The organism is Stygiolobus caldivivus (assembly GCF_019704315.1).
Taxonomy (GTDB): domain Archaea; phylum Thermoproteota; class Thermoprotei_A; order Sulfolobales; family Sulfolobaceae; genus Stygiolobus; species Stygiolobus caldivivus.
This window is the reverse complement of sequence record NZ_AP024597.1, coordinates 1,843,822-1,901,011: the sequence shown is the minus strand read 5'-3', so window position 1 is coordinate 1,901,011 and position 57,190 is coordinate 1,843,822. Positions and strand designations below refer to the sequence as shown.

General features: G+C 34.9%; 66 protein-coding genes and 6 tRNA genes (2 of these 72 running past the window's edge). 46 read left to right on the top strand and 26 right to left on the bottom strand.

The annotated features are described in order from the left end of the window. The 4 genes from purB to tes form a co-directional block, all read left to right on the top strand. A protein-coding gene (gene purB / locus KN1_RS09080; protein ID WP_221287253.1) for an adenylosuccinate lyase crosses the window boundary here: on the top strand, positions 1-1,084 show its 3' portion. It extends 266 nt beyond the left edge of the window; only the last 1,084 of its 1,350 coding nucleotides appear in the window; its start codon lies beyond the left edge, outside the window; its stop codon occupies positions 1,082-1,084. Between the two features lie 32 nt (positions 1,085-1,116). Further along, a tRNA-Thr gene (locus KN1_RS09075) sits at positions 1,117-1,215 on the top strand. 12 nt (positions 1,216-1,227) lie between these two features. Next, the gene (locus KN1_RS09070) at positions 1,228-2,178 is read left to right on the top strand and encodes a thiamine-phosphate kinase (protein ID WP_225905637.1); all 951 of its coding nucleotides are present in this window, start codon (positions 1,228-1,230) and stop codon (positions 2,176-2,178) included. 69 nt (positions 2,179-2,247) lie between these two features. Continuing rightward, on the top strand, positions 2,248-3,999 hold the full coding sequence (tes, locus tag KN1_RS09065; RefSeq protein ID WP_221287252.1) for a tetraether lipid synthase Tes: 1,752 nt from the start codon (positions 2,248-2,250) through the stop codon (positions 3,997-3,999). A 34-nt stretch (positions 4,000-4,033) separates the two neighbouring features. Here the strand turns inward: tes and KN1_RS09060 are convergent, their stop codons facing one another. From KN1_RS09060 to KN1_RS09035, 6 genes are all read right to left on the bottom strand, one after another. Beyond that, on the bottom strand, positions 4,034-4,687 hold the full coding sequence (locus KN1_RS09060) for a 2,5-diamino-6-(ribosylamino)-4(3H)-pyrimidinone 5'-phosphate reductase (RefSeq protein WP_221287251.1): 654 nt from the start codon (positions 4,685-4,687) through the stop codon (positions 4,034-4,036). A 177-nt stretch (positions 4,688-4,864) separates the two neighbouring features. Further along, positions 4,865-5,407 (bottom strand): MBL fold metallo-hydrolase, encoded by a 543-nt coding sequence (locus KN1_RS09055; protein WP_221287250.1) that lies wholly within the window; start codon positions 5,405-5,407, stop codon positions 4,865-4,867. After that, positions 5,404-6,132 carry a phosphoribosyltransferase family protein gene (locus KN1_RS09050; RefSeq protein ID WP_221287249.1) on the bottom strand — a complete coding sequence of 243 codons (729 nt, stop codon included), beginning with the start codon at positions 6,130-6,132 and terminating at the stop codon, positions 5,404-5,406. Before KN1_RS09050 ends, KN1_RS09055 begins: the two co-directional genes overlap by 4 nt. A 68-nt stretch (positions 6,133-6,200) precedes the next feature. After that, the gene (gene gatB, locus KN1_RS09045) at positions 6,201-7,628 is read right to left on the bottom strand and encodes an Asp-tRNA(Asn)/Glu-tRNA(Gln) amidotransferase subunit GatB (RefSeq protein WP_221287247.1); all 1,428 of its coding nucleotides are present in this window, start codon (positions 7,626-7,628) and stop codon (positions 6,201-6,203) included. Between the two features lie 38 nt (positions 7,629-7,666). Continuing rightward, positions 7,667-8,317, bottom strand: a complete 651-nt coding sequence (gene upp, locus KN1_RS09040; RefSeq protein ID WP_221287246.1) for a uracil phosphoribosyltransferase — start codon at positions 8,315-8,317, stop codon at positions 7,667-7,669. 4 nt (positions 8,318-8,321) lie between these two features. Further along, a complete protein-coding gene (locus tag KN1_RS09035; RefSeq protein WP_221287243.1) occupies positions 8,322-8,573 on the bottom strand; it encodes a 30S ribosomal protein S28e in 252 nt (83 codons plus the stop codon). A gap of 64 nt (positions 8,574-8,637) precedes the next feature. On the opposite strand from KN1_RS09035, the gene KN1_RS09030 reads away from it, so the two are divergent. Further along, positions 8,638-8,826 (top strand): 50S ribosomal protein L24e, encoded by a 189-nt coding sequence (locus tag KN1_RS09030; RefSeq protein ID WP_221287241.1) that lies wholly within the window; start codon positions 8,638-8,640, stop codon positions 8,824-8,826. A gap of 17 nt (positions 8,827-8,843) precedes the next feature. Then, a complete protein-coding gene (ndk, locus tag KN1_RS09025) occupies positions 8,844-9,245 on the top strand; it encodes a nucleoside-diphosphate kinase (RefSeq protein WP_221290635.1) in 402 nt (133 codons plus the stop codon). Here the strand turns inward: ndk and infB are convergent. Beyond that, positions 9,235-11,040: a translation initiation factor IF-2 gene (gene infB, locus KN1_RS09020; protein ID WP_221290634.1), complete on the bottom strand. Its 1,806-nt coding sequence runs from the start codon at positions 11,038-11,040 to the stop codon at positions 9,235-9,237. The two genes, ndk and infB, sit on opposite strands and share 11 nt — an antisense overlap. Positions 11,041-11,158: 118 nt before the next feature. On the opposite strand from infB, the gene KN1_RS09015 reads away from it, so the two are divergent. From KN1_RS09015 to KN1_RS08980, 8 genes are all read left to right on the top strand, one after another. Next, entirely contained in the window at positions 11,159-12,430 is a 1,272-nt protein-coding gene (locus tag KN1_RS09015; RefSeq protein WP_225905822.1) for an NAD(P)-dependent malic enzyme, read from the top strand. A gap of 61 nt (positions 12,431-12,491) precedes the next feature. Next, a complete protein-coding gene (locus KN1_RS09010) occupies positions 12,492-12,746 on the top strand; it encodes a DNA-directed RNA polymerase subunit H (protein ID WP_221287231.1) in 255 nt (84 codons plus the stop codon). Positions 12,747-12,752: 6 nt separating this feature from the next. After that, positions 12,753-16,130, top strand: a complete 3,378-nt coding sequence (locus tag KN1_RS09005) for a DNA-directed RNA polymerase subunit B (RefSeq protein WP_221287228.1) — start codon at positions 12,753-12,755, stop codon at positions 16,128-16,130. Beyond that, the gene (rpoA1, locus tag KN1_RS09000; protein ID WP_221287226.1) at positions 16,123-18,765 is read left to right on the top strand and encodes a DNA-directed RNA polymerase subunit A'; all 2,643 of its coding nucleotides are present in this window, start codon (positions 16,123-16,125) and stop codon (positions 18,763-18,765) included. Before KN1_RS09005 ends, rpoA1 begins: the two co-directional genes overlap by 8 nt. 5 nt (positions 18,766-18,770) lie before the next feature. Further along, positions 18,771-19,949 carry a DNA-directed RNA polymerase subunit A'' gene (gene rpoA2 / locus KN1_RS08995; RefSeq protein WP_221287224.1) on the top strand — a complete coding sequence of 393 codons (1,179 nt, stop codon included), beginning with the start codon at positions 18,771-18,773 and terminating at the stop codon, positions 19,947-19,949. A 5-nt stretch (positions 19,950-19,954) separates the two neighbouring features. Next, complete coding sequence (locus KN1_RS08990; protein ID WP_221287222.1) at positions 19,955-20,260, top strand: 50S ribosomal protein L30e; 306 nt, start codon at positions 19,955-19,957, stop codon at positions 20,258-20,260. 15 nt (positions 20,261-20,275) lie between these two features. Continuing rightward, entirely contained in the window at positions 20,276-20,707 is a 432-nt protein-coding gene (locus KN1_RS08985) for a NusA-like transcription termination signal-binding factor (RefSeq protein ID WP_221287220.1), read from the top strand. A gap of 10 nt (positions 20,708-20,717) precedes the next feature. Next, positions 20,718-21,161 carry a 30S ribosomal protein S12 gene (locus tag KN1_RS08980; RefSeq protein ID WP_221287218.1) on the top strand — a complete coding sequence of 148 codons (444 nt, stop codon included), beginning with the start codon at positions 20,718-20,720 and terminating at the stop codon, positions 21,159-21,161. 98 nt (positions 21,162-21,259) lie between these two features. On the opposite strand, the gene KN1_RS08975 is transcribed toward KN1_RS08980, so the two are convergent. Continuing rightward, entirely contained in the window at positions 21,260-21,757 is a 498-nt protein-coding gene (locus KN1_RS08975) for a bifunctional nuclease family protein (protein ID WP_221287215.1), read from the bottom strand. Positions 21,758-21,841: 84 nt separating this feature from the next. On the opposite strand from KN1_RS08975, the gene KN1_RS08970 reads away from it, so the two are divergent. From KN1_RS08970 to KN1_RS08955, 4 genes are all read left to right on the top strand, one after another. Further along, positions 21,842-22,426, top strand: coding sequence for a 30S ribosomal protein S7 (locus tag KN1_RS08970; RefSeq protein WP_221287213.1), 585 nt, complete (start codon positions 21,842-21,844; stop codon positions 22,424-22,426). A gap of 57 nt (positions 22,427-22,483) precedes the next feature. Further along, a complete protein-coding gene (gene tuf, locus KN1_RS08965; RefSeq protein WP_221287211.1) occupies positions 22,484-23,791 on the top strand; it encodes a translation elongation factor EF-1 subunit alpha in 1,308 nt (435 codons plus the stop codon). Positions 23,792-23,816: 25 nt separating this feature from the next. After that, positions 23,817-24,125 carry a 30S ribosomal protein S10 gene (gene rpsJ, locus KN1_RS08960; protein ID WP_221287210.1) on the top strand — a complete coding sequence of 103 codons (309 nt, stop codon included), beginning with the start codon at positions 23,817-23,819 and terminating at the stop codon, positions 24,123-24,125. A 68-nt stretch (positions 24,126-24,193) separates the two neighbouring features. After that, positions 24,194-24,289: transfer RNA gene (locus KN1_RS08955), tRNA-Ser, on the top strand. A gap of 814 nt (positions 24,290-25,103) precedes the next feature. Here KN1_RS08955 and KN1_RS08950 read toward each other — a convergent pair. Both KN1_RS08950 and KN1_RS08945 read right to left on the bottom strand, forming a co-directional pair. Further along, positions 25,104-25,193: transfer RNA gene (locus KN1_RS08950), tRNA-Val, on the bottom strand. A gap of 23 nt (positions 25,194-25,216) precedes the next feature. Then, positions 25,217-25,444 (bottom strand): hypothetical protein, encoded by a 228-nt coding sequence (locus KN1_RS08945; protein ID WP_221287209.1) that lies wholly within the window; start codon positions 25,442-25,444, stop codon positions 25,217-25,219. A 58-nt stretch (positions 25,445-25,502) separates the two neighbouring features. On the opposite strand from KN1_RS08945, the gene KN1_RS08940 reads away from it, so the two are divergent. Beyond that, positions 25,503-25,784 (top strand): hypothetical protein, encoded by a 282-nt coding sequence (locus KN1_RS08940; RefSeq protein WP_221287208.1) that lies wholly within the window; start codon positions 25,503-25,505, stop codon positions 25,782-25,784. A 4-nt stretch (positions 25,785-25,788) separates the two neighbouring features. Beyond that, positions 25,789-26,658, top strand: a complete 870-nt coding sequence (locus tag KN1_RS08935; protein WP_221287203.1) for an NAD(P)/FAD-dependent oxidoreductase — start codon at positions 25,789-25,791, stop codon at positions 26,656-26,658. Here the strand turns inward: KN1_RS08935 and KN1_RS08930 are convergent. Both KN1_RS08930 and KN1_RS08925 read right to left on the bottom strand, forming a co-directional pair. Next, the gene (locus KN1_RS08930; RefSeq protein ID WP_221287201.1) at positions 26,618-27,418 is read right to left on the bottom strand and encodes a carbohydrate kinase family protein; all 801 of its coding nucleotides are present in this window, start codon (positions 27,416-27,418) and stop codon (positions 26,618-26,620) included. The two genes, KN1_RS08935 and KN1_RS08930, sit on opposite strands and share 41 nt — an antisense overlap. Further along, entirely contained in the window at positions 27,402-27,704 is a 303-nt protein-coding gene (locus tag KN1_RS08925) for a hypothetical protein (protein ID WP_221287199.1), read from the bottom strand. The genes KN1_RS08930 and KN1_RS08925 overlap by 17 nt, the downstream gene beginning before the upstream one ends. A gap of 135 nt (positions 27,705-27,839) precedes the next feature. Between KN1_RS08925 and hxlB the strand changes: the two genes are divergently transcribed. After that, positions 27,840-28,442 (top strand): 6-phospho-3-hexuloisomerase, encoded by a 603-nt coding sequence (hxlB, locus tag KN1_RS08920; RefSeq protein WP_338057021.1) that lies wholly within the window; start codon positions 27,840-27,842, stop codon positions 28,440-28,442. A gap of 54 nt (positions 28,443-28,496) precedes the next feature. Continuing rightward, positions 28,497-30,281 carry a DNA import protein CedB gene (gene cedB / locus KN1_RS08915; RefSeq protein WP_221287195.1) on the top strand — a complete coding sequence of 595 codons (1,785 nt, stop codon included), beginning with the start codon at positions 28,497-28,499 and terminating at the stop codon, positions 30,279-30,281. A gap of 13 nt (positions 30,282-30,294) precedes the next feature. On the opposite strand, the gene KN1_RS08910 is transcribed toward cedB, so the two are convergent. Continuing rightward, positions 30,295-30,723, bottom strand: a complete 429-nt coding sequence (locus KN1_RS08910; RefSeq protein ID WP_221290633.1) for a hypothetical protein — start codon at positions 30,721-30,723, stop codon at positions 30,295-30,297. A 55-nt stretch (positions 30,724-30,778) separates the two neighbouring features. Between KN1_RS08910 and argC the strand changes: the two genes are divergently transcribed. The 12 genes from argC (at position 30,779) to KN1_RS08850 (ending at position 39,268) form a co-directional block, all read left to right on the top strand. Continuing rightward, a complete protein-coding gene (argC, locus tag KN1_RS08905) occupies positions 30,779-31,828 on the top strand; it encodes an N-acetyl-gamma-glutamyl-phosphate reductase (RefSeq protein WP_221287193.1) in 1,050 nt (349 codons plus the stop codon). A gap of 1 nt (position 31,829) precedes the next feature. Next, positions 31,830-32,630, top strand: a complete 801-nt coding sequence (locus KN1_RS08900) for a [LysW]-aminoadipate/[LysW]-glutamate kinase (protein WP_221287191.1) — start codon at positions 31,830-31,832, stop codon at positions 32,628-32,630. Continuing rightward, on the top strand, positions 32,630-33,052 hold the full coding sequence (gene lysM, locus KN1_RS08895) for an HTH-type transcriptional regulator LysM (RefSeq protein ID WP_221287188.1): 423 nt from the start codon (positions 32,630-32,632) through the stop codon (positions 33,050-33,052). The genes KN1_RS08900 and lysM overlap by 1 nt, the downstream gene beginning before the upstream one ends. 66 nt (positions 33,053-33,118) lie before the next feature. Continuing rightward, positions 33,119-33,289 carry an alpha-aminoadipate/glutamate carrier protein LysW gene (lysW/argW, locus tag KN1_RS08890; RefSeq protein WP_156005030.1) on the top strand — a complete coding sequence of 57 codons (171 nt, stop codon included), beginning with the start codon at positions 33,119-33,121 and terminating at the stop codon, positions 33,287-33,289. Next, on the top strand, positions 33,286-34,140 hold the full coding sequence (gene lysX, locus KN1_RS08885) for a lysine biosynthesis protein LysX (protein WP_221290631.1): 855 nt from the start codon (positions 33,286-33,288) through the stop codon (positions 34,138-34,140). Before lysW/argW ends, lysX begins: the two co-directional genes overlap by 4 nt. Next, the gene (lysJ, locus tag KN1_RS08880; protein WP_221287187.1) at positions 34,137-35,300 is read left to right on the top strand and encodes a [LysW]-aminoadipate semialdehyde/glutamate semialdehyde transaminase; all 1,164 of its coding nucleotides are present in this window, start codon (positions 34,137-34,139) and stop codon (positions 35,298-35,300) included. Before lysX ends, lysJ begins: the two co-directional genes overlap by 4 nt. Continuing rightward, positions 35,248-36,291, top strand: a complete 1,044-nt coding sequence (locus tag KN1_RS08875) for an N-acetyl-lysine deacetylase (RefSeq protein ID WP_221287185.1) — start codon at positions 35,248-35,250, stop codon at positions 36,289-36,291. Before lysJ ends, KN1_RS08875 begins: the two co-directional genes overlap by 53 nt. Continuing rightward, positions 36,273-37,061 carry a polyprenyl diphosphate synthase gene (gene uppS, locus KN1_RS08870; RefSeq protein WP_221287183.1) on the top strand — a complete coding sequence of 263 codons (789 nt, stop codon included), beginning with the start codon at positions 36,273-36,275 and terminating at the stop codon, positions 37,059-37,061. Before KN1_RS08875 ends, uppS begins: the two co-directional genes overlap by 19 nt. Positions 37,062-37,094: 33 nt before the next feature. After that, positions 37,095-37,481 carry a 30S ribosomal protein S8e gene (locus KN1_RS08865; RefSeq protein ID WP_221287179.1) on the top strand — a complete coding sequence of 129 codons (387 nt, stop codon included), beginning with the start codon at positions 37,095-37,097 and terminating at the stop codon, positions 37,479-37,481. Continuing rightward, the gene (locus KN1_RS08860; RefSeq protein WP_221287177.1) at positions 37,478-37,759 is read left to right on the top strand and encodes a signal recognition particle subunit SRP19/SEC65 family protein; all 282 of its coding nucleotides are present in this window, start codon (positions 37,478-37,480) and stop codon (positions 37,757-37,759) included. The genes KN1_RS08865 and KN1_RS08860 overlap by 4 nt, the downstream gene beginning before the upstream one ends. A 135-nt stretch (positions 37,760-37,894) precedes the next feature. Beyond that, a tRNA-Lys gene (locus KN1_RS08855) sits at positions 37,895-37,993 on the top strand. A gap of 345 nt (positions 37,994-38,338) precedes the next feature. Beyond that, a complete protein-coding gene (locus tag KN1_RS08850) occupies positions 38,339-39,268 on the top strand; it encodes an NAD-dependent epimerase/dehydratase family protein (RefSeq protein WP_221287175.1) in 930 nt (309 codons plus the stop codon). A 214-nt stretch (positions 39,269-39,482) separates the two neighbouring features. Here the strand turns inward: KN1_RS08850 and KN1_RS08845 are convergent. From KN1_RS08845 to KN1_RS08830, 4 genes are all read right to left on the bottom strand, one after another. Next, positions 39,483-39,576, bottom strand: a tRNA-Lys gene (locus KN1_RS08845). Positions 39,577-39,643: 67 nt separating this feature from the next. Further along, positions 39,644-40,135: a hypothetical protein gene (locus KN1_RS08840; protein WP_221287174.1), complete on the bottom strand. Its 492-nt coding sequence runs from the start codon at positions 40,133-40,135 to the stop codon at positions 39,644-39,646. Between the two features lie 11 nt (positions 40,136-40,146). Further along, positions 40,147-40,761: a hypothetical protein gene (locus KN1_RS08835; protein ID WP_221287172.1), complete on the bottom strand. Its 615-nt coding sequence runs from the start codon at positions 40,759-40,761 to the stop codon at positions 40,147-40,149. Between the two features lie 25 nt (positions 40,762-40,786). Next, positions 40,787-41,791: an acryloyl-coenzyme A reductase gene (locus KN1_RS08830; RefSeq protein WP_221287170.1), complete on the bottom strand. Its 1,005-nt coding sequence runs from the start codon at positions 41,789-41,791 to the stop codon at positions 40,787-40,789. A gap of 453 nt (positions 41,792-42,244) precedes the next feature. Here KN1_RS08830 and KN1_RS08825 point away from each other — a divergent pair, with 453 nt between their 5' ends. The 5 genes from KN1_RS08825 to KN1_RS08805 are packed head-to-tail and all read left to right on the top strand — an operon-like array spanning position 42,245 to position 46,883. Further along, positions 42,245-43,438, top strand: a complete 1,194-nt coding sequence (locus tag KN1_RS08825; RefSeq protein ID WP_221287168.1) for an amidase — start codon at positions 42,245-42,247, stop codon at positions 43,436-43,438. 40 nt (positions 43,439-43,478) lie between these two features. Beyond that, entirely contained in the window at positions 43,479-44,096 is a 618-nt protein-coding gene (psmB, locus tag KN1_RS08820; RefSeq protein ID WP_221290629.1) for an archaeal proteasome endopeptidase complex subunit beta, read from the top strand. A gap of 31 nt (positions 44,097-44,127) precedes the next feature. Next, the gene (locus KN1_RS08815; RefSeq protein WP_221287165.1) at positions 44,128-44,577 is read left to right on the top strand and encodes a YbhB/YbcL family Raf kinase inhibitor-like protein; all 450 of its coding nucleotides are present in this window, start codon (positions 44,128-44,130) and stop codon (positions 44,575-44,577) included. Between the two features lie 5 nt (positions 44,578-44,582). Beyond that, positions 44,583-45,557, top strand: a complete 975-nt coding sequence (locus KN1_RS08810) for a replication factor C small subunit (protein ID WP_221287164.1) — start codon at positions 44,583-44,585, stop codon at positions 45,555-45,557. Beyond that, a complete protein-coding gene (locus KN1_RS08805; RefSeq protein ID WP_221287162.1) occupies positions 45,558-46,883 on the top strand; it encodes a replication factor C large subunit in 1,326 nt (441 codons plus the stop codon). On the opposite strand, the gene moaC is transcribed toward KN1_RS08805, so the two are convergent. The 3 genes from moaC to KN1_RS08790 all read right to left on the bottom strand — a co-directional run bounded on the left by moaC (position 46,855) and on the right by KN1_RS08790 (position 49,339). Further along, positions 46,855-47,313 carry a cyclic pyranopterin monophosphate synthase MoaC gene (moaC, locus tag KN1_RS08800; protein ID WP_221287160.1) on the bottom strand — a complete coding sequence of 153 codons (459 nt, stop codon included), beginning with the start codon at positions 47,311-47,313 and terminating at the stop codon, positions 46,855-46,857. The genes KN1_RS08805 and moaC overlap by 29 nt on opposite strands. Before the next feature lie 235 nt (positions 47,314-47,548). Then, on the bottom strand, positions 47,549-48,799 hold the full coding sequence (locus KN1_RS08795) for an ORC1-type DNA replication protein (protein WP_221287158.1): 1,251 nt from the start codon (positions 48,797-48,799) through the stop codon (positions 47,549-47,551). A 69-nt stretch (positions 48,800-48,868) separates the two neighbouring features. Beyond that, positions 48,869-49,339 (bottom strand): THUMP domain-containing protein, encoded by a 471-nt coding sequence (locus tag KN1_RS08790; RefSeq protein WP_225905636.1) that lies wholly within the window; start codon positions 49,337-49,339, stop codon positions 48,869-48,871. Between the two features lie 41 nt (positions 49,340-49,380). Here KN1_RS08790 and gins23 point away from each other — a divergent pair, with 41 nt between their 5' ends. After that, complete coding sequence (gene gins23 / locus KN1_RS08785) at positions 49,381-49,917, top strand: DNA replication protein Gins23 (protein ID WP_221287156.1); 537 nt, start codon at positions 49,381-49,383, stop codon at positions 49,915-49,917. Further along, entirely contained in the window at positions 49,907-51,967 is a 2,061-nt protein-coding gene (mcm, locus tag KN1_RS08780; RefSeq protein WP_221287154.1) for a minichromosome maintenance protein MCM, read from the top strand. Before gins23 ends, mcm begins: the two co-directional genes overlap by 11 nt. Before the next feature lie 55 nt (positions 51,968-52,022). On the opposite strand, the gene KN1_RS08775 is transcribed toward mcm, so the two are convergent. Genes KN1_RS08775 through KN1_RS08760 form a run of 4 tightly spaced genes read right to left on the bottom strand, consistent with a single transcriptional unit; the run spans position 52,023 to position 53,673 of the window. Then, on the bottom strand, positions 52,023-52,253 hold the full coding sequence (locus tag KN1_RS08775; protein ID WP_221287152.1) for a hypothetical protein: 231 nt from the start codon (positions 52,251-52,253) through the stop codon (positions 52,023-52,025). Between the two features lie 20 nt (positions 52,254-52,273). Beyond that, complete coding sequence (locus KN1_RS08770; RefSeq protein ID WP_221287150.1) at positions 52,274-52,612, bottom strand: hypothetical protein; 339 nt, start codon at positions 52,610-52,612, stop codon at positions 52,274-52,276. A 9-nt stretch (positions 52,613-52,621) separates the two neighbouring features. Continuing rightward, entirely contained in the window at positions 52,622-53,119 is a 498-nt protein-coding gene (locus KN1_RS08765) for a CDP-2,3-bis-(O-geranylgeranyl)-sn-glycerol synthase (RefSeq protein WP_221287149.1), read from the bottom strand. Then, positions 53,110-53,673, bottom strand: a complete 564-nt coding sequence (locus KN1_RS08760) for an ATP-binding protein (RefSeq protein WP_221287144.1) — start codon at positions 53,671-53,673, stop codon at positions 53,110-53,112. The genes KN1_RS08765 and KN1_RS08760 overlap by 10 nt, the downstream gene beginning before the upstream one ends. On the opposite strand from KN1_RS08760, the gene KN1_RS08755 reads away from it, so the two are divergent. The 3 genes from KN1_RS08755 to tmk are packed head-to-tail and all read left to right on the top strand — an operon-like array spanning position 53,674 to position 55,855. Then, positions 53,674-54,201: a hypothetical protein gene (locus KN1_RS08755; protein WP_221287142.1), complete on the top strand. Its 528-nt coding sequence runs from the start codon at positions 53,674-53,676 to the stop codon at positions 54,199-54,201. It abuts the gene before it with no gap. Beyond that, complete coding sequence (locus KN1_RS08750) at positions 54,198-55,292, top strand: Clp1/GlmU family protein (protein ID WP_221287140.1); 1,095 nt, start codon at positions 54,198-54,200, stop codon at positions 55,290-55,292. The genes KN1_RS08755 and KN1_RS08750 overlap by 4 nt, the downstream gene beginning before the upstream one ends. Further along, positions 55,283-55,855 (top strand): dTMP kinase, encoded by a 573-nt coding sequence (gene tmk / locus KN1_RS08745; RefSeq protein ID WP_221290627.1) that lies wholly within the window; start codon positions 55,283-55,285, stop codon positions 55,853-55,855. The genes KN1_RS08750 and tmk overlap by 10 nt, the downstream gene beginning before the upstream one ends. Here the strand turns inward: tmk and KN1_RS08740 are convergent. Continuing rightward, entirely contained in the window at positions 55,827-56,183 is a 357-nt protein-coding gene (locus tag KN1_RS08740; RefSeq protein ID WP_221287139.1) for an Sjogren's syndrome/scleroderma autoantigen 1 family protein, read from the bottom strand. The two genes, tmk and KN1_RS08740, sit on opposite strands and share 29 nt — an antisense overlap. Before the next feature lie 73 nt (positions 56,184-56,256). Between KN1_RS08740 and KN1_RS08735 the strand changes: the two genes are divergently transcribed. Both KN1_RS08735 and KN1_RS08730 read left to right on the top strand, forming a co-directional pair. Then, a complete protein-coding gene (locus KN1_RS08735) occupies positions 56,257-56,526 on the top strand; it encodes a stationary phase-response protein (RefSeq protein WP_221287137.1) in 270 nt (89 codons plus the stop codon). Positions 56,527-56,572: 46 nt separating this feature from the next. Next, positions 56,573-56,673: transfer RNA gene (locus KN1_RS08730), tRNA-Leu, on the top strand. Positions 56,674-56,675: 2 nt separating this feature from the next. On the opposite strand, the gene KN1_RS08725 is transcribed toward KN1_RS08730, so the two are convergent. Beyond that, on the bottom strand, positions 56,676-57,190 hold the 3' portion of the coding sequence (locus KN1_RS08725; RefSeq protein WP_221287134.1) for a glycosyltransferase family 4 protein. The gene runs 550 nt beyond the window's last position; the window shows 515 of its 1,065 coding nt (coding positions 551-1,065); its start codon lies beyond the right edge, outside the window; it ends in the stop codon at positions 56,676-56,678.

Genomic DNA, 57,190 nt, shown 5'->3' with positions numbered 1-57,190 from the left:
AGGGGCTAAATATATACATTATGGTGCTACCAGTTATGACATTATTGATACTGCATACGCTATACTTTTCTCTAAAGCACTGAAACTGACAAAGCAAAAACTGAAAACTATACTAGAATTGTTAATAAGTTATTCATTAAATTATAAGGATTTAGTCATGATAGGTAGAACCCATGGGCAACACGCACTCCCTATTACTTTAGGCTTTAAATTAGCTAATTATGCATATGAATTTTCTAGGTCATATGAAAGATTGTGTGAATTAGAAAAGAGGTTGGTAAGAATAAAGATGGCAGGTGCTGTGGGTACTATGGCAGCATGGCAAGATAAAGGGCTAGAGATCGAGAAATATACATCTGAAAAGTTAAATATTCCACCCCACGTTATTTCTACTCAGGTAGCTCCTAGGGATGGATTTGCCGAGTTAGTGTCGGATTTAGCTATATTAGGTTCACAGCTTGACAGATTAGCCTTAGAAATTCGCGAGTTAATGAGACCAGAAATTTTAGAACTTGCTGAAGGAGAAGCAGTAGAAAGAGTAGGGAGTAGTACTATGCCCCATAAAGAAAACCCAGTAACAGCAGAAAAAATTAGCGGTTTAGCTAAGGTACTTAGGGGATTCGTTATAACCGAGCTTGAAAATATTCCTTTATGGCATGAGAGGGATTTGACTAATAGTTCTTCTGAACGAATAGTTATTTCTCACTCGTTGCTAACAATAGACGAAATGTTAGATAGTACTATAAGGTTACTAAAAACTCTAAAAATATTCCCTGAAAATATGGAAAAAAACTTGAATTTAACTAGAGGATTAATAATGGCTGAGAGCCTTATGGTAAACCTAACTTTAAAGGGCATGCCAAGGCATAAAGCTCATGAACTATCGATGGCTATAGCTAGAGAAGCTGAGGCTAAAAATAAGGCTTTCTATGACATGGCAGTTGAGAATAATATCGTCAAACAATATTTCAACACTGAAGAATTAAAAGATATATTGAATCCTGGAAAATATTTGGGATCTTATAGCCAACTAATAGAAAGGACTAAAGACTATGTTACTAAAGTGATTTCATCATGTGTTTAAATTTTATAAGCTAACGCACAAATACATATATTGCCGCCGTAGCTCAGACTGGTAGAGCGCCGGCCTCGTAAGGCAAATTGGTAAGGACCCGGTACAGCCGGTGGTCCGGGGTTCAAGTCCCCGCGGCGGCTCGGTGATTATAGTTGGACTCCGAACATGATTTTATAAATAAGATCTTATCTAAGTACACATCTTCCTATTCTGTTATGGATGATGTATATATAGATGGCAAGTCTATTTATAAGATAGACGGTTTTCAGTTATCGTACAGTTTTCCTTTCATGCGTAGTTATGATCTAGGTTGGAAGGCGGTAACTTCAACTGTAAGTGATATAATAGCTAAAGGCGGCATTCCAGATATATTTTTAGCTTCAATAGGGATACCTAAAGTGAAAATAAATGAATTAGAAGAATTAATTGAAGGTATATCGGACGCGATAAAATATTATGGGGGTAAATATGTAGGTGGTGACCTAAATTCTAGCGATGGAAGCGGATGGGTTGACGTAGTAGGAATAGGGAAAGTTTCTTGCGATTTTAGTAGGAAAATTTCTAGTCAAGATTACATAATCATTTCTAATCCTATAGGTTATACATCGATTGTGTTTATATCTTATTTACATTCATGGAATATTACATTATCCAATAAATTTCTCAATAAAATTCGACATCCAATAGTCAATAAAAACATAGTAAAAATTATCAATAAATACTGTAGTGATATATCTTATTCTACAGATATTAGTGACGGTCTTGTTATTTCACTATATAATATTATAGAGAGGAAGAATGTATCTATCGAGCTGGATATTCTTCCTTTTGATGATGAAGTGGAATATATAGCTGCTCGTAATAGTGTGGACGATAATCAACTCTTAAAGTATTCAGGAGAAGAATTTGAAACATTACTAGTTGTTAGTAAAGATAAAGCTAATGAGATAGCTAATGAGATGAAGAGGTTTGGCTTAAACCCTATGATCATAGGTAAAGTAGTGAAACAAGATGGTTTGTCTACTAATAATAAAAAATATCTATTTTATAAAGGTAGAATAGTAGAGAAAACGGGATGGGATAATTTTATAGGCTGGTTTTAACCAAATACTCGGATATAAAGGTGAAAGAGCTTATAAATAGGTGAGTTATATGCTTTATGAAGATAAAATATGACAGAAACGGTTCAAAAAAGTGAGGAAAGATTTAGACTGTTGCCTGCTCCCTCAAAGTTTGAGAGCGGAGTAGTAAAATTCGGAGATAGAGAAATTAAAATTGGAGGTCCGTTACCTAAACTTGCAGAAAATGAAAAATTGGTAAGAGTAACAAGCTCTTTGTGTCCTGCATGTTATAGGCTACTACCTGCTGTTATATTTGAGAAAGAGGATAAATTATATATAAGAAAAATGTGCCCAGATCACGGAGAATTCGAGGACCTATATTACGGGGATGTTAATCTATATTATAAGTTTGATTATTGGGAGTATGAAGGTAAGGGCCCTAAGGTTCCTTATGTTGATTTAAAGTCTCCATGTCCATTTAACTGTGGACTATGTCCGATGCATCATCAACACTCCGCATTAGTAAACATGGTAATTACTAATAGGTGTGATTTATCATGTTGGTATTGTTTCTTCTTTGCCGAAAAAGCAGGCTATGTCTATGAACCCAGTAGAGAACAGATAAAGTTCATGGTAGATCAATTAAAGAGGCAAGACGTAACTTTAGTTATCCAGATAACCGGAGGGGAACCAACATTACGCGAAGATCTTATAGAAATTGTGAGGATAATGAGAGAAAATGGTGTAAAGCATATTCAGTTAAATACATGGGGCGGCACCTTTGCAAAGATGTACCTTGAAGATCCTGAATACGCAATCAAGTACGCACGTGAATTAAGAGAGGCTGGTGTAAACACAATTTATATGAGCTTTGACGGCGTAAATAGGAGAACTAATACTAAGAACCATTGGGAAGTCCCCTATACGTTAGAGGTATTCAGAAAATCTGGTATGACTAGCGTGGTATTAGTACCTACAGTTATTAAAACGGTTAATGATCAAGATTTAGGTAATATTGTAAAGTTTGCAGCTTACAACATGGATGTAGTTAGGGCAGTTAATTTCCAGCCCGTTAGCCTAACTGGTATGATGAAGCGTAATATGAGAAATAAGTTTAGGATTACAATACCCGAGGTACTGAAAGCTATAGAAGAACAGACTGACGGTGAAATAACTAGAGATAGTTGGTATCCAATTGGAACATCGGTAGTCTTTTCTAAATTAATTGAAGCCTTAACTGGAAAGGAGCAGTTTGAGATGGCTAATCATCCTAGTTGCGGTGCAGGATCTTACGTATTTGTAGAATGGAGGAATGGTGAGCCTCATTTCATTCCATTATCTAAGTTTATAGATTTAGAGGGACTATTAGAATACCTAAGAGAAAAAACTGAGGAACTAAAAGAAGGAGGTAACAAAGTATGGATTGGAGTGAAACTACTCTACAACTTAAGGAAATTCATAGACAAAGAAAAAGGACCTAAAGATTTTGATGTATATGCAATGTTACGTAATGTCATAGTTAATCATAATTACGAAGCGCTAGGCGAATGGCATTATAGAACCCTATTCTTAGGTACAATGCACTTTATGGATCTTTATAATTATGACGTAGAAAGAGTAATGAGATGTGATATTCATTATACGACACCGGACGGGAGGGTAATACCCTTCTGTACATATAACGTGCTAAATGATTTATATAGGGATAAGGTGCTTAAGGAATACCAAATACCTATAGAAGAATGGAAAAAAGTGCATGGGGAAGATAGTATAGGAGATAAGATGAAATATAGAAGAATAGCGAGTAGATTAGAAGAAGGAGAAATTTATAAAGTAACATATAGGCCGTTTATGGCACAATAATTTTTTAACTACTTTTTATTTTTTATAAATTATTTTATTTTTTATAAATTAAATGGACTTCTTCTCCACATTCACACAATTTTGCGTCTATTAATTTTAATTTAGGCGCGTCTATTCCCATAAACCCTTCTCCATTAGCAAAAGAGATCCCATTACCAAAAATTCTAGGAGAAATTGTAACTCTAATTTCATCGTAGCAGCTTTCCTTTATAAGGTTCCAAATTGTAGTGCCTCCCCCTTCCACCATAATTTTCTTTACCCCTTTATTAAGATAGATATCTGTCATAATGTTGCACATTAATAGTTCATCTAAGTACCTGATTTCTACTCCCCTAGTATTTATAGCGTCTATCACCTTTTTCTTTTCAGGTTCTTTCAAATTACTTCTGGACGTATAAATTATCGTAGGAGGCGGTACGTTAAATAAATTGCTATCAAGATTGAGGTTTAAGCTTTTTGAGATAATTACTCTAATTGGGTTTTTTCCTTTAGCATATTTCACTGTTAACTTAGGGTTATCTACTCTTACAGTCTCTGCTCCTACTAGTATTGCATCAACCTCACTCCTTAGTATGTGTTGCCTCCTCTTATCAGAAGGACAACTTAGCTGGCTAAACTTATCTTTTGAAGCTAATCTTCCATCGATAGTAATTGTAGCAAAGATTATTATATAAGGTCTATTCTTCATGTAAGCCTCACGGACTGTTTCTTAGGTAATAAATTATACGCCCAAACTCTAATTTTACATGCAGACCTTTGATTGCAAACTAAGCAACAATCTACACACACGTTTATTTTTCTGATGCTACAATATCTTATTTGGAGAAATCTGCCACAATTATCACACTTATCTTCAAATACCATTTTAACTCACTTTTTCAAAGTTATATGCATTACATATATAACTGATCTTGTTTTTTAGTCCACTGACCCCGCTACTGCCTGTAAATAATAAAGAATTATACTTTATAAAAATAGAACCTATAACCGGTGTATTAGACTTTATAATCTCTATTAAACTTGAGCAATTTAAGTCTAGGATATCATTTAAAAACACTTTACTTTTATTCTTTACTTCTATACTAATATTTATTGGTTCATAAGAATTCTCTGGATTTCCACCTTTTCTTAATACTGGTGCTATTTCTTTACTTGAAATTACGGGTATTGAGAAAAATCGAGATAAAAAATTTGCACCACCTGCAACTTCTCGCAAATAACTAGTTAGTATTAATAACTTGGGTTTTTTTGAAATTTTTTCAGATATTTCATATATACCATCTATGACTATAGATAAATCAGACCCATCACTAGCGTCGATAACGACTAACCCATCATCAATCTCTATCAGATAAACTAGAAAATTTCCCCTTATGACATATGTGTTAGATAAGAGTTTGCTTATCATAGCCTAAAAATAGGGTAGATATTTATAGTGTTAGCGTGTTTGATCCATTCTTTACCTACAGCAGCTATTGTAATAGCCCCTACTACATCGGCACCGCCTTTACTAAGTAATTTATACGCAACGTGAATTGTCGTGCCGGTTCTTATTACGTCGTCTATTAGTAATACTTTATCATCTCTATTTATATAATCTTTCCTTAAATAAATAGATGTTACTATCCCTTCCGACTCTTTAAGATTTTCGTCAAGATATTCTAGGTGTATTGAATCTTTATGTTTTTTCATTATTATTAATGGCTTGGCTAACGCTTCCGCTGTTAGGGTAGCAAAAGGTATTCCGTTAACGGCAATAGTTGCTATTTTACTTATTTCTTTTCTTCCTAAGTATTTTTGATAATATATTTCTATTAACATTTTTAACATATTAGGATAAAACAAGAGTGAAGACGTATCAATGTAACCGTCTTCGCGAAACGATATTTTGTTGTAAAAGAACTTTATTAGGAATTCTTCATTTCTAATTTTATCAAGTATTTCTTTTGAATGGACTTCACTTGGAATAGTATTTCCGTTGACGTATCTGCACAGTAAACTTTCTTGAATGTTAAGTAGCTTAGATAATTCTTTATAAGTATAAGAGTTCTTAAGTTCTTTTAGTAAATCTACTGCTAAAAGCCTGATTCTTAATTCTTTATCTTTCGAATAGGCGGAAATAAATATCACCACCCTATTTTATACTATTTGGATGATCGGGGTCTTAAGAACTGAAAGGTGACGATAAACCCACGCCGTGATTATTCTGATTTCTCTAGGATGAGTTTTCTTATCAATTCATTAGTAAGTTGAGGATCGGCTCTTTTTCCAGTTTTCTTCATTACTTTACCTACTAAATAGTTAACGACCTTAGGATCTTTCTTAGCTTTTTCAACTGCCTCTGGTTCTTCTTTTATCACCTCTTTTATTACTTGGATCAGAAACTCTTGATCCCTAACAGCAGTTAACCCTCTTTCTTTAATAATCTGACTTGGTAATTTCCCTTGTAAAACGACTTCTGGCAAGATCTCCTTTGCTATTTTTATAGTGATTGTACCGTCATCAAGCATCTTAAGTAATTCTGCTAAATGTAATGGAGTAGCCCTAGATTGAGAGGGCCTTAAATTCTTATCGTTAAGCCATCTAAGATAATCATTAATTAGTAAATTTACGAGTTTTTTATAATTTGTATAATTTTTAGCTGTTTCTTCAAACAGATCTGCTAATGCTTTATCTATTACTAGCACTGTAGCGTCATACTCCGTTATTCCATATTGTTTTACAAGTCTTTGAATTCTAATATCAGGTAGTTCAGGTAAAGTCTTTCTTATTTCTTCTATCAGTTCTTTATTTATAAAATAGGGAGGTAAATCAGGGTCAGGGAAATACCTGTAATCTTCTTCTTGTTCCTTAGTTCTAGTAGGTACCGTAACTTTTCTCTGTTCATCCCAATGCCTTGTCTCTCTTTCTACTTTTAGTCCTTGGCTTATTGCAGCTCTTTGCCTAGCTATCTCATATTTAATGGCTTCTTCAACTTCCCTAGGAGAGCCTATATTCTTTACTTCTACTCTTTCTCCTCCTTCTACCGATACATTAGCGTCAGCTCTCATAGCACCTTCTAGATCACAATTGCAAACGCCCAAGTGTTCTAAGATAGATCGTAGTTTTTCAAGAAATTCTCTAGCTTCTTTAGGTTCCGTCATATCAGGCTCGGTAACAATCTCTAGTAAAGCCATGCCTGATCTATTATAATCTAATAGTGTGTATTTGCTAGTTAACATTGATCCAGTAGGATAGACTATTTTTGCCGGATCTTCCTCTATGTTTATTCTCCTTATTCTTATAATTTTACCATCTCTTAGTTTTACAAACCCTCCCTTACTTATTGCTATACTACCTGGTCCATCGTATTGTGATATCTGATAATTTTTTGCCATATCTGGATAGAAGTAGTGTTTTCTTACCATTGCTAACCTATCGGCAACTTCGCCATTAAGCGCTATAGCTACCATTATAGCATACTTGAGTGCATTTTCATTAATTACTGGAATAGAACCAGGCAGTCCTAAACATACTGGGCATATAATAGTGTTTGGTTCCTTATCTGTGTAATCTGTAGGGCAAGAGCAAAATAGTTTAGTTTTTAATGCTGTTAGATGAACGTGAACTTCTAAGCCTATTTTTACCATAGCTAATACGTTATTAAAATCTCCATTTATACTTTATCTTAACCAAAAGCTCTATCTCCAGCATCTCCTAAACCTGGTATTATGTAACCCCTATTATCTAACTCAGGATCTATTGATATAGTAAATAAGTATATATTAGGAAATTCAGATAATAATTTCTTTGCACCATAATCAGAAGTTATGATGGAAACTATATATATTCTCTTCGGATTATAAGATTTTATAATATTTATTATTTTTCTCATTGTACTTGCGGTCGCTATCATAGGATCAGCTATAATCACGTTGTCTCTGGAAGTAATATCTGGAATTTTAGAGTAAAAAATTTCTATTTCCATTTCCTCAGGAAATTCCTCTTTTACCTCTTTTTCTTTTCTACTCGCTGCAACTACCCCTAACCTAGCTGTAGGTAAGGCTTTTAGAAGACCTTCCACTAAAGGTGTTGCAGCTCGCAAAACGTTTATTATAACAATATTTTCTAGATCATAAATTTTAATTCCTTTGGCTTTTGTACCTAAAGGCGTTTCTACTTCAACAGTTTCATAATCTAAAGTGTTTAGTAGTTCATATCCTATAATACGTCCGAGTCTTACTAGAGTTTTTCTAAAAGTAATTTGATTAGTATTTTTATCACGTAGTTGAGTTAAAAAATGAAGAGTAACTGGCTTGGATAATAAAAACAATGGCATACGTTTACCTCTTACTGCTCAATTTTCTGGCTTCTCTTTCAGTTTCTCTAAGTATCAAAATATCGCCTAACCTTACTGGTCCCTTAACGTTTCTGGTTAAAATTCTTCCCTTATCTCTACCTTCTAAAACCCTTACTCTAACTTGAGTTACTTCACCTGTTACTCCAGTTCTATCTAGAATCTGGATTACCTCGGCTGGAAAACCGAATTCTTCTATTATTGGCGATTGAGTTGATTGCTTTGCTTTTTCGCTCAATCCTATTACCCAAATGATCACAATACCAATTCACTTAAATACTTCACTATGTGTATTATCATTCATGGTTTCAATAAGGCAGTGTAATTTCTGTGGCAAAGATATCTTGCCAGGGACTGGGCTAATGTACGTTAAAAACGATGGTTCAATATTATGGTTCTGTTCTAATAAATGCAAGAAATCTATGTTAAAGTTGCATAGAGATCCTAAAAAACTAAAATGGACAAAAGCTTATATGGGTGGGACTAAGTGAAACAAAGGACGTTTGTAATGATTAAGCCGGACGGCGTGAAAAGGAGGCTTATAGGTGAGATAATATCCAGATTTGAGAAAAGAGGATTTAATATCGTAGCAATGAAGTTGATTCACATGGATAGGGCGACAGCTGAAAGGCTGTATGAAGAACATAGAGGTAAATCGTTTTATGAAGAGCTAATCAATTATATTACTTCTGGTCCGGTAGTTTGTATGGTAATTGAAGGAGATGAGGCTGTAAGTGTGGTAAGAAAAATGATAGGGAATACGGATCCTAAGGATGCACCTCCAGGCACCATTAGGGGAGATTTTGCTTTGTCTAAGTCTGAAAATGTAATCCATGCTTCTGATAGTGAGGAGAAAGCTAAAAGGGAGATGGGTATATTCTTTGCTGAAAAAGAACTTATTATAGTGTAAGGCCAAGACCGTAAGTTGGATCTGATCCCTTTTTAATATTAATAATTTCTTTAATTACTTCCTTCATGTCATCTGTTACTGATTCTTTGTATTTAGTGAGAAGTATTTCTAGATCTTCTTTTGGGACGTCAGTATAAATAATGTCACCTTCTTCTATCTGCCTTCCTACCATAATGTTCCCTTTTATCGATACAGCAACTTCCATACCCTTTGTAGCCTTATCTACTGTCTTTTTATTATCTTGAATTTGTTGAATCTCTCCTACTTTTTTACCGTCTTTCTTGATTAATGGGAATTTAGGTCTAATAATTCCTCCTAATACTTCTACTCCTACAATTGCTGGATCGCTTCTCCTAAATACATATCCGGGCAATATTCTAAACTTCCCTGGTAAGATTAAGGAGTCCAGTGTTCTGCGCTTTTCGCTTTCTCTTACTTCATTAATATACTTCTCTATATCATCTATTAGTTGATAAATTATCTCGTCATAGACTATCTTTATTTTATTAGGTATTTCTATACCTTGTAACGGCTTAACTCTAAACGCTGCTATTAGTCCATATTCTTTAGCTTCTTGGCTTGTTAACTCGGCTTCTGTAATGTCCCTCTTAGTAATAGGGCCTATATCAGCTAGTCTTATAGGTATCTTCTTCTGCTGCAGTGCTGTTATTATAGCTTCTAAACTTCCTAAACTATCCGCTTTAACTACAACTCCGGCTATACTTGCATTATAATACCTTACACTGGATATTTCTTCTTGAATAATCTTCTTATATTCATCAATTTTGTTTTCGTCTTCAGCTACAAATAAAGGAGAACCTGCGAGGGCGTATTCTAGATCCGGTGCGTATATCTTAATTCCAGCTGCTGCATAAACCTCGTCTATCGGTACTAAGTCCGTTTTAACTAATTTAATATCTTGAAGCGGCTTAGGTACTAGGATTGAACGAACCTTAGTAATAATGGGTCCGTTAATACCTCCTAGAACAATAATATCATTCTTCTTCAAAATACCATCGTAAATTATAACATCTATTGTATGACCTAAACCTTGAATTTCTTTTACTTCTAATATCACACCTTTTGCTGGTCCCTCTGCAAATCTGAGCTTATTTTTCATATAGTTTTGTGTAAGTCCTGCTAATAGTGCCAATAATTCCGCTATTCCCTCACCAGTTTTGCCTGAGACTGGTACGATAGCTACGTTCTTGGTAAAGTCTTTTATTCTATCGAATCTCTCAGAATTAAATCCTTGTTCAGCCAACTGTGCCACTAAATTATAAACTAATCCATCAAGGTAATTTTTTACATCTTCTCTCTGTTTAGAAAAACTCTCTAGGAAAGAAAATGTGTTTTGGACTTTCCAGCCCGGTATTTTATCTATTTTATTTGCAGCTACTAGGAAGGGTACTTTTCTACTTTTTAAAATTTCTATGGATTCAATAGTTTGTTTCTGGAATCCTTCCGTTATATCTACCACTAAAATTGCAATATCGGCTACGCTACCGCCTCTTTTTCTGAGGTTACTGAATAGTTCATGTCCAGGTGTATCTATAAATAATAGACCTGGTATTTCTAGCTTGATTGGGAATATTTTTTTCAGAGGTTCTGCTAATTTTTCTATTACACTTGTGGGGACAAAGCTTGCTCCTACTTCTTGAGTCATTTCACCTGGTTCTTTTTTTACTACAGCAGTTCCTCTTATTTTATCAAGTAAAGTTGTTTTACCATGGTCTACGTGTCCAAGGACTACTACTATAGGCTGTCTTAATTTCTTTTGTAATTGTTGAGTAATTTTTACTCACCTTTATTGGTTTAACCTTCTATTAGCTAATTAAAGTAGCGGTAACCATAGCTCGAAAAAATTTAATCCTTTTTAAAATTATGATAATGGGGCTAGTCGTTTGAGTGAACTGGATAAGCGAGCTATAGAAGTTTCATCGAAATATAGAGGAAAAATTCAGATTTTACCTAAAATACCTATAAAATCCTTAGACGATTTTTCAATTTTATATACTCCTGGCGTTGCCGCAGTATCAAGAGAAATTGCTAAGAATAAGGACTTGTCTTTTCAATACACATATAGGTGGAATTCTATTGCTATTGTAACTGATGGTACAAGAGTATTAGGTTTAGGTGATATTGGTCCTGAGGCAGCTATGCCCGTAATGGAAGGTAAAGCGTTATTATTCAAATATCTAGGAGGAGTAGACGCTATTCCTCTTACAGTAGGTACTAAAGACCCTGACAAGATAATAGAGGTTGTTAGTATTCTTCAACCTGCATTTGGTGGAGTTAACTTAGAAGATATAGAATCGCCAAAGTGTTTCTATATACTAGAAAAACTTAGAGAGAAATTGGAAATCCCAGTATGGCATGATGATCAACAAGGGACTGCCGGGGCTACATTAGCAGGTTTAATAATAGCCTTAGAGCTTACTGGAAGAGAACCGAGTAACACAAGAGTAGTATTATATGGAGCAGGTGCAGCAAATATTGCCACTGCACGCTTATTAAATAAATATGGTATTCCGTACGAAAATATGATAGTTATAGATTCTCGTGGTCCTCTATATAAAGGGAGAGAAGATGAAGAAGAAATGAGACTAGAGAATCCGTGGAAGTACGAGCTTCTTGAGAAAACTAATAAGGATAAAGTAGCAAAACTTGAAGATGCTTTCAAAGGTGCTGATGTGCTGATTGCTGCATCAAAACCTGGACCCGGTGTTATTAAGTCTGAATGGATAAGGTCTATGAATAAAGATTCTATAGTCTTTGCCCTAGCTAATCCAACTCCAGAAATTTGGCCAGAAGAGGCTAAAAAGGCTGGAGCTAAAATAGTAGCAACCGGAAGAAGTGATCTACCAAACCAAGTGAATAATTCTTTAATTTTCCCGGCTGTATTCAGAGGTGCTTTAGATGTTAGAGCAAAGACAATTACTGATGAAATGGTAATAGAGGCATCTAGGGAATTAGCCTCATTCGTTAGGCAAAAAGGTGCTAATGAAGATTATATTATTCCTAAAATGACAGAATGGGAGGTATATCCTAAAGTTGCGGCGGCTGTCGGTATTAAGGCAATACAACAAGGAGTAGCAAGATTTAGGTTATCTTATGATGAGCTATACCAATCTGCTAGGACTATGATAGAACAATCGAGAAAGCTTCTTATGTCAGTAACGTAATTTTTTTAAATTAGCAGCTAGTATTGTGTTAATACACGTAATTTTAGTGGTGAAAGTTAAAATGCGTTCTTCATCTAAAAAGAAAGTTGACCCCCTTCAATACAATCTTGTTCCAAAACACGAGGTACTACCCCTAGAAGAGGCTTATAAAATCCTTAAAGATCTCGGTGTTAAACCAGAACAGTTACCTTGGATAAGGGCTTCAGATCCCGTAGCTAGGGCTATAGGAGCAAAACCTGGAGATATAATAAAGATAACAAGGAAAAGCCCCTTCACCGGCGAAAGTATTAGTTATAGATATGTGATAAGTGGGTGATAAAAATTGTTAAATACAGAACAGAGATGGCTTATAACTGAATCTTTCTTTAAAGTTAGAGGATTAGTCAGGCAACATTTGGATTCATTCAACGATTTCTTGCGTAATAAACTTCAGGAAGTAATAGATGAACAAGGGGAGATAACTACAGAAATACCTGGCTTAAAAATAAAACTAGGAAAAATTAGGTTTGATAAGCCTGGAATCAGAGAAACTGATAGGGGTCCTCTAAGGGATATCACACCTATGGAAGCAAGACTCAGGAATTTGACTTATTCAGTACCGCTATATCTAACCATGATTCCTATAGAAAATAATATAGAAGGAGAGCCTGTTGAGGTATATATAGGAGATTTACCGATAATGCTTAAATCTATTGCAGATCCTACTTCAAACTTAACTCCTGAAAAATTAATTGAAATAGGAGAGGATCCTAAGGACCCTGGAGGATATTTTATAGTAAATGGTACAGAAAAAGTTATAGTAGCACAAGAGGATTTAGCTACTAATAGAGTTCTAGTGGATTATGGAAAATCGGGAAGTAACATTACTCATGTTGCTAAAGTAACTTCAGCAGCAGCAGGGTATAGAGTACAAGTTGTTATAGAAAGATTAAAAGATAGTACCATTCAAGTCTCTTTTGCTACAGTTCCAGGTAAAATCCCGTTTGTAATTCTTATGAGAGCGTTAGGATTTACAACTGATCGTGACATAGTTTACGCTGTATCATTAGATCCTGAGATTCAGAATGAACTACTACCATCCTTAGAACAAGCTAGCTCTATAACTACAGTAGAAGATGCGTTAGATTTTATAGGAAACAGAGTAGCTGTTGGTCAGAAGAGAGAAAATAGAATACAAAAAGCAGAGCAAGTAATAGACAAATATTTCCTACCTCATTTAGGTACATCTCCAGAAGATAGGAAAAAGAAAGGGTATTATCTAGCCAGCGCTGTAAACAAATTATTAGAACTTTATCTAGGTAGAAGAGAGCCTGATGATAAAGATCATTATGCCAATAAAAGGGTTAGGTTGGCAGGAGATTTGTTTACGAGCCTATTCAGAGTAGCGTTTAAGGCCTTTGTAAAAGACCTAGTATATCAGCTAGAAAAATCAAAGGTTAGAGGTAGAAGGCTCTCATTAGCAGCTCTTGTTAGAGCTGACATAGTAACGGAAAGGGTAAGGCACGCATTAGCTACTGGGAACTGGGTAGGAGGAAGAACTGGTGTAAGCCAGCTTTTAGACAGAACTAACTGGCTATCTATGTTAAGCCATTTGAGAAGAGTTGTTTCTTCATTAGCTAGGGGCCAACCTAATTTTGAGGCGAGAGACTTACATGGTACACAATGGGGTAGGATGTGTCCGTTCGAAACACCAGAAGGTCCTAATAGTGGTTTAGTTAAAAACTTAGCTTTACTTGCACAAATTTCAGTAGGAATAAATGAAGCTACTGTCGAGAAATTTGTTTATGATCAAGGCGTATTACGGGTAGAAGATGTTATAGCTAAAGTGACTGAAGAAGGAGAAGATGTAGAAAAGTACCTCAATTGGAGTAAGGTATATATTAACGGAAGGCTAATAGGATATTATCCAGATGGTAAAGAGCTAGCCGAAAAAATAAGAGAGGCTAGAAGAGGAAACAAGTTAAGCGATGAAGTTAACGTATCTCACATTGTAACTGAGTATATAAATGAAGTTAGGATTAACTGCGATTCTGGGAGAGTTAGGAGGCCATTAATTATAGTTAAAGATGGTAAGCCTCTGGTAACTGAGCAGGACATAGAAAAAATTTCTAAGGGAGAACTTACGTTTGATGATTTAGTAAAAGAAGGTAAGATTGAGTTTCTTGACGCAGAAGAAGAAGAAAATACCTATATAGCATTAAATCCTGAAGATCTAACAAAAGAACATACGCACCTAGAAATATGGCCTCCAGCAATTTTGGGTATTACGGCTTCAATTATACCCTATCCCGAGCATAATCAATCTCCAAGAAATACCTACCAATCAGCTATGGCTAAGCAAGCACTAGGACTTTATGCTGCTAACTATCAGTTAAGAACCGATACAAGGGCTCATTTACTTCACTATCCACAAAAACCCTTAGTTAAGACAAGAATGCTGGATGTTATTGGTTATAACGACCGTCCTGCTGGCAACAACGCAATTTTAGCCGTAATGTCGTTTACCGGCTATAATATGGAAGATGCAATAATAATGAACAGATCGTCGGTAGAAAGAGGAATGTATAGATCTACGTTCTTTAGATTATATGTTACAGAAGAGGTTAAGTATCCAGGTGGACAAGAAGATAAGATTATGATTCCAGAGGCTGGCACTAAAGGATATAAAGGTAAAGATTATTACAGATTACTAGAAGATAATGGGATAGTATCTCCAGAAGTGGACGTTAAAGGAGGAGATGTATTAATAGGCAAAGTAAGCCCCCCGAGGTTCTTGCAAGAGTTTAAAGAATTAGCGCCAGAACAAGCAAGGAGGGATACATCTATAGTTACTAGACATGGTGAAATGGGTACGGTTGATCTTGTATTAGTTACGGAAACATCTGAAGGTAATAAGTTAGTGAAAGTAAGGGTTAGGGATCTACGAATTCCAGAAATAGGGGATAAATTTGCTACTAGGCACGGACAGAAGGGAGTAGTAGGAATGTTAATAAGCCAAGCTGATATGCCTTATACTCCTAAAGGAGTTGTACCTGATGTAATTCTCAATCCACACGCTTTGCCCTCGAGAATGACAATAGGGCAAATAATGGAGGCCTTAGCTGGTAAATATGCTGCATTATCAGGTAAGATTGCCGATGCAACACCTTTTATCGAAACTCCTAAAATTGAAGAGATTAGAAGAGGAATGCTAGAGGCTGGTTTCTTACCAGACGGTACTGAAGTTGTCTATGACGGTAGAACAGGGCAAAAGGTAAAGAACAGAGTATTGTTTGGTATTGTTTATTATCAAAAATTACACCACATGGTAGCCGACAAAATGCACGCAAGGGCTAGAGGGCCGGTACAGATTCTAACAAGACAACCGACTGAAGGGAGGGCGAGAGAAGGAGGACTTAGATTTGGAGAAATGGAAAGAGACTGTTTAATAGGGTTCGGAACTGCTATGCTTATTAAGGATAGGTTGCTTGATAACTCGGATAAAGTCACTATTTATGTATGCGATCAGTGTGGATATATTGGATGGTATGATAGAAATAAGAATAGGTACGTATGTCCAGTTCACGGTGATAAGGGTACATTACATCCAGTGACGGTTTCATATGCCTTTAAATTATTGCTTCAAGAGCTTATGAGTATGGTTATAGCTCCAAAACTTATATTAGGAGATAAAATAGCTATAGGTGGTTCCAATGAGTGAGAAGGTTATTAAGGGGGTTAAGTTCGGAATTCTTTCGCCTAATGAAATAAGGCAAATGTCAGTCACTGCAATAATTACTCCAGAGGTATACGATGAAGACGGAACCCCGATCGAAGGAGGTGTAATGGATCCTAGGCTGGGTGTAATTGAACCCGGTCAGAAATGCCCAGTCTGTGGTAACACACTTGCTGCATGTCCAGGTCACTTTGGGCACATAGAGTTAGTTAAGCCAGTTTTACATTACGGTTACGTAAAGCATGTTTACGATTTCTTAAGAGCCACTTGCAGGCATTGTGGACGGCTTAAAATAAAAGAGGACGACCTAGAAAGATATAAAAGAATATATAATTCAATCAAGGATAGGTGGCCATCTGCTGCTAGAAGACTTGTTGAATATGTAAAAAAAGTGGCCATTAAAAACATGGAATGCCCCCATTGTGGTGAACAGCAATTCAAAATTAAACTCGATAAACCTTACTATTTCAATGAAGAAAGAAATGGTTCATTAGTTAGATTAACTCCATCCGAAATAAGAGAGAGATTAGAGAGAATTCCAGATGCTGACGTTGAACTAATGGGATATGATCCTAAAACGGCCAGGCCTGAATGGATGATACTTACAGTGTTACCAGTACCGCCTATAACAATACGACCCTCTATAAGTATTGAAAGCGGAATTAGAGCTGAAGACGATCTTACTCACAAACTAGTAGATATAGTAAGGATAAATGAAAGGCTAAAGGAAAGCATAGAAGCTGGAGCACCTCAACTAATAATAGAAGACTTATGGGACTTATTACAATATCATGTATCCACATATTTTGATAATGAAATACCTGGACTTCCTCCTGCTAAGCATAGGTCTGGAAGGCCTTTGAGGACTTTAGCCCAGAGATTAAAAGGAAAAGAGGGAAGGTTTAGAGGTAATTTATCAGGAAAAAGGGTTGACTTTTCAGCTAGGACAGTAATTTCACCTGATCCTAGTATAAGTATTGATGAGGTAGGAGTACCGCACACTATAGCTAAAATTCTAACCGTTCCAGAGAGAGTTACAAAATTCAATATCGAAAGGATTAGGCAATATATAATAAATGGTCCTGATAAATGGCCTGGAGCTAACTATGTAATAAGAAGTGATGGAAGAAGAATAGACTTGAGGTACGTTAAAGATAGGAAAGAACTGGCAGCAAGTATTGCACCAGGTTATATAATAGAGAGGCACCTAGTAGATGGAGATACCGTACTGTTTAACAGGCAACCATCTCTACATAGAATATCAATGATGGCACACAGGGTTAAAGTATTACCGGGTAGAACTTTTAGATTGAATGTTTTAGTATGTCCACCTTATAATGCAGATTTTGATGGGGATGAGATGAATTTACATGTACCTCAAGGTGAAGAGGCTATTGCAGAGGCACGTGAAATAATGTTAGTACATAAAAATATAATTACCCCAAGATATGGCGGTCCCATAATGGGAGGCGGCCAAGATTACATTAGTGGCGCTTATCTATTAACTGTTAAGACGACTTTACTAACAAGAGAAGAGGTAGCTACAATTTTAGGTGTTACAGATTTTAACGGAGATCTGGGAGAACCAGCGATATTATCTCCTAGAGAATATTATACAGGTAAGCAAGTGATAAGTCTATTCCTACCTAAAGATTTTAATTTTCATGGGATCGCTAATATATCTAAAGGAGTTAGAGCATGTAAGAACGAAGTATGTCCACATGACTCATTCATAGTGATTAAGAATGGAATATTACTAGAAGGAGTACTAGATAAGAAAGCTATCGGTAATCAGCAGCCTGAGAGCGTTCTGCATTGGCTAATTAAGGAATATGGTACTGAATATGGTAAGTGGGTTATGGATAACGTCTTCAAGATGTTTATAAGATATATTGAATTAAGAGGCTTTACAATGACATTAGATGATGTAACTATACCACCAGAGGCTTTAAAAGAGATTGATCAAAGTACAGCTGACGCATATAGTCAAGTTGATGATCTAATTAGAAAATATAATGAAGGAAAATTAGAACCTATTCCTGGAAGGACATTAGATGAGAGTTTAGAAGACTATATCTTAGATACTCTAGATAAATTAAGAAAAGTAGCGGGAGAGATAGCTACTAGATACCTTGATCCATTTAATAATGCATATATCATGGCTATAACCGGTGCTAGAGGTAGTGAACTAAACATAACCCAAATGACAGCTATGTTAGGACAGCAGTCAGTAAGAGGTGAACGATTAAGGAGAGGATATATTAATAGGACGTTACCTCACTTTAAACCTGGTGACATTTCTCCTGATTCCAGAGGATTTGTACATAATTCCTTTACTAGGGGACTAACTCCGATAGAGATGTTCTTCCATGCTGCTGGAGGCAGAGAAGGTTTAGTGGATACAGCAGTTAAAACTTCGCAAAGTGGATATATGCAAAGGAGACTAATTAATGCATTATCCGATTTAAGAATCGAATATGATGGAACAGTTAGATCATTATATGGAGAAGTAATGGAAGTTTCTTACGGGGATGACGAAGTTCATCCTATGTATAGCGCGCACGGTAAGTCAGTAGATGTAAATAGAATAGTAGAAAGAGTAGTAGGTTGGAGGAGGTGAACGGTATGGTATCAGAACAAATAAAAACTTACATAGAAAAAAGATTAGAAGAAGTTAAACATAAACTGCCGGATAAGTTAATAGAAGATTTGCGAGATACATTATATAAAATAGAAATAGATATAACCCAAGATGAGGTAGATCGTATATTAGAGTTAGCTATTAAAGAGTATGAAAATTCATTAGTAGAACCCGGAGAAGCAGTAGGAATAGTGGCTGCTCAATCTATAGGTGAGCCTGGTACGCAAATGACATTAAGAACATTCCACTATGCGGGAATTAGAGAGTTAAATGTCACGTTAGGTTTGCCGCGACTTATAGAAATAGTTGATGTAAGAAAGACTCCTTCTACGCCTATAATGACTATATACTTAACTGATGATTACAAGTATGACAGAGAAAAAGCACTAGAAATTGCAAGAAAAATAGAATATACTAAAGTAGAGAATGTAGTAGCATCAGTTAGCCTAGATATATCTTCAATGTCAATCACTTTACAGTTAGATGAAGATATGTTAAAAGATAAAGGTCTCACAGCTGACGAAGTAAAGAAAGTTATCTATAAATTAAAACTAGGAAAAATAAGACCAGAAGATATAGACGAAAATACTTTCACTATTTACTTTGAGGAAGTTGATAGCATAACTGGATTATTTAAAATGAGGGAGAAAATTCTGAATTCTAAAATAAAGGGTATAAAGGGCATAAAAAGGGCTATTGTTCAGAAAAAAGGGGACGAGTATGTTATAATAACTGATGGATCTAACGTCGAAGGACTGCTTGGTATTAAAGGAGTAGATATATCTAAATTGCAGACAAATAATATTCATGAGATTGCAGAAATATTTGGTATCGAGGCAGCTAGAGAATTAATATCTAGAGAAATTAAGAAAGTGTTGGATGAGCAAGGATTAGACGTAGATATGAGACATATTTTATTAGTGGCTGATGTTATGACTAGAACAGGGACTGTTAGGCAAATAGGTAGGCATGGAGTAACTGGAGAAAAGAGTAGTGTATTAGCTAGAGCTGCATTCGAAGTTACTGTTAAGCATTTACTCGACGCATCAGCAAGAGGTGAAGTAGAAGAATTTAAAGGTGTAGTAGAAAACATTATAATCGGGCAGCCGATAAGATTGGGTACCGGAATTGTGGAATTATCCATGAAACCTAATGTAAGGTGATATAGATGTCTGAAAGTGTAAGTTTTGAAGGAGAGCTCAGGACTCTTCTAAGAACTGGAAAGGTAGTTTTGGGGACGAGAAAAACGTTAAAGATGTTGAAGATAGGTAAAGTTAAGGGAGTAGTAATTGCTAGTACATTAAGACAAGATCTAAAAGATGATATAATTCATTATGCTAAACTTTCAGGAATTCCTTACTACGAGTATAAAGGTAGTGCGGTAGAGCTAGGTACTTTATGCGGTAAACCATTTATTGTATCTACTATAGGTGTCGTAGATGAAGGAGAATCGAAGCTTCTAGAGCTTAAGTAAGAGGTGAATTAAATAGTGCCTGAAATAAAGTTAACATCAGAAGAATTAAGATACATGTCACTTTTTCAGGATATAACTAAAGTTACTGCTAGGGATTGTATAATTGATGATAAGAATAATAGAATTATATTCTTAATAAACCCGGAAAATATGGGTATTGCAATTGGTAAAAGTGGAGGTAATGTTAGAAAATTAGAAAAATTACTAGGTAAATCAGTAGAAATTGTGGCGTATAGTGAAAACTTAGAAGATTTAATAAGAAATCTTATGGCACCAGCTCGAGTAAAGACAATTAAATTAGTCGAATCTAATTCGAAAAAGACAGTGTATATTACCGTTGAAGCACAAGATAAGGGCTTGGCAATAGGAAAGAGCGGAAGAAATGTTGAAAGGGCTAAGTTAATATTAAAAAGGTATATGGATATTGATTCAGTTGTTGTAGTATAAGGTGAAAAATGTGGCGGGAAGTAAATCTCCAAAAGGACTATTTGCCGCTAGAAAGCTCAAGTTAAAAAGGCTTAAGTTCAGGTGGCATCAAAGGTCTTTCAAAAGAAGAATGTTAAAATTAAAGGAGAAGTATGATCCACTTGAAGGTGCTCCTATGGCTAGGGGCATAGTACTCGAAAAAGTAGGCATTGAATCAAGGCAGCCTAATTCGGCCGTAAGAAAAGCAGTTAGGGTTCAGCTAGTTAAGAACGGAAGAATAGTTACTGCTTTCGTCCCTGGTGACGGTGGTGTTAATTTTATCGATGAGCACGACGAAGTTGTTATTGCTGGTATAGGTGGGACTCTAGGAAGATCTATGGGTGACCTACCTGGTGTAAGGTATAAGGTTGTGATGGTTAATGGTGTTTCATTAGACGCATTATATAAAGGGAAAAAACAAAAACCAGTTAGATAAATGGTCAATTAGAAAATTATTTTAGAGTGTAAGGTAATTAGAGCCAATTAGAGCTAGAACAAGAAATTTTTGAATTATTTTGAATTAACCGTTTGAATCTATAATTCATTACCTGAACCTCTCTTTTTCTCTTCATCTTCTTGTTCTTCTACTAACTGTTTTTTTACGTAAATTGGCTTATCACATAATAATGCTAATAGTACTGCATGACTTGGTATTAGCTTCTTTTCAATTATTACTCCATCAAACTTAAACTCAACAGTAGCTACGTATACTCCGCTCTCTCTCACTATATCATCAATTATTACTCTGTTTACTATTTTCTTTAGATACTCCTTTACGTCTGATGAAAATGAAAGTATATCGTAAAGGACGTCGTATATACTTTCTCTGTTATCGCTTGCTACGATTTGCTCATACTCGTTTTTACCTTGTAGTTTATTTACTAGTATTACAATCTCTGGGGGTATATAGAACATTTTAAATTCTCTGCTATCCTCAAGGTATAATACCATAGTTGGGATTGCATGAAGAGGATAAAAGAAGGCATCTACTCTTTTTACTCTTATTAAGTTCTCATCAATATCTGTCTGCATTAATAAATAATAGATACACAAACTCTATTAAACCCTTCATAAATATATTTGAGGAAATAGGAAATAAGTGCAAGGAGAGGAAAAATGTCGTCATACGAAATTTCAAATTTAGATGTAAAGGTTTTTGGCAAGTGGGACACTAAAGTAGAGGTCAGAGACCCTAGTTTAAAGAAGTATATTAACTTAATGCCATTTTATCTGCCTCATACTGGAGGTAGGCACGAACATAGGAGATTTGGTAAAGCTAAGGTACCTATTGTCGAGAGGCTAATTAATAATATAATGAGACCAGGTAGGAATAAAGGAAAGAAAATGTTAGCTTATAATATAGTAAAAACTACACTTGATATTATTGCTGTTAAGACTGGGCAAAATCCCCTGCAGGTGCTTGTTAGGGCTATCGAAAACTCAGCACCTAGAGAAGAAGTTACACGTATAATGTATGGTGGTATTGTTTACTACGTTGCCGTAGACGTAGCTCCACAGAGGAGAGTAGACTTAGCATTAAGGCATCTGGTTATGGGTGCTAAGGATGCTTCATTTAATAATCCAAAGCCAATAGAAGAAGCATTGGCTGAGGAAATTATAGCTGCGGCCAATAATGATCCTAAGAGTTTCGCAGTAAGGAAAAAGGAAGAGATAGAGAGAATCGCGTTAAGCTCAAGGTAATAATATAGCTAAATTTTTAATGTTCACTCTGGTATTAATGTGTAAGAGGTAAAGGACATGTCACAAAAGCCCCACCTTAATTTAATCGTCATAGGCCACGTAGACCACGGAAAGAGCACATTAATAGGAAGGCTTTTAATGGATAGAGGTTTTATTGACGAAAAGACAGTAAAAGAAGCTGAAGAAGCAGCTAAAAAATTAGGTAAGGAGTCAGAAAAATACGCATTCCTTTTAGATAGACTAAAAGAAGAGAGAGAAAGAGGTGTAACAATTAACCTAACATTTATGAAGTTCGAGACCAGGAAATACTTCTTCACTGTTATTGATGCTCCTGGTCATAGAGATTTCGTAAAGAATATGATTACTGGTGCTAGCCAAGCTGATGCTGCTATAATCGTAATATCAGCCAAAAAAGGTGAATTTGAGGCTGGAATGAGTGCAGAAGGACAGACTAGAGAACATATAATTCTAGCAAAGACGATGGGAATAAATCAGATGATTGTAGCTGTAAATAAAATGGATTTAACAGATCCGCCTTATGATGAAAAGAGGTATAAAGAGGTAGTAGATACTGTAACTAAATTCATGAAGAGCTTTGGTTTTGATATGTCTAAGGTTAAGTTTGTTCCAGTAGTAGCACCAGCGGGAGAAAATGTAACACAGAAAGCAACTCATATGCCATGGTATAATGGTCCAACACTCGAAGAGTTATTAGATCAGCTTGAGGTACCACCAAAGCCCGTTGATAAGCCTTTAAGGATTCCGATACAAGAGGTTTACTCGATTTCAGGAGTCGGTGTAGTGCCAGTAGGAAGAGTAGAGAGTGGAGTACTTAAAGTAGGCGATAAGGTAGTATTCATGCCCGCAGGGAAAGTGGGAGAAGTCAGGTCAATTGAGACGCATCATACTAAAATAGAGAAAGCCGAGCCTGGTGACAATATTGGATTTAACGTTAGAGGCGTAGAAAAGAAGGACATAAAGAGAGGAGATGTAGTTGGTAATGTACAAAACCCACCAACAGTTGCAGAGGAGTTCACTGCGCAGATAATTGTTATATGGCATCCTACTGCAGTTAGTGTAGGATATACTCCAGTTCTACATGTACATACAGCGAGCGTTGCATGTAGAATTAGCGAAATAACATCAAGAATTGATCCGAAGACTGGCAAAGAGGCGGAGAAAAATCCGCAATTCGTAAAAGCTGGTGATTCTGCGATAGTTAAGTTTACTCCAATAAAGGACTTATGTGTGGAGAAATTTAGAGAATTCCCAGCTCTAGGGAGATTTGCAATGAGAGATATGGGTAAGACGGTAGGAGTAGGAGTAATAACAGATGTAAAGCCTAAAAAGATCGATATTAAGTAAAGTTTTTTAATTTTGGTGAATTTTTATGCCTTCAAAAGCTCGGATTAGATTATGGAGTACTAACATAGATAATTTGAACTTTGTAGTTAATCAAATAAAAACTATGGCTCAAAAAACCGGAATACAGATGAGCGGTCCGATACCTTTGCCCACATCTAGAATGGAAGTACCTATAATGAGATTACCTCATGGCGAAGGCAAGAAGAAATGGGAACATTGGGAGATGAAAATACATAAGAGAATAATTGATATAACTGCTGATGAAAGAGTTATGAGGCAGTTGATGAGAGTCAGAGTACCTGATGACGTATACATTGAAATTCAACTTATTTAAAAGAAACACTATTTCTTATTAGGCACAAATTATTTTATATATGTCCTTATTATAACATATATGGGCGTGCCGGGGTGCCCGAGCGGACTAAGGGGCTGGCCTGGAGCCACAGTCAGTTAGCCAGTGTGGGCAACCACGCGCGGGTTCAAATCCCGCCCCCGGCGTATTTGATTATCTATAAGATTCTTCTAGGATAATATTATATGGAGAAATATACTTTCTCCATCTTAAGTTTAATCGTTCTAATCAAAATATCGTATCTTGAGTAGAGAATTTTATAGTCTTTTTCATAATAAATGTAACTAAAAATTAACCTTTATTCATGAAACGTAAATTTCCCTTATCTCGCCATTCACCATTTCCGATTTATAGACATAATATCAACCTTTCCTTTCCCTTATTATATCCCTATATTTATAGCGCCTTGTTTTCTATCACTTTACGCCACGTATTATAGTTACTAAAACGCCTTATCTAAGTATTAGTAACTTGTTAATTTTTACCGTGAAATTATGTTGAATTGAAAGAAGACAGCAAAGATCCCTTCGTTTTGCAAAAAATAAATTTCAGATACTATCATTACTGGTAAGGATTCATAGCGGCTTAAAGAGTGACTCACTAACTAACGCCTCTTTACCGTTACGCCTAACCAGATATACTCTTTATATGCAACGGGAAGTTTAAGGGACACTATTTCAAGATCTGCTTGCTGAACAACTTGGTGAACAAGTATACTAAACAATGGGTAAGTAAGTTTGAAAACGAGCTTAGCACACTAAGGGAAAAGATTGTGTGAAAAGATTTTTATTAACTCCCAGATATTATTTGTATATTACTCCTATCAATATTATTTTTATTTACTATTCAAACTTTTTAACTTTTCTTCTACATCTTGGTTCCTTAATTGACTTCGTTGAAATCTACGAGAAATTGAAAGATAAAAGTATTAGGGGGTAGTAAGGAGATGTCCCCCTACAATGGGCCCGCCGAGATTTGAACTCGGGACCTCCGCCGTACTCAGTTTTCACTTGTGAGGGCGGCGTCCTAACCAGGCTAGACTACGGGCCCACTTAGAATTATGATTTTTTGCTTTATATGCCTATCGCAATAACGTAGCCTTCTCTAAAATCCGCAAGATCAGGATCAAGGTTAATTGCAACTAATCTTTCTTCAATACTGCTTAAATTTAGAATTTTTATGGAAAATTCTCTAAATATAATTTTAAATTCTTCTTTTAACCTCTCAGCTTCCTGAATAGTTGATGTATAGGCTAATATTCCACTCCCCTGGGCAATTGTTGAACCTAAAAAGGATTTCACTTGATATTACTTTTCAACACGGTTTATAAATCTAGTTTGGTGTAAGGATAAAAGTGATATGTTGAAGATTATAGTTAATAACAGTGATGATGTGCTCATTAGTAAGGAAGTAATTGACTATTTAAGGGAGCATAAGGTGTTTTTTGTGTTCGAGAACGATTTGTTAGCTGAATATGTAGAACTAGAATACAATGGTAAAAGGGTTAAGGTCCCACCAGGTGTAGATATAAATGACTTAATTAAAAAAGTAATAGATGGTGGGCAAGTAAAAGATGAGTACGTAGAAGGAGTCTTCAATAGCAGATGGGATAGAATTTTATCGTCTGGTGTATTAGTATGAAAATGTGAACTTAATTTTAGGCGGTGGCTTGGCTGGGCTCCTCTTAGCATCTAAGTTAGAAGATAGCATTCTCGTTGAAGCTCAAAATAAAATAGGCGGAATTTTAGCTTATGAAGAAATAGAAGGCTATGACATTCCTCTTTATCCTCCTTTACTTAAATCTGAATGTAATCTATTCCAAGGTTTAGAGCATAGACAAGTAAGTCTCAGCGTAAGCTCAAGAAAAGAGGATTATTTAACAGAAAAGCTTGGTGTTTCGGGACTCCCTGATTGGCTTACATTCAAAGGCAGTAAGGTGTACTTTATACAAAATATGAAACAAGTGCTAGAACAATTATATAAAAAAGCTAAAGTTAGATTATCTACTACGTTTAACTTCAAAGGGGATAAGACGTTTATTTTGAACAACGGACAAGTAATAAGGGCTTCAGAAGTTTACGTTACTGTTCCTCCTTATCTATTAGGTTTGAAGAAAGGAAGGAGTATAGGTTTCGTCGAAGCTATTCTAACTACAAATAAAACAAAGAGAGATAGTAATGTAATAATAGATGGCGATAAAGGTGTGCTATATTCTCACGTAATAATCGCTGATTGGCTTAGTGATTTTTTTGATGTTTACTATATCCTTGTTCCTTTTATTGCACAGATTCCTTCTTGGGATAGAATATATGGTGATCTGAAAAGAAGAGGAGTGCTGAAGAAAGAGGAGATAAGGAGTTTTAGATACAGGGTTATTAGGGATGCTGTGTTAGAGGATAGTAATAAAGAAGATTTTAGTGACTCTAGTCTAGAAAAATTACATTTTTGTGGTAGGTTGGGAAAATGGAAAAACCTCAATATTTGTGAAACAATAGATGATGTCCTTCATTGCTAAACCATTCTACAAACTCCCCTGACATCTGTGTGGCTTCAGAAATAGAGAAGTTATTTAATCTATATAGAAAGTAACTTGAAATAAGGACGTCACCAGTACCTACTTTGTAATCTCCAATTCTAGACGGTCTATATTTATTGATTTCAGATTTAGAGTAAACTATAAATCCGTCTTCATCATAAGATACTAAAACTTCTCTAAATCCCATCTCTAAAACTTTACCTATACTTATCTTAGAACTATCTATTTCTTCATAATTAGCGTGAAGTATCCTGAGATTATAAGAACTTGAAACCCTAATGTTAAACTGAGTAGGTTTTATTTCAACTTGTTCGTTTTCTCTGCATGAACGTACAAAACCTTGAAGGTCTAAAGCTAAAGGTTTGTTGACAGAAGGTATTTCGTTTACTTCGCCACATACTGGATTAACCAGTACACCATCTAGATCTTTATAATCGATATTGTTAATAGGAATTCCTTTTTCAGGTTTTTTTCTCAGTATCAAAACCCTGCCTTTATTAGTGTAGATTAACTCAAAAGTGGGGATCGAGTTCGAATAGAATAATTTTGTTTTTTGCAAAAAATGTGGAATTAAATGGTAATGACTCTTCTCTATTGAAGAATATATTAGGGGTACTCCTCCTAACATATAGATCGCGAATCCTGAATATAGTGGAGGCCCGCCGAGTTGCTCCTTTTCAGATATTCCTAGATCTAATGTAAAGTTCCCGATAATCATAACTTTACTCTTGGCTTTCATCTTCTTCCTCTTCCTCTTCTACCCTAACTTTTTCATCTTCTTCCTCTTCCTCTTCTCTAGACTTTTTGTTCCATAATGATTCTTTATGAGCTTCTAGGTGATCCTTAAGGTCATCTATAGTAAAAAAATATGCCCCGTAATCAGGTATTCCTCCTTTTTTACATATGGGTGTACAAATTGGACACGCATACAATTGGCTTACTTCATCAAAGCATACTTCTACGTTTTTATTTTCAGAAGTTATTTGGATTATTTTCCATTTAGGAATCCATCTTGTTGTGGACATGTATAATAAGTTTTAACATTTACAAATAAATAATATCTGTCACTTAGCGGAAGTAATGTTTTAAAGCAATTGTGTATATAATCTACTTGGAGAAAAAATTTGTCTTCATCTTCCTCATCTCTTCTTCAAGCCCCCATGAGTATAAAAACTATGTTCGATATAGCTGAATTTATAATACGTTCCGCAAATATGATAAAGCATGATCAAGTCGAAAAAATGATTGATGCTTTAGTAGACATGTATCATAATAAGAAGAACGGTAAAATTCTTGTAATGGGAGCAGGAAGAAGTGGGTTGGTTGGTAGAGCTTTTGCAATGAGGCTTCTTCATTTAGGTTATAACGCATATGTTTTAGGTGATACTATAGTACCCGCTATAGGGGAGAAAGATATAGCTATTGCTATTTCTGGCTCAGGTAGGACTAAATTAATATTAACAGCAGCTGAGGCTGCAAAAGAGGCAAAGGCGATACTTATAACCATTACTAGCTATGCTGATAGTCCTATAGCAAAACTCTCGGATATAGTAGTTGAAGTACCTGGTAGGACTAAGTACTCTGTTAATGAAGACTACTTTGCAAGACAAATTTTAGGGATCACAGAACCTTTAGCCCCTTTAGGTACACTTTTTGAGGATACTACACAGATATTTTTAGACGGTATAGTCGCCGAGTTAATGGTCAAATTAGGCAAAACAGAAGAAGATCTGAGACAAATTCATGCTAATATCGAACTTTAAAATTTCATCATACTTTCGTTGGTGTCTGTCTAATCTTATAAAAACTATAATATTATGGAAAATAAACATCTTATAATAGTTCCTATATTGTTACTCTTTCTATCTATCTTTTCAAGGAATCTAATATTCTTGGTTCTAGCTTTAGTTTCATTAATATTATTAGAACCTAATTTAATAATGAAACTTTTCAGAGGTAAATTGAATTTTTTCAATTTATTCAAAAAACAAAGTAATAATAACTACTCAATCGAGAACGGGATTCTTACTATTAATGGTGTCTTTAAGGCTTTTCTGATAGTCGATGATATCCCATTTGATTATAGAGATTTCACCAATGAGAGTTTAAGGTCTAAAATAGTATCGTTTCATAAAGTATTAGATATAGTAAATAACGTTGATATAATTTTTCAGAAAAAGGGATTAGATAAGAATAAATTTTTAGAAAATTTATTCAGAAAGGCACAGAATTTAAGGGTTATAATAGAATCAGATCCATCTAATGAAAAAGCGAAAAACGAATTATCTCTAGTCCAAGAGATGATAAAGAGAATAAGCGAAGGTGAACCCCCATTTCAATACGTAGTTTATTTTATAATTACCGCCGAAAGTAGAGAAGAGTCTCTAGCTGAAGCAAACTTGTTAAGAAAAGGGCTTGAAAGTATAGGGATAAAGGCAAGGCTAGCTAGTCGATATGAAATTGAAGAGTACCTAGACCGCGGAGTAATTAGAGCTAAGGAAAAGATTGGATTTCCAACTCAGGTTCCTTATTTAACTACCTTTTCGTTTCCTAAATCTCCCAATTATAGGCTAATCTCAGAAGGAATATATCTAGGAAGAGAAATAGAATCTTCACGACCTATCTTTTGGAACTTAAATACAACAATGAATCCTCATACACTAGTTATTGGTCCAACTGGATCAGGTAAAACCGAGTTTTTAATTTCAACTGGTGTAAAAATAAATACATTATATCAAATTCCGGTACTATTTTTTGATGTGAAAAATGATATAAAACTTAGATTAAAAAATTATGGAATTAAACCAATAGTCCTAAATCCCTTACTTTATAGCTTAGACTTACTGTCCGCAGAAAACAAGGCTAATTACGGTATATATGCATCTCAAATAGAGAATATAATTACAAATTCTTTCAGGCTTGATAAGTATTCCTCATCAATATTGTATAAAGTTATATTGGATGCATTACATAAATATCAGCATCCTTCATGGGATAACATAATCGAACTAATAAATGAACTAGATATAACAGACGAATTTAAAATCTATTTAGCTAAAATTATAAATAAGATAAAATCTATTGACATAGAATCTAAAGGGTCATCTTTAGTAGAAAAGATAAACGACTCTATATATGTTATTGATTTATCTCTTATAAAATCAGAAGAGTTGAGAAGATTCGTAATATACTCGATATTAATAAAGATATTGGATAAGTATAATATAGCCGATGATAAGTTAAAAATTTCATTAGTAATTGATGAGGCGTGGACTATTCTGAAGTCCGAGAACGAGAACTATTCCTTGGTGGCTGATATTATAAAGAGGGGTAGAGGATATGGAATAATGTTAATGATGGCTACTCAAAATATTTACGATTTAGGTGAACTTTCAGATATATTTTTAGAGAATAGTGGTTTGCTTTTATTTATGAATAATGGTGATAAAAAGTTTTGGGAAGAGATGAAAAGGTTCGCTAATATCAGTGAAGATGAGATCTATCGTCAATTGACTTTTCTAGGGCGCGGTGAGGCAGTAATCAGATTTATAGGAGATCCACGATCACTTGTGATAAAATTAGATACCCTTACAAATGCATAATTCAGAAAACAAGTTAGTAACTTAATCTTTCTAGTATAGACTGTAGTCCTGCTTTTATCTTATTATAGGTTAGCTCATCTTTAACGTTATCGATAATAATTTCACGTAATTCATCTTTTTCTAAGGATACCTCGTATTCAATTTTACTTCTATTTTTTTCCATTTCTAAGATTTTGTTTATCACGTTAGCATAAGTTTTATTCATATTTATTTTTCCTCTGAACAAGATTCTCATTAGCGGTGGGGTATAATAAATTTCAGCTACTATTTCGCCCCTATTGTTTTTAATTACATCGGCGGTTCCTTTATTTCCTTTAATAATATTCTTATAACCCTCCGTCTCTAGAATACTGTATAAGTACTCGTAGTACTCTAATTCCTTTTTAAGTTCAGCAATTTTAGCCTCAAGAAATTTCTTAAGTTCGTCAGTATTAGTACTCACGATTTCATTTTCGTAATCGAAATATTTATAATTCATTCTACTCTTTCACTAGTAGATGATAAGAGTAGCAGTTATAGGCGGCTCTGGTTATACGGGCGGTGAACTATTAAGACTACTTGCAGTTCACCCAAAAGTTGAAGTCACTTATGTTACCTCGAGGGAATATGCAGGAAAACCTTTATCTCTAGTTCATCCAAATTTAAGAGGTTTCTATTCTATTAATTTCTCTCAGTTTTCATGGGACAAAGTAGGGGATAAAGCTGATACCGTATTTCTAGCGCTCCCCCATAAAGTTTCTATTGATTATGTTCCTAAGTTGTTAGAGATGAATTTACAAGTAATAGACCTGAGTGCTGACTTTAGATTAAAAGACCCAGAAAAATATAAACAGTGGTATGGATATGATCATCCCTATCCAGACTTACTTAAAAAATCGGTATATGGTATTCCAGAACTTCATTATGATGAGCTCAAGGGATCAAAATTAATAGCCTCGCCAGGCTGTAACGCTACAGCTACAATATTAGCCGCTGCTCCTCTAGTTAAGTCAGGAGTATTAGAGGTCTATAAATTAATAAGTGATGTAAAAGTATCTAGCAGCGAAGGCGGTGCTAAACCTTCGGAAGGGAGTCACCATCCTGAGAGGCAGAATGCCATAAGGCCTTATGACGCAGATGGCCATAGGCATGCTGCCGAGGCAGAACAGGAATTAAGCCTCTTAGCAAATAAAGAAGTAAAAATAAGTTTGATCCCTCATGCTGTAAGCAGTGTAAGAGGGGCCTTAGCATCAGTTCATGGCTGGTTGTCCGAAAATATTACCGAAATAGAATTCTGGAAAAAGGTGGTCGACTTTTATAGGAATAGAAAATTTGTTAGAGTTATAAGAGGGAATATTCATCCATATCCTGATACTAAATATGTGATCGGAAGTAATTATGTCGATATTGGTTTTGCAATAGAAGACAGACTGGGTAGGATTACGATGTTTTCGGCTATAGATAACCTTATGAAAGGTGCTGCGGGACAAGCAGTTCAGGCTTTTAATGTTTCTCAAGGGTTTGACGAGACTGAAGGATTAAAAATTCCTCCTTTGAGGCCTGCTTAGTATGATAGTGGTAAAGGCTGGAGGAAGGGTTATAAAAAATAATTTTGAAGGTCTTATAAATAGTATTGTTAACTTTATTACATCCAATCAGGATTCTAAATTAATTTTTGTTCACGGAGGGGGAGATCAAGTAACAGAACTTTCTAAAAAACTAGGTATAGAGCCTAAATTTGTAACTTCACCTGAAGGGATAAGAAGTAGATATACTACGAAAGAAGAACTAGAAGTTTTTATCATGGCTATGAGCTTTATATCTAGACAAGCCCTCTCAAAGATATCTTCCTATACACCTGCAATAGCTATAACCGGAGCTGACGGTAAGACGGTAATAGCTGAGAGGAAAAAGAAAATAATAATAATAGATGACAGGGGGAGAAAAAGAATTATAGAAGGTGGTTATACAGGTAAAATTAAAGAAGTTAATACTACAGTACTAAGTTCAATTTTAAGCATTTTTAATGTTATAATATTTTCTCCTTTAGCGTATGATCCGCAAGAAAATTCGCTACTGAACGTTGACGGTGATCAGATGGCATTTAGCATAGCAAGTTCATTAAAAGCTGAGAGTTTAATTATTTTAACAGACGTTGATGGTGTAATTATAGACAATAATGTTGTTCATCATCTAACGGTAAGTGAAGCTAAGGAACTTGTTGCAAAAGTCGGCCCTGGAATGAACAGGAAACTTCTTATGAGCACTGAAGCTGTGGAAAGAGGTGTAAAAAGAGTGATAATAAGTAACGGGTTAGTAAAAAATGCAATAAATAACGCTTTAAACGGTAATGGTACGGTGATAGAGTAATGGTAGAGATAGATCAAAATGACATAAAAATATTAGAAATGTTACGTAAAAATTCGAGGACATCGTATACTAGCATTGCACGGGAATTAAAAATAAGCGAAGCTGCTGCGAGAAAACGAATAGAGAGGCTAATTAAGGCTGGGATCATAAAAAGATTTACGATAGACTATGAACTAGAAAATGAAATCAGGGCTATAGTCATGGTAAAAACTGCACCGCAAATTCCTACACCAGAAATATCTAAGAAAATTGTAAAAATATCAGGCGTTGAAACTGTTTATGAAACCACTGGAGACTATGATATTTTAGCTTTAGTTAGAGGAAATAATATTGCTGCTATCAATAAAACGATAGATGAGATAAGAAGTTTACAAGGTGTTATAAGTACAACTAGCACAATTGTATTACGTGTATGGTTTTAATTTCAAACCACTGATTATCATAAAAACTTATCAACTACAAACTCATATGGAATACCTTGATCCCAAATGGTAACCGCAAAATGTCCGATATGTGGCAATCCGGTAGAAATACCAGATGACGCCTTACCTGGCGAAATAATTGAACATGAATGTGGCGCACAACTAGAAGTTTTTAACGATAATGGCCGCCTATCAGTGAGATTAGCTGAGCAGGTAGGAGAGGATTGGGGAGAGTGATTTTAGGGGTATCATATGATCTAGTAAGATGGGAGGAGAGAAATTTAATAGAAGAAGCCAAGAAGCTGGGTCATAGTGTAGTGCCAATTTTTACTAAAGATTTTTATACTTTCTTAGGTGATAGCTCTAATTTAAATCTGGAAGCAGATGTTATCATTCAGAGAAATACCAGTCATGCTCGAGCTATATTAACATCCCTAATATTTGAAGGATATAACTATAAGGTGATAAATGATTCTACTACGTTAAATAAATGTGAAAATAAGCTTTATACATTAGCATTATTGAACAAGCATAATATCAAAATACCTGTAACACTTATCACTTTTTCTAGAGAAAAAGCTTTAGAATCAACAGAGAAATTAGGCTACCCTGTAGTAGTAAAGCCTATTGAGGGAAGTTGGGGAAGAATGGTAGCTAAGGCTAACGATAAAGATACACTAATGAGCTTACTTGAGTACCAAGAATATACATCATCGCAGTATAGGTATGCTTACTTTATACAAGAGTTCGTAGAAAAGCCCAGTAGAGATATAAGAATATTTGTTATCGGAGATGAGGCACCAGTAGGAATTTATAGGGTTAATGAGAGAAACTGGAAAACCAACACAGCGTTAGGAGCCAGAGCAGAGCCCCTTAAGATTGATGATGAATTAGAAGACTTAGCCCTAAAGGTAAAGGAAGTTATAGGCGGATTCTTTCTAGGAATAGATATTTTTGAAGATAAAGAAAGAGGATATATAGTTAATGAGGTTAACGGTGTACCTGAGTATAAAAATACCGTTCGCGTAAATAACTTTAATGTGTCACAGTTTTTAGTTAAAAAAATAGCGGAGTGGGTTAAAAAATGAAACTAATCCAACTTTATGGGGATAGAGGACTAAAGATAGTTAAAGGAGAGGGACAATATGTATGGGATATCAACGGTAAAAAATACATTGATATGCATACTGGAATAGGTGTAGCTTTTCTAGGTCATAGGAACAAGATAGTAGTTGATTATTTGCGGCGGCAGATGGATCAGATTATTACTCTCTCCAATTCTTTTTCTACGCCTATCAAGGATGAAATGGTTAGTATGGTAGATAAAATAAAACCAGATAATATGGATAATATCATCTTACTTAATAGCGGTACGGAAGCCGTTGAGGCGGCACTTAAAACGGCCAGAAAAATAACGGGTAGAAAAAAGATTATTGCTTTCAAAAACGCATTTCACGGAAGGACTTCTGGATCTCTCTCGGTCACCTGGAATAAAAAGTACAGAGAACCATTCGAACCATTAGTTTCACCTGTTGAATTCCTCAATTTTAACGATATTAATGAATTATCTAAAATAGATGAACAGACAGCAGCAGTAATAGTAGAACCAATACAAGGCGAAAGCGGAGTTATTCCAGCCAAACAAGATTTTATGAGAGCATTGAGAGAAGTTACTGAAAAAGTTGGGGCTTTACTTATTGTAGACGAAGTCCAAGCTGGTTTTGGGAGAACAGGCAAAGTATGGGCATATCAACATTATGGTATTGTACCAGATTTACTTACAGCTGGAAAGGCAATAGGCGGAGGATTTCCAGTGAGTGCGTTATTTTTACCTGACTGGATTGCAGGCAAATTAGAAGAAGGTGATCACGGTAGTACTTTTGGAGGTAATCCATTAGCAATGGCTGCAGTAACTGCAGCATGTAAGGTATTATATGACGATAAAGTGCCAGAACAAGCATACCATAAGGGCGAACTCTTTATGAAGATACTAAAGGACAAATTAGCAGATCTGAAATCTGTTAAAGAAATAAGGGGTAAAGGACTTATGATAGGTATAGATTCTAGGTTTCCTCCTGCAACTACTTTAAAAGTTGCTCAAGATAATGGAGTACTTGTACTAAAAGCTGGGGTTACGGTAATTAGATTATTGCCTCCCTACGTAATATCTCAAGATGACATGGAGGTAGCAGCAAATGCGATTAGAGAAGGATTACTTAAAACCGAGAGTCAAAGAGTTACTTCTTGAACTTTTAAAAATATATACACCATCAGGAGAGGAGTATAAAGCATTATCGTTTTTTGAAAAAGTTTCAAAAGAGCTTAACCTAGAACTAAGAGTTACTTCATCTAATTCTTACTATCTAGGTAAGGATTCTGATATCCTGTTAGTCTCTCACGTCGACACTGTGCCTGGTTATATAGAGCCTAGAGATGAAAACGGAATTATATACGGAAGAGGAGCAGTTGATGATAAAGGTCCGTTAATAGCAATGCTAATGGCGACATCAATATTAAATGATAAAGGATACTCTATTTCTTTTGCCGCCTTATCCGATGAAGAAAATAAGAGTAAAGGAGCTAGGGAATTAGTTAGTACCGGTAAAAGGTATAAGTACATAATAGTGGGCGAACCTTCTAATACTTCAGGGATCGTAGTAGAGTACAGAGGAGTTTTGCATGTAGATATTAAATGCAGTGATAAGCCGCAGCATTCTTCATCAGCTAATTCAAATTTAATTGTTAACATAGCAGATAAAATTCTTCGAGTAAGCAAGTTTCCTGAATCGTACGATATACCATCAATAATTCCTACAATATTTCATGCAGGAGAGTATATTAATAAAAGTCCTTCTAGCGGAGTAGTACATTTTGATATAAGGTATTCAGTCAAATCTTCAAAGGAAGATCTATTACTTAAGATCAGAGACGTATTCAAGGACTGTGAAATTGTTATTGTGGAAGACATCCCACCCGTAAAGGTTAGTACTAATTCAAACCTGGTTAAATCTATAATGAGAGGGTTAATAAAACAGGGTATTAAGCCTTCTCTAACTAGAAAATATGGCACTAGTGATATGAATATACTAAGCGTAATAACGAGTGATATTGTCAATTATGGACCTGGGGATTCAAAACTTGAACATACAGATTATGAACACATATCGTTGGAAGAAATATTTATATCAATAAATACGTATGTATCAGCGATAGAAGAATTATGTTCAAAGAAAGCTTAAAAAATTTTATTCTTTCGCCAATTTACAAGATATATGAACATATATTGTGGGAAGAAATAAAAAAAGGACCTTTTCCCCAACATGTTGGTATTATACCAGATGGGAACAGAAGATGGGCGAGATCTAATAGTCTCTCTATTAGAGATGCTTATGAAAATGGTTACAAAAAATTAAGAGAAGTTCTCATTTGGCTCCTAGATATGGGTGTAAAAAATATTACAGTATTTGCACTGTCTACAGAAAATTGTGATAAAAGAACAAACATGGAATTATCGACAATTTTTAAATACATAAAAGCAGGGCTAGAGGAACTATTAGATGGTGATATAATATATAAGTATGAAGTTAAAGTCAGAGCCATAGGTAAGCTAGAAAAAATTCCTCAAGAAGTAATGGATCTGATCAATGAACTTGGCAAAAGGACAGAGAATTATAATAAACGAAGGCTTACTTTAGCTATATGTTATGGTGGTAGACAGGAAATTCTAGATGCTGTGAGAAAAATCTTAGATGATAATAGGTTAGGGAAAATATCATCTGATCAAATAAATGAAGAAACCTTTAAGAAATACTTATATGATAGTGAGTTAGACGATATTGATTTAGTCATAAGATCTTCTGGTGAAATTAGGATAAGTAATTTCTTACTCTGGCATATAGCATACTCAGAATTATTCTTCGTAGAAGCATATTGGCCCGACTTTAGAAAAATAGATTTATGGCGTGCAATAAGATCCTATCAGAGAAGAAAAAGGAATTTCGGAGCCTAAACTTTATATTTCACGGCTTTAATACTACATCGTATGGGATATTTTCAGGGTAATGATTTTCGAAAAATAACAGGTGGGTTAAAACATAAGCATAGAGATAAGAGAAAATATGAGTTAGGTTCTCCTGCTACTGAGACGAAGCTGAGTGATAAGGACGTAATTGTAAAAGAGAGAGTATTAGGAGGGAACATAAAGGTTAGATTAGCATATGCGTCTTACGCAAACGTAATAGATCCCCAAGCTAAGACAGTTAAAAAAGTAAAGATTCTTAACGTACTTCAGACTCCTGCAAATAGAGAATATGCGAGAAGAGGTATAATAGTAAAAGGTACGATAGTACAGACTGAGATTGGAAAAGCGAAAGTAACTTCTAGGCCAGGCCAAGATGGAGTTATTAACGCGGTGCTAATTAAGGAATGAGTTTAAGAGACTATAAGGGAGAAAAGATAGCTATATGGTTAGCCTACTTCTTGGCACCTAGTAGGAATAAGGGTAGAAAAATAAAAAAAGTTCAAAATAAAAAAATAGATTTTAATGTAATACTCAAAATTACTTCAGAATTAGGTTTAGAACCTGAAGTATACCAAGACAAGATACATCCTTCAACAGGAATAGCCGGATTACTCGTAGTTAAGAAGAAATATGGTAAATATAAGATTATTAAGATGATAAACGAAGAGCTGAATCGACTTAAATAATTATCTTAATTTTATTATAAAATTAATTTTAAATGTAAAACTTACAAATATTTTTGCTTATAATCTTGATGTACTCTCATTCCCTTAATTTATTTAGTAAATCTTTTATACTTTATTTTATGTTTGTTTTTTGCTGGGCCCGTAGCTCAGCCAGGTGGAGCGGCGGGCTCTTAACTTATAGAGCCAGGTAGAGGAGGTACCCGTAGGTCCCGGGTTCAAATCCCGGCGGGCCCGCGCTATTATAAATTCAATAGTTGTACTAGTCTTAATTTTATTAAGTGGTAGCTCTATGAAGCTTGAGGGCGATGTAAGTCTCCTTTATAAGTTATATTTATCTCGTTAAAAGAAATGTAGTTTTAATTATTAATGATGAGTTAAGTAATATTAACATAAGGCAGTGTATAAAAGCGCGTATTAATGACATTATAATTTATGTTATCTAGAATAAATTTACACGAGTTATATCATTTGTCTACTTAATTATTCTAATTTGATAAGGAATATTACAATACATAATGTGGAACCGTGAGCTATCCCTAAAGCTTAGCTTAAAATATTAAATATCTAATTTACTAGTAAATGAGTTACGTAGTTACTGGAGGAGCAGGATATATTGGTGGACACTTGGTCGATCATCTGGTAGGCGAGAAGAACGAGGTCATAGTGATAGATGACTTTTCCAATGGTAACTATATTAATAATCAGGCAAAATATCTTAAGATCGATTTAAGGGATAAATCCGCATTTAGTTTGAGGATACCTAAAGGAAGTATATTGTATCATTTAGCGGCTAATCCAGATGTAAGAACTTCAATGATTGATCCATTTGAACATTTTAGTAGGGATGTTGAAGTTACCTTTAATGTGTTAGAGCTAGCTAGACGTAACGATGTTAGTCTTTTCATATTTGCCTCATCCTCAACAGTTTATGGAGAAACAGATAAAATACCAACACCTGAAAGCGCAGAGTTAAAGCCGATTTCTAATTATGGTATTTTCAAGTTAGTTGGTGAACAGTTAGTGGAGTATTATTCGAGGATATATGGAATTAAAGGTATATCAGTTAGATTAGCGAACGTTACAGGTGGAAGGGTTTCTCATGGAGTGATAAAGGATTTTATTGAAAAATTACGTAAAAATCCTAATAAATTAGAAATTTTAGGTAACGGTAAACAAAGGAAAAGTTATATATACATAACCGATACAATTAGTGCATTTAGGATACTAGAAAAAAAGTCCGAAAAAACATACGATGCATTTAATATAGGTAATGAAGATTGGATAACAGTGAATGAAATAGCTCAGATTATAGAGGAAGAAATGGGCCTAGTTCCAGTTCATGAGTATGTAGATAGAGGAGATGGTAGAGGTTGGGAAGGGGATGTTAGATTTATGTTATTAGATGTAACAAAGATAAAACGGTTGGGCTGGGCTCCTAAATATTCATCCGCACAAGCAGTGAGATATGCAGCGAGGGATATAATTTATGGATATAACCTACGGGCTTAAAGTCAAATTATTAGGTTTACTTTTATTGGTAGGTTCTATATCTGTAATTTATCTTTCGTTTCTTATTATATTTTTTAATTTTAAAATAAATATAGGTGCTATTAATTTATCTCCGATCTTTATAAAGGTAATAAATTTTGGAATAATATTGATCATTTTCGGATATTTAGCATATGTGGGGATAATAATGATCTTAAGTAGAAAATAAATAGCGCGGGCCCGCCGGGATTTGAACCCGGGACCTACGGGTCGCTTCCCGCGACCCACGGTTAAAAGCCCGCCGCTCTACCTGGCTGAGCTACGGGCCCAGCAAAAAACAAACATAAAATAAAGTATAAAAAGTAAACGCTCTTGGATCCACGCAAATTCGCTCACTTATTTTCCGCGACGAGATTTAATAGTATCTAAGATCAGGTCTACCGCGTTATTTTCATCAGTTTTAAAGAATTCTGCGTAAATCACACCGTCAACCATTATTATAAACCCGTTGTCAAGTTGGACGGATAAATATCCGTAACAATCTTCACAGAAAGCCTTTATTATTTTTTTAAATCCTAGGTCTACCCACATATATTTTAGATTAGATCTTTCTTTGCTAATGTTAGCACCGCTAAAGATATACATTCTTCTTGATAATTCATATAAGGCTAATTTTAGTAAATCTTGAGACGTTATCCCATTATCTCTAAGGAGCTCAGGGAGTAAATAATTACTTTCTACTTCTCTTTTAATTTGTTTTATTTTCTCTCTAAGTTCATGTATTTCATCCTTTAAGGAATCCATACACTCTTTTGATAATTTCTCTGTCTCCTTAGAATTCCCTATCCATAGCTCTACTAAAGATTTTGTTAAGTTTTTACAATCCAAGTGGATCATCCTCACTCGGGAGTTATAAATACAAATGCCTCCTTAATACTTTCTTTTTCTCGTGTTATTATAGAAATTAATCCATAATTATCTGGGTATCTAACGAGTTCAATGTTAAGTAAAGTTTTCCAAATCTTATCTACTAGAATATAAGACCTATGAGTCATAGAAGCTCTTATATTTATGAATAATAGGCCATTTTCTGTTTCTAATTCCTTAGCCAGCTTTCTTTCTTCCTCTAAGTTTATAACAGCGTCTGCTATAGTACCGAGATACTTAACGGTTCTAAACGGGATTATGTTGTTTAATTTCACTTCGTAGAGGGAAAACAGTGTCGAGTATGTGATTAATTCACTTAAAACCGTAGTCATATCGCCTGATAAATATTTATGGCCCTTAAGACCATAAACGTAGAAAAAGGAATTCTCTACCACGTTCTCTAATAACTTGCTTGTAAACATAGAGTATATAAAAAGTAATTTATCATCGATAATTATATCCGTAGTATCTGATCCTTGGATAATCTCATATATATACTCAGAAACCTCTTTAACTTGGTCATATTCATTCTTACTATGAGGAATTAGACTAGACGGAATTTTTATTGATGTAAATTTTATTCTCACAGTAAATTATATTTTATAATACCATTTATGGTTTTACTAACACCTTACCTATCTTATTTTTATCTTTTATCATTTGATATCCTTTGTCTATTTCTTCTAGAGATACTGTACCAGCTATAACCGGTTTTATTTTATCTTCAGCAGCAAGTTTTAAAGTCTGTTCAGCATCGTATTTGGTTGCTGACGCATGGCCTACTATTTTTATATCTTTAAGGATAACATATCCTAACCTTAAATTATAGGATTGAGTAGGATCAACATTTCCTATTTGTACAATTCTTCCACCCATCCATAACGACTTCAGACTTTCGTCAAAGGTTGGCGTACCTACAGTATCTATAACTAGTGTTACGTCACCTATTTTTTTAGCTTCTTCCGAGAACTTATTACCTACGATTATGTAGTCCGCATATTGCCTAATTACTTTTGCTTTTTCTTCAGAGGTAGTTACCCCTATAACCTTCGCCCCTAGTGCTTTTGCTACTTGAATAGCGTGAATTCCTACTCCACCGCTTGCACCGGTAACAAGAACATACTCCCCGTTTCTTATTCCGCCTGCTCTTCTAATTCCTCTATAAATCATTCCAGTGACACAAGGTACTAGAACTGCATTATCATCAGATACACTTTTTGGCACTTTTACCAAACTCGTTATTTTTATCTTAGCTTTTTCTGCAAAAAAGCCATCCAGTTCCTCTGAGTAGCCTAGCCTATGATGACAATAAGCTTCCTCGCCTATTTTACAATATTCACATGTCCCGTCTGGAGCATATAATAATGATATTACTTTGTCACCTACTTCGAAGCCTTTAACGTTTTCACCTACTTCTTCGATCGTACCCACAACTTCATGGCCAAGGATCACTGGATACTTCATTCTTGGATAGAAGCCTTGAAGTTGAAGTAAATCTCTGTAACATAATGCTGCTCTATCAACTCTTATTACTACTTCATCCTTAGCAGGTCTAGGATCTGGTACTTCTTGTAGTTTATATCCTTGCTTATTCCCAGGGACAACAATAGCCTTCATGATAAATCTAAATTGTATAAACAATATAAATATTTAGCTATTAGCCGTTAAATAATTCCATTAATTAAAAATGAAAAATAAAAATTATCAACTCGTTTGAATAGAAGAGTGGTTTACATTTCTTTTGCGAATTTCATTTGTCTAAATAGAGTGAGATTATAATCATTAAATATACACTATAAGTGATATTAATACATAAAACCGTATAAAAGTGTAGGATGATGGGTTAATAAGTTAGTTTACCAAGGACGATCTTATGTATACTGTAGTATTTGTACACTGAATTGTACTAATTTAACAGAGAGTATTACAATTCGCAAAGGACGCGTGAAAGACCCGAATAGAAAAATTTACAGCATAACTTTTTTAAAATGTCTTTATCTAACATTTATATTATAATGGAGAAGAGAGATGAGATTGAATTACCAGAACCATTGTTCTGTGTGACAGAAGATGAGTTTAGAAAGCTTAAATTCAAAATACAATATCTTTATAACGATAAAAAGAGTTAAAGAAAGAGAAAGGGGGAAACTAAGCGGACTAAAGTTCGCAATTAAAGATATAATAGATGTGAAAGGATTACCTACAACAGCTGGTTCTAGATTTTTGCATTATATACCCGAGACTAATGCGTATATTGTACAAAAGATATTAAATGAAGGCGGCGAGATAATTGGAAAAACGAATACTCATGAATTTGCAATGGGTGCTACTAATACCTCCTCGTTAATAGGTCCCGCAAAAAATCCAATAGATCCCGAGAGGATCTCCGGCGGTTCCAGTGGTGGATCAGCTGTAGCTGTTGCCTTAGGTTTAGCTGATATAGGAGTAGGTACTGATACTGGGGGTTCGATAAGAATACCGGCTTCACTTTGCGGAGTGATAGGATTTAAGCCTACTACTGGATTAATTTCCACAGAAGGAGTAATACCTTTTAGCTGGACCTTTGACACAGTAGGATTTTTAACTAAGGATATAAAACTTCTATCTAAAATATTGGATTCTGTACTAGATAATAAGATTCCATTAGTATATCAGGCGAAAAGGAAACCGAAAATAGGGCTATTTCTATTTGGTGATGATATTGCATCGAAAACTTTACTAAAATTTGTAAATAAATTATCTAATTATTATGATATAGTAGAGATAGATAATAGGATTATAAGGAAATATGCTTCCTTTGTTAGAAAAACTATAGCTCTATCTGAGGCATACTCTTATCATAAGAGATGGTTTGAAATTCAAAAGCAAAATTACTCGGAGGATGTTAAGAAATTACTAGAAATAGGTAAAAGTATTCTAGGATATGAATATGTAGAATCGTTGAGAATTAGAAATGTTATCATCAGAGAATACATAAAAATTTTTAGTAAAGTTGATGTATTAATATCACCTACCACAAAAGCTCCTGCGCCAAAGATCGCAGATGTAGTGGGAAAAGAGTTAGAATATAGAGATATCCTAATAAGTAATACTGAAATCTTCAACGTAGTGGGAGCTCCTTCGATCTCTATACCTGTTGAAAAAGTAGATAATCTGCCTATAGGTCTAATGATTAGCGGACTTCCTTATGAAGATGGAGTTGTCCTTGATATAGCAGAAAGGATTTTAGGTATTGTTGGATTTATTAGCAACCAAAGTAATTAGTTATTCAGGGTCTTGTTAAATGAACAAATTACCGCAGAACGTGGATATTAGTAATAAGATTCTAAAAGGTACAACTACCGTTGGCATAAAAACTAAAGATGGTGTAGTCCTTGCAGCGGATAGGAGAGCTAGTGCAGGATTTTATGTGGCGCATAAATATGTTAGAAAAGTCTTGTATATTGCAGATAATATAGGTATCACTACGGCAGGAAGTGTAGCTGATTTACAGTATATTTATAATATTTTGCGTAATTTATACCATTATAATTTGATAACGGGTGTTCGTCCTATTTCTGTAAAGGCTTTGTCAACTTACTTAGCTACAGTTTTATCTACTTCTAAGTATTTTCCCTATTTAGTGCAGATATTAATAGGAGGAGTAGATGATAAACCTAGGCTATATAATCTAGATTATTTAGGTGATTTTACTGAGGAAGACTATACTGCTACGGGTTCCGGTTCGGTAGAGGCTATAGGTGTAATAGAAGACGGTTATAGGCCAGACCTAACTTTAGATGAAGCAGCTGAACTTGCAAAAAGGGCTATCTTCTCTTCATTAAAGAGAGATCCGTATACCGGAACTGGAGTTATAGTTGCTAAGATAACAAAAACTGGGCATCAGGAGCAAGAATTTTACCTTAATAAGAAGTATAGTTAGAGTTTTATTTTTATACTGTACAATTCTCTTTATGAACGTCAAAAGTAGTTCATTTAAAAATGAGGATTTTATCCCCAAAGAGTATACGTGTGACGGTTCAGATATTTCTCCAGACCTTGAGTGGGATATGGTACCTAGTGCTAAGTCCTATGCAATTATAGTTGAAGACCCTGATGCTCCAGCTGGGACCTTTATTCATTGGGTCATATATAACATAAAGGATAATAAATTGCCTAAAAATGTCCCTAAAGTTAATAACGTTTCATCCATGATTCAAGGGGTTAATGACTTTGGGAAGGTAGGCTATGGGGGGCCTTGTCCTCCAAAGAGTCACCCACCTCACAGGTATTATTTTAATGTTTATGCCTTAGATGTAGAGTTACCGGAAAAAAGTGGGGTCACTGCTGATGAGTTAAAACGAATGATGGAAGGGCACATAATAGATAAAGGAGTTATTATGGGAAAGTATAAAAGAAGGTGATAAGAGTGGAAGAAGAAGTCCTTTGGGCAGAAAAGTATAGGCCAAAAAGTCTTGATGAAATTGTTAATCAAAAAGATATTGTTGAGCGTCTCAAAAAGTTTGTTAAAGAGAGAAATATGCCACATTTACTTTTCTCAGGTTCACCTGGTACAGGTAAAACTACTGCAGCATTGGCATTAGTTCATGATCTATATGGACAAAATTATAGACAATATTTCCTAGAGCTAAATGCGAGCGACGAGAGGGGGATTGACGTAATAAGAAATAAAGTTAAAGAATTCGCAAGGACAATAGTGACAGGGGAGGTCCCCTTTAAAGTAGTTCTATTAGATGAAGCTGATAATATGACAGCTGACGCTCAACAAGCGCTAAGAAGAACAATGGAATTATACACAGAAACTACTAGATTTATTTTAGCATGCAATTACTTGAGTAAAATAATCGAACCCATACAATCTAGGACGGCCTTATTTAGGTTTTATCCGCTGAAGAAAGAAGATGTGGTTAGCAGGCTTATGTATATTGCTAAGAACGAGAAAGTTGAAGTGGAACAAAAGGCATTGGAAACAATATATGATATAACATTAGGTGATATGAGAAAATCGATAAACATACTCCAGGCTGCATCAGCATACGGGAAAGTTACAGTTGAATCTGTGTATAAAGTTCTAGGTCTTGCACAACCTAAAGAAGTTAGAGAGATGATCAATCTAGCAATTCAAGGGAAATTCTCTCAGGCTAGAGATAAATTAAGAAACTTACTAGTTAATTACGGATTATCTGGCGAAGATATAATAAAGCAGGTTCATAGGGAACTTACAGGGAACGAAATAAATATACCAGATGAATTAAAGGTAATTTTAGTTGACTATGCAGGTGAAGTTGAATTTAGAATAATGGAAGGGGCTGATGACGAGATCCAGTTAACGGCTTTTCTAGCTAAATTAGCATTATATGCACAAAAATACGGTGGTTCATAATTGCCCTTACAGTGGTTTTTGAAATATAGACCAAAATCCTTGCAAGACATAGAAAATCAGGAAGATGCCAAAAAGGAGATGAAAGGCTGGATAGAGAGTTGGATAAGCGGAAAAGTCCCTGAGAATAGAGCTGTTCTTCTCTACGGTCCACCTGGAGTAGGCAAAACCACTATAGCTGAAGCATTAGCTAGGGACTATAACTTAGAATTAATAGAGATGAATGCTAGCGATTCAAGGAATCTCGTGCAGATACGGAGTATTGCTGAACAAGCCGCTGTCACTGGATCCCTATTCGGTAAACGCGGCAAATTAATATTATTAGATGAAGTAGATGGGATAAATACTAAACAAGATGCTGGTGCATTAGAGGCAATATTAGAACTTGTCCGAAAGACAAAATATCCTATAATTCTAACTGCTAATGACCCTTGGGATCCCTCTCTAAGACCTCTTAGGAATGCAGCTAAAATGGTAGAGCTAAAGAGGTTAACGAAATATCCCATGAGACGAATATTGAAGAAAATATGTGAATCAGAAAAAATTCAGTGCAGTGATGATGCACTAGATTATATAGTGGAACAGAGTGAAGGTGATGCAAGATACGCGATAAATATGCTTCAAGGTGTTGCTGAGGGCTATGGAAAAGTCACTATTGATGCCGTAAAAGAAATAGTAAGGAAAAAAGATAGAGAATTAGATCCATTTGAGGCCCTGAGAGATATATTTTGGGCAAGGTATTACTGGCAGGCTAAAAACGCCGCAACGAGTACTCAAATAGATTATGAGCTATTAATGAGATGGATTGATGAAAATATACCTTTACAGTACGAGTCAATAGAAGATGTATGGCGAGCATATGATGCGTTAGGCCGTGCATCAATATTTCTAAGTAGGGCTAAGAGAGGAGATTGGGACTTGCTCTCGTACGTTTTTGATTTAATGGGTCCTGGTACGGCTTTTGCATCTTTAGAGAAGAAGAAACCTAGTTATAAGGCGAAATGGGTAAAATACCAATTTCCACAATATATCCAGCTATTGGCTAAGAGTAAAGAAAGTAGAGATAATCTAGCTTCTTTAGCGAGGAAAATATCCTATCAACTTCACAATTCTTCCTCTAAAACATTAGACGATATTCTTCCGTATTTCATACAATATTATCGGAAGTATAAAGAAAAGCTAGATAAAGAGCTCGAATTGACAGAGGGTGAAAAAGAAATAATTTCGATTCTATCTGGCGAAAAAATGGAGGAAGAGAAAAGGGTTAGTGAATGGCCTGCTAAAAAAACGGGTAAGACTACTAAAAGGTATTATCGTCGTAAATCTTAGATTTAGATAATACCTTAATATTACTTATTTCTGTTTCTGGATACTGTCCTTGTGGGTCTTTTTCGTATTTCTTTACCATATCCCATATTGTTAACAGTACTATAGAGGTAGCTGTTAAAGCTTCCATTTCTACACCAGTTTTATAGTGAGCTTTCACTGATGTAATAACTCTCAATCCGTTCTCTTCAATTTTTATATCAATATCAACAGCCTCTATAGGTATAGGGTGGCACATTGGAATTAATTCTGGAGTTCTTTTTGCAGCTAAAAAACCTGCTACTTTAGCTGTATTTATTACATCACCTTTTTCAATCTTCCCTTCTTTTATCAGGTTAATAGTATCTTTTTTTAATTTTATAAATCCTTCAACTTTTGCCTCTCTTAGTACTACTTCCTTTTTAGAAATATCTACTACTTTTGCTTCTGTCATACAGTGTCTAATTCCTCAAACAGGTTTTTTAATATTATGACTTTAGGATTTGAATAATTAAGTCTAATTACTTTAGTTTTACTCCCTTCTATTACTTCGATCAAGTTCTTATCTCTCAGTAATAATATATCTTTTTCTAGTTTGTTATATTTTATTTTTGTTTTCTTGTATAATTTAGTTATATTTATCTCATCTTCTTTAAATAAAATAAAAAGTATTTTCAATATTTCACAATTTAGGAGCTCAGCCGTGATTTTTGCAACCTCCTTTTAATCTCTCCATCTAATAGTTCTTCTAGTTCTGTTGAGACTGGAATGGGCAAAGAGATAAGTGTAGTTCTTCCTCTCATACCTTTGCTACTGTGTCTAGTTAGTATTAGTCCCATAAGTTTTAGCCTTCTAATATATTCAAATATCTGTGTATGTCTTCTGGGCTCTTCACCTAATAGTGATGCTACGGTTCTGTATTCTTCTTCAACTCTACCCATAGGGAAGAAATCTTCTCCTTGTTTTTTATGCAAGGAAGAGATCGCTTTTAAAAGGAGGAGGTAGTGTAAATCTAGATCTTTTATTGTATCCGTAATAACGCTCATTTCAGGATTAATTTTTGAATTAGCCTTTTTAGCATGTTCAACAGTTATAATAGGTGCATTTTCGGTATCTGCAATTTTACCTGCTAGCTCTAATGTCTCTATGGCGAGCCTTGCATTACCGCTTCCTCCTTTATCGGCACCATGTATATCAGATATGAATTTTATTGCTTCATCAGAAACTGCATTAGGCTTAAACGCTTTTTCATTTATAATCCTATCTTGTAATATATCATAAAGATCCGAAGAAGTATAAGGAGAGAATTCGATTATATTCTTTATAATATGATCTTTTATACTTTTATCTAGTCCTGATAAAGTAGATAGTTCTCTAACTATGAAAATGTAATGGAGCCTCTTTACACTGACGTTCAATTCATCATAAATTCTCACGAGGAAATAAATATCTTCTATTGGTGACGTGCTTATAAAGTAGTCAAATTCATCTAATGTAAGAAGTAAATGAAGGTTCTTTCTTTCTAAGTAATCATATATTAGTTTGAAAGTTTCTTGTGAAGATAATCCCCTATTAGGTAAAGGTAATCTCAAGTTCTGTGCTATTTCCATTAACATAAGGTAAAGTGTCCTCTGCCTATGGCAATTAACATGGACATAATATAGTTTAAGTCCTTTTTGGTTTGCTATCCCTTTTAATTCATTTCCGAATTTCTTAGCGGTCACGGTTTTTCCGGTACCCGTCCTTCCTACTATCACTGTTCTTATTGAGGTGCTCCCGGGGTTTATAATAAGGTCCTTAAACGATACAGTAAGTTCTTTTATTTGGTTTTCTCTATGTGGTAAATTTGCCGGAATATGCTCTGGGTTAAGGGCAGAAGTATTATTAAACACAGTACTCCCTTCAATAGTATTTTCGATTAAGTCCTTAATGTCAACCAAAAGTTTCACCCTATACTAATTTCTCAAAGTAATACTATATATTTTGACTGAGACACTTAACCGAAATTATTACTTTACCTTTTTTAAGTAGGAAACTGTTGTGAAATTAGGTAGAACGTTCACTGTAATTATTATATCTGGATGCTTAAAATCGACCTTTGCGTATCCCTTTAATCCAAGACCTATTCCAATTTCAATTTCTCTACAACTGACTTCAACCCCCCTTTTAAAACAATCCACATAAAAAGTACTGCTAACTATTTGCCGTGAATAATCCACTACATTCTTAATTATTTCATCTTCTTTGGTACTGTATAATAAGAAGTTAATAGGGTAGATCTTCGAGACACATGAAGGAGAAGCCGAGTACAGTAATCCGAAAGCTTCCATTGGATTTAAGTCTGAGTAAACTATAAAAACATTCTTAATTATTTCATCTACTTTGGCATTAATGTCCTTAATTAATATTCTATTTAAGATCTCGATAGTGCATCTGTTTTCTTTATTTTTCCTAGCCGTTACTAAAAGGACAGGTTTCACAATAGTATACCTTTTAAACGCTAATATACAAACCTTAACTTATGGTAAACAGTAAGATTAAAGCTATTAATAGAATAATGATGGTTACAAAGAAAAAAATCCTTGTCTTAGATGATTGGGGTCCGTTTGATGACGGGTTTGAAGAAATATCTTTATCAAAGGGCAGCGAAGATGAAGTTTCTACGTGGTTAGGTATAAAGCTCCAAGAAAAAAACGTGGCTAAAATAATGGATATGGTGAGCGTAGACGAACTGGGTAGAGTCCTTTTCCAAGAAAAGCAGACTATAAATACTCCGGCGTCTCTTTCACTACTCCCTAAAGATTTCTATCATAGGGTTCAGCTGTTAAGGGAGAACCTTAAGCAAAAGAATGACCTGCAAGCACTAGAACAATTAAGGAAATTAGATCAGGTCGTAAACGAGATAGTTTCAATTAGAATAAGGAAAATAATGCAGTTAGCCTTTCTAAATATATCTGATGAAAGCGTAATTGATAGAATGACTAATGAAGAGTTTTTAGTCTACAAGATAATAAAAGATATAATTGACCGTGGAATAGGTGATATAATTGGAAACTAAACAAATCGATTACGGAGAATTATTCATTGAGTTTATAACCACGTTTAAAGACAATAGGGGTAGACTATCTTATTTAAATCAAATAAATGAGATAATAGCTTATAGGAGGAAAAGCTTTTATGTAAACTTTGCAGATCTATTCTCGTTTAACCAGAATTTAGCTACTGTTTTAATTAATTCCCCAAAAGATATAGTCCCTATCTTAGAGAAAAAAGTCTATGATTATATAATAGAAAAAGATCCGGAGTATCAATATGAAATAAGTAATATACATTTACGTATACTCAACATCCCTAGAACTGTTGAGCTAAGAAAAATTAGAAGTAATGAAATTGGAAAGTTAATATCTGTTGAAGGTATTCTGGTAAAATCGACACCTGTAAAAGAAAGGCTGAGTAAGGCAGTGTATCAGCATATAAGTCCCGATTGTATGCAAGAGTTCTACTGGCCGCCTGATGAAGAAGATATGGGCGAAATAATAGAGTTACCATCTTCATGTCCTATGTGTGGAAAAGCAGGTCAATTTAAACTAATTGAAGATAAGTCGACCTTTGTGGACTACCAAAAAGCAGTATTACAAGAAAGACCTGAGGAAATACCGCCTGGTCAACTACCTAGACAGTTAGAGGTGGTATTTGAAGACGATCTAGTAGATGTAGCAAGACCTGGCGATAGAGTTAAAATAGTAGGAATCTTAGAAATCAAGAAAGATTCACAAGTTAAAAGGGGGAGCAAGTCAGTTTTCGATTTTTACTTAAAAGTAAATAGTATTGAAATATCACAAAAGGTGTTAGATGAAGTCAGAATATCAGAGGAAGACGAAAAGAAAATTAAAGACTTGGCAAAGGACCCATGGATAAGGGAAAAAATAATTTCATCTATTGCCCCCTCAATTTACGGTCATTGGGAAATAAAAGAAGCTATTGCCCTTTCGCTATTTGGTGGAGTTAGTAAGATTCTTGCCGACGGCACTAGGATTAGAGGCGACATACATGTACTAATAATAGGAGACCCTGGAACAGCTAAGTCTCAAATACTCCAATTTGCATCCAGAGTAGCTCCTAGAGCTGTGTATACTACTGGCAAAGGTTCTACGGCTGCAGGATTAACCGCAACAGTCACTAGGGATAAGAATAGTGGAGATTTTTACTTAGAAGCTGGTGCATTAGTTTTAGCTGATGGAGGTGTGGCCGTAATAGATGAAATAGACAAGATGAGAGATGATGATAGAGTAGCAATCCATGAAGCAATGGAACAACAGACAGTATCAATAGCCAAAGCAGGTATTGTAGCCAAACTAAACGCTAGAGCTACAGTTATTGCAGCCGGTAACCCTAAATTAGGTAGATACATAAAGGAGAGAGGAATTTCAGAAAATATTAACTTGCCCCCGACAATATTATCAAGATTCGATCTAATCTTCATTTTGATCGATAACCCCGGTGATAGTGACGTATATCTGGCCTCACATATTTTAAACGTTCATGGAAATAGAACTACGGATCAAAATGCAATTGAAATAGACTTATTAAAGAAATATATAGCATACGCTAAAAAGAATGTTTTCCCGAAGCTTAGTGAAGAAGCAAAGCAACTTCTGCAAGACTTCTTTGTAGAAATGAGGAGAAAGAGCGTGGAAACAGCAGATTCACCTATTATTATTACTCCAAGACAGTTAGAGGCCTTAATTAGGATATCCGAAGCTTATGCTAAAATGGCTCTAAAGGGTGAGGTTACAAAAGAAGATGCAGAAAGAGCAATAAACATTATGAGAATATTTCTTGAGAATGTAGGTTTAGATGTAGAATCTGGAAAAATAGATATAGATACTATTATGACCGGTAAACCTAAAAGTGCTAGAGAGAAAATGGCTAAGATATTAGAAATTATTGATACACTATCATTGAATGAGTGTGCAAAAGTAAAAGATATTGTTAAGGAAGGAGAAAGAATAGGAATAGATAAGCAGAGCATAGAAAAATTACTTACAGATATGAGGAGACAAGGATTAATATACGAGTCAAAGCCAGAGTGCTATAAAAAAGTGTAGATCAAAAACCTAACAAGTTTATAAGTTATTTCCTAAAATACGAGAACACACTTACTTATGCTTTATTATTACCCATTTTTGATAATATTGATATAGGCGTCCACATTATATAAGGGGGTAATTGCTTTATCAAATCATATGCTTCTTCCCATCCTGTTAAATTAAGTTTCTTAGCTAGTTGTTCTAATGTCATTTGTGTTCTTACATATTCATTTAGAACCTTTACCCCGTTTTCATCAATAACTATTTCTCTCCCGCTTGAGAGTGTAATTTTTATAGGCTCCATCGGCTATCATTACCTCTTACCTAGATGTTAAATATAAATTTAATTGCACCGGATCCATAAGATACCCATACGTACACGGCTATAATTAGTAATGCTAGAACTAATAATATTCCTCCTAATTCATAATTTCTGTTTTCTATAAAATATACTCCAGCAATTGCTCCCATAATTATAATAGCTGCAAGTACTGCTATTCCCCCCGCTTGAGGCTGTCCGCCATTTGAATATGTTATGGGAGAAATATAGTAAGGGAATGCAATTGCTCCTAATATAGCTATTCCCATCAATATTATCAATATTATTAGCACATATGCATTATTAATGGAAGAATACGTCTTTTCGCTTCCTCTTTTTGGCATAGTTATTATTTACCACGGCACACTTTTTATTTTTAATCGAAAAGCCACATAGTTGGTAAACATATGTAAACCTATTACTATTAAACCAACCGATATTACCTGGATTACTTGTAGTTTCACGCCGAGTATTAATAATGCTAAGGTAGAGGCAAGAAAGAAATCGAGTTGATCCAGCAGAGGTGCTCTCTGTCCCCTTTCCATCCCAAGCCGTCTTTTAATAAATGCTCCTAGCATATCTCCTAACATTGCCGCAAGGCTTTCCCAAAAGGCTATGACTATCCATTCTTCTCCTAAAAATTTTGCTATTATAACTCCTACAGTGCTACCAAAAGTCAATGCAAGTAATAGCCCCTCAAACGTTTTTCCGTCACCCAGAAGTCTTCTATTATCACTTAATTTCTTTCCGAAGTCTATTGGAGTCCCCCTTCTGACAAAGGGAGCACTCCCGTTTGCTACAAGAGCTGGGATGTAATATACTATACCCAAAATCAGAGTTATTATAAGCAACCTAAAACACCGTTTTCGAGAATTTTAAATTTGCATACCCGTAAATTGCCAATTATTTCGCCTTTAGTTATTCTAAATACATCATCGGAAAATTTTCTCATAAATAATTCCCCTAATACTCTGTTGTTACTTGAGGTATCCCAAAGTAATAACGCTCTATTAAGCCCGCTCCTAACAAAGGCTTGGATTAACATGAGGGGTAGTTCAATCTCTTTTTTAGCTCTGTTTACCTTATAAATATAATTCATGGTATCTACTATTATTAGTTTTAAATTTAATTTTGATGCATTTAAAATAGCTGAAGTGAGTTCAATTTGATTATTAGCCTGGGTAAAATATACGTTAGGTCTACCTTTTAATTTCTCTACTCTTGCTCGGTAAGTAGAGTCTTTAGTAGATATATATACGCTATCTCCCAGCTCTAATGCAATATGTATACCTATAATAGTCTTACCACTTCCCGGTTCTCCATATATAGAGACTAGGCTCCCTTTCTCAAAAATATAATCACTAATCTTCAAATCTTTAAATTCCTCAAAAATGTTAAGATACATGTGGTAAAAAAAGTTGCAATTAGGATCTCAGACCCTAAGAAGTATCATGAGATGCTACGTAAATTAAGAGAAAGAGGGATAAAAGTATCGGAAGAAGGTGAAATAGTAATAACTGATAACGATATTAATGACTTACCTCTTGATGTCTTAATAGGTAAAATTATATGCAAAATTCGAGGTAAAGAATACTTTAATGAATTACTCATAGGTATAGATACTAATAAGGAGAGATTATCTATAGCAATAATAGGTGACGGAGAGCTAATAGAAAGCAGAACTTCCAACGTAATTGACATAAACGATGAATTATCTGATATTATATCGTCTTATCCCCATAAATCCCTTAAAATAGGAGTTGGTGGAGGAAATAAGATAGGTGAATTAGTATATAGAATCATTAAGATAAAATTTAGCCAAGCAAAAATAGTGAATGAGTCCAAAAGTAGTTCTCCTAATAATCCTTTTGTACAAATAAAGGATAGAGACATTAGAGCCGCCTATATTATAGCGCTTAGGTCAGCTCTATGAAACTTCAGCCTGAAATAGATGCTGTAATAGAAGGACCTTGCAGCTTATTCATAAAGGAAGGCAAAGTAATTATTTCAGGCATTCAATTGTCATCTGGCGATCAACTAGATATAACTGAATATAACTATTTTACTATTACTTCTATAAATAACACTGAAATAGAAACCGATTGTAGACTAGTTACTACTTATAGATCACTCGGGTGGCACAGAATAGTTGAAGAAATAGTAGGTGGAAAGATATTAGTTATCGGGGATGAAAATTCAGGTAAGACTTATCTCTCTAATTCCTTGGTCAACCTATTAGGAGGCTCCTTAATAGACTCTGACGTAGGCCAATCATCCTTATTTTTGCCCACATTCATATCCTATACAGAGGATAACTCAAAAAAGCTAACACTAGTATCACGTACAGTTAAAGGACTTGAATTTTTCGGTAATATTTCCCCTTCATTTAACCCAAGACTTCACATAGCTTTAATCCTGCTTGCATTGAAGAAACTAAGTCATAATAAAAATATTATAATAGACAGCGATGGATGGGTTAAAGGTTTTCAAGCATATAAGCATAAAATAGAGTTAATTTACAGTGTAGACCCAGATTATATTATCGTATTCAATGAAAGGCTAGCATCAGATTTCCCGAGAGATTTGCTGAGAAAGATGAAAATTGTACGCCCTTTTCCTCTCAGCACAGATAGAGATAGAGTGAAGAGAAGAAAATACAGATCTCAGAAATATAAGGAATATTTCGGTAAAGCCAAAGTGTCAACTTTAAGTGTAAACCAACTTTTAGGTGTTCCAATTTCTAAGAATTTAATAAGAGTATGGGATCAAACCTTACAACTAGTCGAGGAGAAACCGTGTAGTGGTCTTTATATAGATAGGTCTGACCTTTTAGGTCTTCTACTCGCATTGACATATAAAGGTGAAGTTGTGGGAGCTGCTATGGTTAAGGATATTAAGGAAGAAAATAACCAGATCGACATACTAACTCCTGTGGAAAATTATGATGGGGCTATAATGGGGGAGATCAGTTTAAACGAGGATTTCACCGAAAAAAGAGTGAGGATAAAAAGATGTTGCGAATAATATCATTCGAAGGAATCGACGGGTCAGGAAAGACTACAGTATCTAAATTAGTATATGAAAAAATCAGAAACGTAAGTAAAAGGATAATCTTAACTAAAGAACCTTACACAGAGGAAATATCAAGCTTGATAGAAAAAGCGGGGTGGAAAGATCCAGTTACACTAACTCTCTTGTTTGCTGCAGATAGGGCTTATCATTTACAGTACCTATCCACGCAAAACCCGGATCTGGTTATAATGGACAGATATATCTATTCATCTGTGGCATATCAGTCAGCTTTAGGTTTAGATGAAAATTGGATAGAATTAGTTAACTCTAAATTCCCCAAGCCTTTCCTAACTATACTTTTAGATTTATCTCCAGAAATAGCTATAAGAAGAATTCAGAAGAATGATAAATTTAATTTTCAGGAAAAGCTAGACAGTTTGAAACTTGTTAGGGAAAGATATTTAGAAATTGCAAAAAAAGAGAAAAATATTGTAATTATAAATGCAGAAGAACCTTTAGATAAAGTGGTTAACAAGGTATATTCTGTCATTTATTCTTATTTATCAGACCTTTAATTCTCGTCACTCTTTCAATAGCTTCTAAGTATCTTATTATTTGATTTATAGAGTCAACGTCCAATGGTTCTTTATTAAGTTTCTCGTTTAATATTTCTATTCCTTTATATAATGTACTTTCTAGTTTTTCTAGAGTCATAGTACCTGTGATTTTCTTCTCTTCTTCTTCGTTTTCTACTATATACACTTTTCCGTGAGTAGGGCAAATTACGTCTCCATTCTTTAGCTTAAATAACGGCATATGACATATGGGGCAAGCAAGATCTAACATTGTTGCACCTTGTCTTAATAGATTAGCAGCTTTCTTCACAGAGTCTGTATTTGACATGTAGACCACTAATAATAAGTGGGTAATAAACTAAAAAACCATGATTACTAATTATTGAGTCGGTGATGTTTTGATGGCTTCCCTTTACGACAACGAGTCTAAAATCAAGCAAGCAATTGCTATGCTCCAAAAAATTGTAAATGATACTAGTGTACCCCGAAATATTAGAAGAGCTGCTACGGACGCAATAAGAAATTTACAAGACCAATCATTAAGCCCAGCTGTTAGGGCAGCTAATGCTATTGGAATTCTAGAAGATATTAGTCAAGACCCTAATATGCCTACTCATACTCGTATATCTATTTGGAATATTGTATCTATGCTAGAGACTGTCAAAGACTAATTTTTTCAGATAAAGTTTTTTACCTTAATAGCCCATTTGTTGTAGTGCGGGGGTGCCCGAGCAAGGTCAAAGGGGTCGGGCTTAGGACCCCAATGGTAAGTACCCCGATGGCGTAGGCCTGCGTGGGTTCAAGTCCCACCCCCCGCATCTTAATTGTTAATCCCAAGAGTTTCCATTACAACTTCAACAATCTTATTTCTAAAAATATTTGAGGAAAAATCCCTAGATCTACTTACGAGTTCTCTTCTTAACTTATTATCGTCAGTTATATATTTCTTTATTTTATCTGCTGCCTCCTCTAAGTTGGAATACGTAAGTTCACCAGGGACTATTTCTGCAGCACCGCTCTCTGATGGAACTATGGGGATTACACCTGATGCCATTGCCTCTACTACTGGTATTCCAAAATGTTCTCCGACTGTAGGGTGGAAATAGACGGAAACCTTATGCATTAAACGTACTAGTTCCGGTTTAGGAAGGTCAGTTAGGAAATGTACGTCAAGGCCTTTTGACAATTCCCTCAACTTTTTTAAATAGGTCTTATCACTTAGGGAACCCACTATATAGGTTTTTAGTCTTGTGAGTCTTGCTATTTCTATTGTATTTTCAATCATCTTACCTTTTTCTATTCTAGCTATAGTGATTATTGCTTCTTCTCTTTTAC

What these genes read in the sequence shown, in the direction of transcription:
- KN1_RS08815 (WP_221287165.1), top strand. Translation starts at nt 44,128, where the DNA reads ATGAACGTCAAAAGTAGTTCATTTAAAAATGAGGATTTTATCCCCAAA.
- KN1_RS08990 (WP_221287222.1), top strand. Translation starts at nt 19,955, where the DNA reads ATGTCTGAAAGTGTAAGTTTTGAAGGAGAGCTCAGGACTCTTCTAAGA.
- KN1_RS09010 (WP_221287231.1), top strand. Translation starts at nt 12,492, where the DNA reads ATGCGTTCTTCATCTAAAAAGAAAGTTGACCCCCTTCAATACAATCTT.
- KN1_RS08860 (WP_221287177.1), top strand. Translation starts at nt 37,478, where the DNA reads ATGAGTTTAAGAGACTATAAGGGAGAAAAGATAGCTATATGGTTAGCC.
- KN1_RS08940 (WP_221287208.1), top strand. Translation starts at nt 25,503, where the DNA reads ATGTTGAAGATTATAGTTAATAACAGTGATGATGTGCTCATTAGTAAG.
- KN1_RS08735 (WP_221287137.1), top strand. Translation starts at nt 56,257, where the DNA reads ATGGCTTCCCTTTACGACAACGAGTCTAAAATCAAGCAAGCAATTGCT.
- KN1_RS08775 (WP_221287152.1), bottom strand. Translation starts at nt 52,253, where the DNA reads ATGGAGCCTATAAAAATTACACTCTCAAGCGGGAGAGAAATAGTTATT.
- KN1_RS08740 (WP_221287139.1), bottom strand. Translation starts at nt 56,183, where the DNA reads ATGTCAAATACAGACTCTGTGAAGAAAGCTGCTAATCTATTAAGACAA.
- KN1_RS08925 (WP_221287199.1), bottom strand. Translation starts at nt 27,704, where the DNA reads ATGTCCACAACAAGATGGATTCCTAAATGGAAAATAATCCAAATAACT.
- KN1_RS08970 (WP_221287213.1), top strand. Translation starts at nt 21,842, where the DNA reads ATGTCGTCATACGAAATTTCAAATTTAGATGTAAAGGTTTTTGGCAAG.
- rpoA2 (WP_221287224.1), top strand. Translation starts at nt 18,771, where the DNA reads ATGGTATCAGAACAAATAAAAACTTACATAGAAAAAAGATTAGAAGAA.
- hxlB (WP_338057021.1), top strand. Translation starts at nt 27,840, where the DNA reads ATGAGTATAAAAACTATGTTCGATATAGCTGAATTTATAATACGTTCC.
- gatB (WP_221287247.1), bottom strand. Translation starts at nt 7,628, where the DNA reads ATGGTAAAAATAGGCTTAGAAGTTCACGTTCATCTAACAGCATTAAAA.
- argC (WP_221287193.1), top strand. Translation starts at nt 30,779, where the DNA reads ATGATAAGAGTAGCAGTTATAGGCGGCTCTGGTTATACGGGCGGTGAA.
- KN1_RS08750 (WP_221287140.1), top strand. Translation starts at nt 54,198, where the DNA reads ATGAAACTTCAGCCTGAAATAGATGCTGTAATAGAAGGACCTTGCAGC.
- tuf (WP_221287211.1), top strand. Translation starts at nt 22,484, where the DNA reads ATGTCACAAAAGCCCCACCTTAATTTAATCGTCATAGGCCACGTAGAC.
- KN1_RS08975 (WP_221287215.1), bottom strand. Translation starts at nt 21,757, where the DNA reads ATGCAGACAGATATTGATGAGAACTTAATAAGAGTAAAAAGAGTAGAT.
- ndk (WP_221290635.1), top strand. Translation starts at nt 8,844, where the DNA reads ATGATTAAGCCGGACGGCGTGAAAAGGAGGCTTATAGGTGAGATAATA.
- KN1_RS08830 (WP_221287170.1), bottom strand. Translation starts at nt 41,791, where the DNA reads ATGAAGGCTATTGTTGTCCCTGGGAATAAGCAAGGATATAAACTACAA.
- upp (WP_221287246.1), bottom strand. Translation starts at nt 8,317, where the DNA reads ATGCCATTGTTTTTATTATCCAAGCCAGTTACTCTTCATTTTTTAACT.
- KN1_RS09055 (WP_221287250.1), bottom strand. Translation starts at nt 5,407, where the DNA reads ATGATAAGCAAACTCTTATCTAACACATATGTCATAAGGGGAAATTTT.
- KN1_RS08865 (WP_221287179.1), top strand. Translation starts at nt 37,095, where the DNA reads ATGGGATATTTTCAGGGTAATGATTTTCGAAAAATAACAGGTGGGTTA.
- KN1_RS08900 (WP_221287191.1), top strand. Translation starts at nt 31,830, where the DNA reads ATGATAGTGGTAAAGGCTGGAGGAAGGGTTATAAAAAATAATTTTGAA.
- KN1_RS09060 (WP_221287251.1), bottom strand. Translation starts at nt 4,687, where the DNA reads ATGAAGAATAGACCTTATATAATAATCTTTGCTACAATTACTATCGAT.
- lysM (WP_221287188.1), top strand. Translation starts at nt 32,630, where the DNA reads ATGGTAGAGATAGATCAAAATGACATAAAAATATTAGAAATGTTACGT.
- KN1_RS08930 (WP_221287201.1), bottom strand. Translation starts at nt 27,418, where the DNA reads ATGAAAGCCAAGAGTAAAGTTATGATTATCGGGAACTTTACATTAGAT.
- cedB (WP_221287195.1), top strand. Translation starts at nt 28,497, where the DNA reads ATGGAAAATAAACATCTTATAATAGTTCCTATATTGTTACTCTTTCTA.
- gins23 (WP_221287156.1), top strand. Translation starts at nt 49,381, where the DNA reads ATGGTAAACAGTAAGATTAAAGCTATTAATAGAATAATGATGGTTACA.
- KN1_RS08825 (WP_221287168.1), top strand. Translation starts at nt 42,245, where the DNA reads ATGAGTTTAGAAAGCTTAAATTCAAAATACAATATCTTTATAACGATA.
- KN1_RS09030 (WP_221287241.1), top strand. Translation starts at nt 8,638, where the DNA reads ATGGTTTCAATAAGGCAGTGTAATTTCTGTGGCAAAGATATCTTGCCA.
- KN1_RS08760 (WP_221287144.1), bottom strand. Translation starts at nt 53,673, where the DNA reads ATGTATCTTAACATTTTTGAGGAATTTAAAGATTTGAAGATTAGTGAT.
- KN1_RS08770 (WP_221287150.1), bottom strand. Translation starts at nt 52,612, where the DNA reads ATGCCAAAAAGAGGAAGCGAAAAGACGTATTCTTCCATTAATAATGCA.
- KN1_RS08850 (WP_221287175.1), top strand. Translation starts at nt 38,339, where the DNA reads ATGAGTTACGTAGTTACTGGAGGAGCAGGATATATTGGTGGACACTTG.
- lysW/argW (WP_156005030.1), top strand. Translation starts at nt 33,119, where the DNA reads ATGGTAACCGCAAAATGTCCGATATGTGGCAATCCGGTAGAAATACCA.
- lysJ (WP_221287187.1), top strand. Translation starts at nt 34,137, where the DNA reads ATGAAACTAATCCAACTTTATGGGGATAGAGGACTAAAGATAGTTAAA.
- rpsJ (WP_221287210.1), top strand. Translation starts at nt 23,817, where the DNA reads ATGCCTTCAAAAGCTCGGATTAGATTATGGAGTACTAACATAGATAAT.
- tes (WP_221287252.1), top strand. Translation starts at nt 2,248, where the DNA reads ATGACAGAAACGGTTCAAAAAAGTGAGGAAAGATTTAGACTGTTGCCT.
- KN1_RS08875 (WP_221287185.1), top strand. Translation starts at nt 35,248, where the DNA reads ATGCGATTAGAGAAGGATTACTTAAAACCGAGAGTCAAAGAGTTACTT.
- moaC (WP_221287160.1), bottom strand. Translation starts at nt 47,313, where the DNA reads ATGACAGAAGCAAAAGTAGTAGATATTTCTAAAAAGGAAGTAGTACTA.
- uppS (WP_221287183.1), top strand. Translation starts at nt 36,273, where the DNA reads ATGTTCAAAGAAAGCTTAAAAAATTTTATTCTTTCGCCAATTTACAAG.
- rpoA1 (WP_221287226.1), top strand. Translation starts at nt 16,123, where the DNA reads ATGAGTGAGAAGGTTATTAAGGGGGTTAAGTTCGGAATTCTTTCGCCT.